The following is a 56,508-nucleotide window of genomic DNA, read 5'->3' on the forward strand; positions in this document are numbered from 1 at the left end:
ACCTCGTGCGCCCGGGCCTGGCCGCGTACGGGATGACGCCCGTGCCGCAGCTCGGGCCGCCGTCGCGGTTCGGCCTGCGCCCCGCGATGACGCTCGAGGCGAGCCTCGCGACGGTCAAGCGCGTGCCCGGCGGTCACGGCGTCTCCTACTCGCACCACTACACGACGCCGCAGGACACGACGCTCGGCGTCGTGCCGCTCGGCTACGGCGACGGGATCCCGCGCCACGCGTCGGGCGGCGGGCCCGAGGGCTCGCCGGGCGGGCCGGTGCTGGTCGGCGCCCGCCCGGGCGAGCCCGGCGGGCGCGTCGTGCGCGTCGCGGGCCGGGTCTGCATGGACCAGCTCGTGCTCGACCTCGGCCCGGACGCGACCGAGCGCGCGGGCGACGTGGTCACGCTGTTCGGCGCGGGCGACGGCGTGGCGCGCGGCGGGGTCCCCACGGCCGAGGACTGGGCGCAGGCCGCGGGCACCATCAGCTACGAGATCACCACGCGCCTCGGTGCGCGCGTGCCGCGCGAGCACGTGGGGACGCACGTGCTCGACGACGGCGCGCGGGCGCTCCTGGCGCGCGACCCGAGCCCGCACGACAGCACGGAAAGGACGGTCCGCGCGTGAGCGACGACCCGAACCACTCGACCCCGGCGCCCGCCGCCGGGACCGCGGCCGACGACGCGCCGGGCGGCGTCGTCGTGCTGCCCGACGCCGAGGCGACCCGCGCGTTCGGCCACGCCCTCGCCGCGGTGCTGCGCGCGGGGGACCTGGTGATCCTCACGGGCGACCTCGGGGCGGGGAAGACGACGCTCACGCAGGGGATCGGGGCGGGGCTCGGCGTGCGCGGCCAGGTCGCGTCCCCGACGTTCATCGTCGCGCGCGAGCACCCGTCCGTCGTCGGGGGCCCGGCCCTCGTGCACGTGGACGCGTACCGCCTCGGGTCGCTCGACGAGGTCGACGCGCTCGACCTCGACTCGAGCCTGGACGAGTCGGTGACGGTCGTCGAGTGGGGCAGCGGCCTCGTCGAGGCGCTCGCGGGCGACCGCCTGGAGATCGTGCTCGAGCGCCCGCGCGGCGGGGTCGGCGCGGAGCAGGGCTCGGACGACGACGCCCCCGAGGCGGGGGAGCGGCGCGTGACCGTGCGCGGCGTGGGGGCACGCTGGGCCGGTCTCGACGTCACCGTGCTGACCCCGTAGCGCCCGGCGACGAGGACGGCCCCGCTCCCGGCCGTAGGCTGGAGCCGTGGCTGTTCTCGCGCTCGACACCTCCGCCTCCGTCACCGTCGCCGTCGTCTCCGACGACGGCGCTCGTCTCGCCCGCCGCGACGCGCCCGAGCGTCGCCGGCACGCCGAGGCGCTCGCCCCGCTCGTCGAGGCGGCGCTCGCCGAGGCGGGCATCGACCGCCGCGACCTCACGGCGGTCGCCGTCGGGACGGGCCCGGCGCCGTTCACCGGCCTGCGGGTCGGGCTCGTCACGGCCCGCGCCCTGGGCTTCGCGCTCGGCGTGCCCGTGCTGGGCGTCCCGAGCCTCGACGCCGTCGCCGCGCAGGCCGTGAGCGACCTCGGCCTCGCGCCCGACGACGAGCTCCTCGTCGCGACCGACGCCCGCCGTCGCGAGGTCTACTGGGCGCGGTACCGCGTCGTCGCGCACGAGGGGCCGCACGCCGTCCCCGTGCTCGAGACCGTCGCGGGGCCCGACGTCGGCCCCGCCGCCGACGTCGCGACGCACGCCGCGGGCGCCGTCGTGGTCGGGGAGGGCGCCGAGCTGTACCCCGACGCGCTCGACGTCGCGCAGGACGCGCCGCAGGTCCCCGACGCCGCCGTGCTCGCGCGCCTGGCGATCGTGCGCCGGGCGGCCGGGCTCGAGCAGCCGACCGAGCCGCTGTACCTGCGCCGCCCCGACGTCCAGGAGGCCGCGGCGCGCAAGCGCGTGAGCGACGCGTCGCCGGAGCGGTCGCGATGAGCACGCGGTCGTACGAGATCCGGCTGCGGCCCCTCAAGGCCGCGGACCTCGACCGCGTCGTCGAGCTCGAGCGCGAGCTGTTCGGGCGCGGCGCGTGGACCTACGGGATGCTCGCCGACGAGCTCGCCGGGTTCGGGCGGTGGTACGTCGCCGCCGAGCCCGTGCGGCTCTACGCCGCGGGGCCCCAGCCGCTCGTCGGGTACGCGGGCCTGTGGTTCGACGGCGACGTCACCCAGGTCATGACCATCGGCGTCGACCCGGCGTTCCAGCACCGGGGCGTGGGCTCGGTGCTCCTGGAGGCGCTGGTCGAGCGGTCGCGCGAGCTCGGGGCGAGCGCCGTGCTGCTCGAGGTGCGCGTCGACAACGACCCGGCGCTCGCCCTCTACGCGAAGCACGGGTTCGAGCAGCTCGGCATCCGCAAGCGGTACTACCAGCCCGAGGACGTGGACGCGTACACGATGCGGCTCGAGCTGGGCCCCCCGCCGCCGCGCGACGAGCCGGACTACGGGACGGCGTCCGCCGACGTGGTCGCGTGACGGGCGACCTCGCGCGGCGCGACCGCGTGCTCGTCGACGCGCCCGGCCTCGCCGCGGCGCTCGCGGGCGACCGCCCGCCCGTCGTGCTCGACGTGCGGTGGGCGCTGGGCGTCACCGACGGGCGCGAGCAGCACCGCGCCGCGCACGTGCCGGGCGCTGTGTACGTGGACCTGGAGACCGAGCTCGCGGCGCCGCCGTCGCCCGCCGCCGGCCGCCACCCGCTGCCGGAGCCGGGCGACCTCCAGGCGGCTGCCCGGCGCTGGGGCGTCCGCGCCGACCGGGGCGTCGTCGTGTACGACGCCGTGGGCGGCACGTCGGCCGCGCGCGCCTGGTGGCTGCTGCGGTGGGCGGGCCACGACGACGTCCGCCTCCTCGACGGCGGGCTGCCCGCGTGGCGCGCGGCGGGGTACCCGACCGAGGAGGGCGACGTGCGGCCCGAGCCGGGCGACGTCGTCGTCTCCCCGGGCGGGATGCCGGTGCTCGACGCCGACGGCGCGGCCCGGCTCGCGGCGTCGGGCGTGCTGCTCGACGCGCGCGCGGGCGAGCGGTACCGCGGGGAGGTCGAGCCCGTCGACCCGCGGGCCGGTCACGTCCCGGGCGCGGTGAGCGCCCCGACGACGGGCAACCTCGCCGCCGACGGGACGTTCCTCGACCCGGACGCGCTCCGCGCGCGCTTCGTCGCGCTCGGGGTGGCCGCGCAGCCCGGGAGCACGACCGAGGGCGCCGCCGGGGAGGAGCCGGCGTCGCGCCCGGTCGGGGTGTACTGCGGCTCGGGCGTCACCGCCGCGCACGAGGTCGCCGCGCTCGCGACGCTCGGCGTCGACGCGGCGCTCTACGCGGGGTCGTGGTCGCAGTGGTCGAACGACCCCGACCGCCCCGTCGCGACCTGACGCACGCCGCGTCTCCCGCACCGCGGAGCGCGCGCAGCCCCCGGACGCGACGAGGCGGCACCCCGGTGGGGTGCCGCCTCGGCTCGGACGGTGCGGGACGGGCTCAGAGGACCTCGGCGACCTGGTGGAAGTCGAGGCGCGCCTGGCGCGGGAAGTGCGCGCCCTCGTCGGCCGGGTAGCCCACGTTGATCGCGACGAGCGTGCGCCAGCCCGACTCGCCGAAGAACTCGGCGTCGATCCCGGCGGCGTCGAAGCCCGTCATGGGGCCGACGGACAGGCCCGCGGCGCGCAGCCCGACGATGAGGTAGCCGATCTGGATGAGGGCGTTGGTGCGGGCCATGCCCTCGCGCAGGTCGGCCTGCGGGTCGAGCTGCTCGGCGATGCCCTCGCGGAACGGCGCGAGCGTGCCGAGGTGCTGGTGGAACGACGGGTCGGCGGCGGCGACGATCGTCACGGGCGCGGCGAGCGTCTTGTCGCGGTTGAAGTCCGCCATGTGCGCGCCGAGGCGCTGCTTCGCCTCGGGCGTGCGCACGACGAGCAGCCGCAGCGGGAGGGTGTTCATCGCGGTGGGCGCCCAGCGGACGAGGTCCCAGGCGGCCTGGATCTGCGCGTCGCTGACGGGCTCGTCCGAGAACGCGTGCGTGGTGTGCGCCGCGCGGAACAGGCGGTCCGCGGCCTGCGCGTCGATCGCGAGCTGGTCGGCCTGCTCGCTCGGCGCGGCAGAGGACTCGATGAGGGTGTCGGTGCTCATGACTGGGACAAACAGTTGAACCCTTGATCATCTTCCGAGCAGACGGTGTGACGTGCGCGACACGGACGACCCTGCCCCCGCGCGCGACTACCCTGGAGGCCATGGTCCCCACTGCTCCCGCGAGCTCCGGCGAGCCCCTGGTGCTCGGCATCGAGACGTCCTGCGACGAGACGGGCGTGGCGCTCGTCCGCGGTCGCGAGCTGCTCGTCGACACGGTCGCGAGCTCCATGGACGAGCACGCGCGCTACGGCGGGATCATCCCCGAGGTCGCGTCGCGCGCCCACCTCGAGGCGATGATCCCCACGCTCGAGCGCACGCTCGGCACGGCCGACGTCGACCTCTCCGAGGTCGACGCGATCGCCGTCACCGCCGGGCCGGGCCTCGTCGGGCCGCTGACCATCGGCGCCTCGGCCGCGAAGGCCCTCGCGCTCGCGCTCGGCAAGCCGCTCTACGGCGTGAACCACGTCATCGGCCACGCGGCCGTCGACGAGCTCGTGCACGGCGCGTTCCCCGAGCGCGTCATGGCGCTCGTCGTGTCCGGCGGGCACAGCTCGCTCCTGCTCGTGGACGACGTCGCGACGGCCGTCACCGAGCTCGGCTCGACGCTCGACGACGCCGCGGGCGAGGCGTTCGACAAGGTCGGGCGCCTGCTCGGCCTGCCGTACCCCGGCGGCCCGCACATCGACCGCCTCGCGCGCGAGGGCGACCCCACGGCGATCCGGTTCCCGCGGGGCCTCACCGCGCGCAAGGACCAGGAGAAGCACGCGTACGACTTCTCGTTCTCGGGCCTCAAGACGGCCGTCGCGCGCTGGGTCGAGGCCCGCCAGGACGCGGGGGAGGAGATCCCCGTGCACGACGTCGCCGCCTCCTTCGCGGAGTCCGTCGCCGACGTGCTCACCGCCAAGACCATCGCCGCGTGCGAGCGGCACGGCGTCTCGACGCTCGTCGTCGGCGGCGGGTTCAGCGCGAACTCCCAGCTGCGCGACATGGCCGCGGAGCGCTGCGCGGAGGCGGGCATCGAGCTGCGCATCCCGCCGATCCGCTACTGCACCGACAACGGGGCGATGATCGCCGCGCTCGGCTCGGCCGTCGTGCGGGCGGGCGTCGCGCCGTCGAGCCTGGACATCGGCGTCGACTCGTCGATGCCGCTCACCGTCACGCACGTGTGACGGCCCGGCCGGGTCACAGGGGCCGGCCGGCCCGCATCTCGGCGACGAGCGAGCGCACGACGGCGTCCAGCTCGCCCCCGTGGCGCCGCGCCACCGCGCGCTGCCGCTGGTAGGACGCGCCGCGCCGCACGATGGTGCGCACGCCGTCGAGCTCGTCGAGGCAGCCGAGGCGCGCCGCGACGGGCTCGAGCTCGACGAGCAGCCGCCCCACGGCGTCGGTCACGAGCTCCTCGTTGCCCTCGCGGTCGAGGATGATGATCGCGTCCATGCCGTAGCGCGCCGAGCGCCACTTGTTCTCCTGCGCGTACCACGGCGGGATGCTCGGCAGCTCGCGCCCCTCGTCGAGCATCGTCGAGAAGTGCTCGACGAGGCAGTGCGTGAGGGCGGCCAGCGCCAGGAGCTCGGAGATGTTCGTGACGCCGTCGCAGATGCGTGTCTCGAGCGTGCCGAACTGCGGCGCGGGCCGCAGGTCCCACCGGACCTCGTCGAACGCGTCGATGACGCCGGTGTGCAGCATGTCGGCGACGTAGCCCTCGAGCTCCTCCCACGTCCCGAACTGGAACGGCAGGCCCGCGGTCGGCAGCTGCTGGAACATGAGCGCGCGGTTCGACGCGTAGCCGGTGTCCTTGCCGCCCCAGAACGGCGAGCTCGCCGAGAGCGACTGGAGGTGGGCGAACGTCGTGAGCATCGCGCGCTGGATCGGCAGCACCTTGGCGCGGTCCTCGATGCCGACGTGCACGTGCACGCCGTAGATGAGCATCTGCCGCCCCCACCACTGGGTGCGGTCGATGAGCGTGGTGTAGCGCTGCTTGTCGGTGACCTTCTGCTGCGCCCAGCGCGCGAACGGGTGCGTGCCCGCGCTCATGAGCTCGACGCGCAGCGGGTCCGTCACGGCGCGCAGCTCCTCGACCGAGCGCTGCAGGTCGCGGCCGGCCTCGCCCACCGTGCGGCACACGCCGCTCACGACCTCGACGGTGTTGAGCAGGAGCTCCTGCTTGATCGACGGGTGCGGCCCGCCGTCGGCCGGGCGCACGGCGTCGAGCACGGTCTGCGCGACCTGCCGCAGGTCGCCCGAGTCGGCGTCGACGAGCGCGAGCTCCCACTCGAGCCCGACGGTCGAGCGCTCCGAGCGGGCGAAGGGGATCGCCGTGCGGCGCGGGAGGGCGCTCACCGGGGCCCGTCCTGCCCGGCGCCGGCCGGGGGAGCGGAGAGCGGCTCGACGACGAGCACCTGCTGGGAGCCGCCGACGCGCGTGAGGACGATCGTGGCGGTCGCGTCGCCCGTGAGGGCGAGCTGCCGGCGGAGCTGCTCCGGCGTGACGGCGGTGCCCCGCTTCTTGATCGTCAGACGACCCACGCCGCGCTCGCGCAGGTAGGAGCGCAGCCGCTTGAGGCCGAACGGCATGGTGTCGAGCACGCGGTAGCCGCGCGCGAGCCCGTCCGCGAGCCCCGTCGCGTCGAGCGGCGCGGGGGAGTCGGTGGTCACGTACGCGATGGTCCGGTCGAGCAGGCGACCGCCCAGCCCGCGCGCCGCGTGGGCGACGAGCCCCGCGCGGATCACGGCGCCGTCGGGCTCGTAGAGGTACTGCCCGACGGCGCCCACCTCGGGCACCACGTCCGCGTCGCCCGGGCGGTGGGCGATCCGGCGCGTGGTGGTGCGCGCGGTCCCGTCGGGCCCGGTCCACGACGACAGGACGAGCGCCGACCGGCCCGGTCCCTCGGGCGCCAGCGGGCCGAACCAGAGCCCGGCCTCCACGACGTCCCCGTCGACCGACACCCACTCGGTCTCGGCGTCCTCGGGCAGACCCGCGTGCGGGATGCCCGGGCCGACCTTGATCCCGACCGCGGGCACGCGCTCGCGCAGCGCCCACACCGCGTCGAGCGGCGGGGCGTAGGCCTTCGGGTCGAACACGCGCGTGCCGGCGCGCGTGCGGCGCGCCGGGTCGGCGTACACGCCCTCGATCCGCTCGCCCTCCAGGTCGAGCGCGAGCCCGTCGCCGTGGCGCACCTCGGCCTCGGGGAAGTGGCGCAGGTTGACGGTCGCGATCGCCGCGGTGAGCTCGTCGACGTCGGTCGCGAGCACCTCGAGCTCCGCGGCGGCGAACGCGAGCGCGTCGACGCCGATCCCGCTCGTGAGGTCCGCGACGCGCCGGATCCCCGCCTCCTGGTACCGCCGGGCGTGCAGGCCCGCGACGACGAGCCGGCTCGCCTGCTCCAGCCCCGCCTGCGTGAAGAGCATGCCGTCGGCGAACGCGCCGAGCTTGCCGTGCGCCGCGGCGCGCAGCCGGGACTGGGTGAGGGCCGCGGCGGCCAGGTCCGGGTCGACGCCCTTCGCGCGCAGCCCTGCCGCGAGCACGAGCGCCTGCTGCTCGTCGTACGGCGGGAGCGCGCCGAGCAGGGCCCAGCCCTCGGGGCTGAGCAGCTTGGTGAGCGTGGCGGCGTCCATGGCGTCGATCCTTCCACGGGGGCCGGGGACCACGCGCAGCCGGAGCCCGGATCGTCCGCAGGGCGGACGTTGGCACTCGCCTTGACCGAGTGCTAACCGGGACCTAGATTTGAGACGTGCCGCCACCGCTCGCGGAGGCGGCACCACGTGCGACCAGGCTGTCCGGCACCCGCGACGACGGCCAGCCGGTGCGCTCGACCCATCCGTTGCAGTTCTCACCGCGAAAGGGGAGGTCCGACGTGTCGGTCCCCATCAAGCCGCTCGAGGACCGGATCGTCGTGAAGGCCCTCGAGGCCGAGACCACGACCGCATCCGGCCTGGTCATCCCGGACACCGCCAAGGAGAAGCCCCAGGAGGGCGAGGTCCTGGCTGTCGGTCCGGGCCGTGTCGACGACAACGGCAACCGCGTCCCGCTCGACGTGACCGTCGGCGACAAGGTCATCTACAGCAAGTACGGCGGCACCGAGGTCAAGTACGGCGGCGAGGACTACCTCGTCCTGTCCGCGCGCGACATCCTCGCCGTGGTGGTCGGCTGACGCCGACCCGGTTCAGCAGCAGGGCCCCGCGACCGTCGGTCGCGGGGCCCTGCTGCGTTCCGTGGCCGGTCGCCCCACCGGTGGTCCCACGGGTCGTGCGCACGTGCGTCCGGTACGACGTCGGACCGGGGCCGTGCAGGTCTGCTGGTGGCGCGGAGGCACCGAGGACGGTGCCCGGGGAGGGGTGCGTCAGCCGGTGCGGCGGGCGCCGCCCGCGAGGATGGCGGCGCGCTCGTCCTCGCTCAGGCCGCCCCACACCCCGTACGGCTCACGCACGCGGAGCGACTGCTCGCGGCACTGCATCATCACGGGGCACGAGTGGCAGATCGCCTTCGCGGCCTCCGCTCGCCGTCGTCGCGTCGAGCCGCGTTCACCCTCGGGGTGGAAGAACAACGTGTCGTCCGCGTCGCGGCACGAACCCTGGTACTGCCATTCCCACAGCTCCATGACGGGCCCGGGGAGCCTCGAGATCTCTGCCATGCCGAACAACCTACAAGCGTTGCAAGGGTTGTTCAAGTCCCCTGTGAGGAAAAAGTGAACGAGCAGGTTGAACCGCTCGTGGAGCGGTGCGGGTCTGCTCAACCGCGTCGGCTGATCCTGCCGCGCTGACGCGATCGGCTGCGCCCGGCGCGTTTGCGCGTGCAGCGAACAAATACGCCACGGGTCTGGCGCGAAGGGTGCACGACTGTGACCTCTACGAGGTGGCGAGACGGGTGCCCGCTCGGCAGAATCGATCCATGACCTCAGTCCGGTCCGCCCCCGACCCCGAGGGAGCCCGACCGAGCATGACCTCGTCCCCCGGCCTCGCCGTCGCCGCCGTCGCGCGCCGGCTCGGCGTCGCGCCCGCGACCCTGCGCACCTGGGACCGTCGCTACGGCCTCGGCCCCTCGCAGCACCGGGCCGGCTCCCACCGGCGCTACACCGACGACGACGTCGCTCGCCTCGTCGTGATGCGCCGCCTCACGCTCGACGGCGTCGCGCCCGCCGACGCGGCCCGCGCCGCGCTCGCCGCCGACGAGGAGGAGCTCGCCGCGAACCGTGGGGCGATCTCCTTCGACGACCGCGGAGCCGACGGCGCGGGCGACCTCGACGCCGACGAGCCCGAGGCCGACGACGAGGCGCCCGAGCCGCCGCCGTCGCGCCCGTTCCTGCGCTCCGTCCCGGGTGGCGAGCCCGCACGGGCCGCCGGTCCCCGTCCGGTCGGCGTCCGTGAGGGACCGCGGCCCACGCGCGTCTCCGACGTCGTCGACGCGGCGATCGCCTACGACCAGCGCGCGTGCGACCGGCTGCTACGCATCCCGACGGGCGGCGACCCGGCCGCGTGGTGGTCCGACCTCGTCGAGCCCGCGCTCGAGCGCCTGGCCGAGCGCACCGTGCTCGCCGGCCCGGGCGAGGTGCCCGAGGTCGTGCTCGCCAACGCGACGCTCGTCGCGCTGCGCGAGTACACGCAGGCGAGCGAGGACGCGATCGTGGCCGCCGGGGGGCCGCCCCGGAACCACCCGAGCCGCATGCGGCGGATCGTCCTCGTCTTCGCTGCGCCCGACGAGCCGCTCCCGCTGGCCGCGCACGCGCTCGCCGCGTCGCTCGCCTCGCACGGCGCGATGGCGCGGATCGTCACCGGGCCCGCGAACGTGCACCGCACGCTGGAGATCGTGACGATGGTGCGGCCGTCCGCGGTGGCGATGGTGACCACGCAGGCGCGTCCCGACCTGGGCATCGTGCACGCCGCGCACGACGCGAACCCGAGCCTGCCGTTCTTCGTCGGTCTCCCGAGCGACCAGGCCGCGGAGGAGCTCCCGCTCGCCGCGACCGTCCACCGGGTGCGCAGCTTCACGGGCCTCCTGCACGAGCTCCTCGCCGTCGTGCGCTGAGCCGTCCGCGGGGCCGCCCGGCCGGGTGCGGCGCGCGCCTGCACGCCCACGTGCCTCCCGCCCGTCCGTGCCTCCCGGGCCCCGGGCGGGCGGGGACCGGGCGGGAATACGGCGAGGGCCCCCGGCGTAGAATCCTGGTGTGACCGCCTCGCCCGTCCCCGCCGCAGTCCCCGACCGTGACCCCTTCGGATTCCTGGGTCTCACCTACGACGACGTCCTGCTGCAGCCCGGCTACTCGGACCTGGCGCCGTCGGACATCGACACCACGACGCGCCTGACGCGCGAGATCTCGATCCGCGTGCCGCTCGTCTCGGCGGCCATGGACACCGTCACCGAGTCGCGCATGGCCATCGCGATGGCGCGCCAGGGCGGCATCGGCGTGCTGCACCGCAACCTCTCGATCGAGGACCAGGCGCTCCAGGTCGACCTGGTGAAGCGCACGCAGACGGGCATCATCGACAACCCGGTGACCATCGGGCCCGACGCGACGCTCGAGGAGCTCGACAAGACCGCGGGCGAGTACCGCATCTCCGGCTTCCCGGTGCTCGACGCCGAGCGCCGCCTCATCGGCATGGTGACCAACCGCGACCTGCGCTTCACGCCCGTCGCCGAGTGGGCGACGACGAAGGTCGACGAGGTCATGACGCCCCAGCCGCTCATCACGGGCCCGGCGGGGATCTCCCGCGAGGAGGCGACCGCGCTCCTGCGCAAGCACAAGCTCGAGCGCCTGCCGCTCGTCGACGCGGACGGCCGTCTCACCGGGCTCATCACGGTCAAGGACTTCGTCAAGTCCGAGCAGTTCCCCAACGCGTCGAAGGACGGCCAGGGCCGCCTGCTCGTCGGCGCCGCGATCGGCTACTTCGGCGACGCGTGGCAGCGCGCCACGACGCTCATCGACGCGGGCGTCGACGTGCTGGTCGCGGACACGGCGCACGGCAACGTCCGGATGCTCATCGAGATGGTCGCGCGCCTCAAGTCCGACCCAGCGACGCGCGACGTCCAGGTGATCGGCGGCAACGTCGCGACGCGCGAGGGCGCGCAGGCGTTCGTCGACGCGGGCGCGGACGCGGTCAAGGTCGGCGTCGGGCCGGGCTCGATCTGCACCACGCGCATCGTCACGGGCGTCGGCGTCCCGCAGGTGACCGCCGTCTACGAGGCGTCGCTCGCCGCGCGCCCGGCCGGGGTCCCGGTCATCGCCGACGGCGGCATGCGTCACTCGGGCGAGATCGGGAAGGCGATCGTCGCGGGCGCGGAGACGGTGATGCTCGGCTCGATGCTCGCGGGCACCGAGGAGTCCCCGGGCGAGACGATCCTCGTCAAGGGCAAGCAGTACAAGGCGTACCGCGGCATGGGCTCCATGGGCGCCATGTCCTCGCGCGGCAAGAAGTCGTACTCGAAGGACCGCTACTTCCAGGCCGAGGTCACGAGCGACGACATGATCGTCCCCGAGGGCGTCGAGGGCCAGGTGCCCTACAAGGGGTCGCTCGGCACCGTGGCGCACCAGCTCGTCGGCGGCCTGCACCAGACGATGTTCTACGTCGGCGCTCGCACCGTGCCCGAGCTCCAGGAGAAGGGGCGCTTCATCCGCATCACGTCGGCGTCGCTCAAGGAGAGCCACCCGCACGACGTGCAGATGACGGTCGAGGCCCCCAACTACACGGGCTTCTGAGCGCCGGGACGCAGCACCACGACCGACGGCCCGGCACCACCCTCACGGGGTGGCGCCGGGCCGTCGTCGTCCCGTCAGCGCTGCGTGCGGTCGGCGGTCACGACGCCATGACGCGCGCGTGCAGCGCCTGGACGGCGTAGCGCGCGGCCCAGAACGCACCGTGCTGCCAGGCCGAGATCTCGGACATCCAGTCGCCCGCGAAGTACACGTTCCCGGCGCCCTGCTGCAGGAGCTTGAACCGGGACGACTGCGTGTTCGGGTAGGCCCAGGCGCCCTCGATGTAGGGCACCTTGTGCCACGCGATGGAGAACGAGCTCTCGAGCTCCGTCCGGTACTTCTCGCCGTGGATCTTCACGCCCTGCTCGACGGCGCGCATCTCCCGCTGCCGCGGCGTCATGTCCGCGTAGGCGCGCGCGTTCGCGCCGGTGTTGTAGTAGCCCACGACGAGCCCGCGGCGCTCCCCGTAGCCGTAGGACGGGTACCAGACGTGGGCGAGGTCCATGTCGGTCTCGGTGATGCCGCCGTAGATCCGGTGGTCGTCCTCCCAGAACCGCGACCGGTACTGGAGCCCGATCTTGCCCGCGGGCGACCCGACGGCGAACTCGCCGAGCGCGGCGTCGACGTCGGGCCCCCAGTTCGTGTCCCAGCGGCGCATGAGCCCCGCGGGCGCCGAGACGACGGCGAAGTCGGCGTCGATCTGCCGCGCCTTGCCGTTGGGGGCGGTGTACGTGACCGAGACGCCGCGCGGCGTGTTCTTCACCGCGGTGACGGGCGAGCTGAGCTGGACGTTCTGCTTGCCGATCGCCTTGACGAAGTAGTCGTAGGTGGTGTCCATGCCGCCCTTGGGCTGGAACATGAGCATCGACTGCTCCCAGTTGATCTCGAACGGGAAGTACTGCCCGACCTTCGAGGCGAGCACCTCCGACACCGAGCCCGGGCCGGGCAGGGGCGTGCCGTGCTCGTTCCACGCGGACGGGTAGACCGCGTACCCGCGGTTGCTCCCGCCCCGGTAGCTCCCGTCGGCCTGGAGCGACCCCCACGACCGGAGGAACGCGCGCAGGTTCTCCTTGTCCGCGGCGGTGAGCTTCTGGTCGAGCGCACCCTGGTCGGTCGCATAGCCGAGCAGCTCGGACGTGTAGCCGAACACGTCGGCCTTCGCGGTGCGGTATCGGACCGGGTTGCCGGGGGTCGCGCCGGAGCGCTCGTTGTAGAGGTAGGCGTCCGCGTTGGCGTTCGTGAACACCTCGTAGGGGACTCCGAGCTCGCGCAGGTAGTCCATGGTGACCATCCACTGGGCGATGCGCCCCGCGCCCGCGTTCATGTAGACGCCGTCGGCGAACTGCGCCTTCTGCGTGACGCCGTTGACATCGGTCTCCGCGTCGCTGCCGCGTATCGTCAGCGTCCGGCCGCCGACGCGGTGCCGCGCCTCGAGGACCGTGACGCGGTAGCCGGCCTTCTGCAGCTCGTACGCCGTGGCCAGGCCCGCCGGCCCGGCGCCGACGACGACGACCTTCTTCGCGGAGCGGCCCGTGAGGCTGAAGTCGCTGCCCCGCGGCGGTGTCCACGACTCGTTCCGCGGCTGGGCGGCGGCCGTCGGGGCGAGGCCGACCGCGCCCATCGTCGCGAACATGACGCCGGCGCTGGAGCCGACCCCGACGGCCTGGAGGAAGTTGCGGCGCGAGACGCCGGTCGTCTTCTCGTCAGTGACCATGTGGCTGGAGCCCTCTCGTCCACGGCCTGACGGGCGGCGAGCCCGGCCCACGATGCCGGGTGCCGCCGTCAGCACCGGGCCCGACGCTAGGGACGTGTCGTCGCGAGCACGGGTCCGGCGCGTTTCGCGTCGGTCAACGGTTCGCGGCTCTCGTAAACGTCTCGTGTCGCGGCCCTCGGCGGCGCCCGCGGGACGGCGCGCCGCTGCGTCCGGGCGCGCGGTGGCACCGGCGACGACCCGACACGTGGCGGTCACGGCGCGGAAACGGAGGCTGGCTAGCGTCGCGGCCCCGGCGGTCCTCGCGACCGGCCGGAGCCCGGGCGCCAGGGTGGCGCCCGTCGTCCCCCTGGGAGGCCTGCATGAAGAACCGCACCAAGGTCGTCGTCGCCGTCGCCCTCACCGCCGCCGTCGCCGTCCCCGGCACCGCCGTCGCCGCCGGGAAGCTCTTCGAGCCGAGGCCGACCGAGGCCCACTCCTTCGTCACCGGCGACACCCCGTCCATCGCCGACGGCGTCGCGATCGGGAAGAACGTCTCCTGGTACAAGTCGTCCGGCCTCGGTCCCGCCGCGATGAACACGACGCCCGGCGCGACGGCCGAGCAGCGCTACGTCCCGACCGACGTCTTCCCCGGCGGCGTCCTGCCGGCCGGCGTGACGATCACGGAGGCGCAGGGCATCAACGTCCTCATGCGGATCGGCGAGAACCTCGAGCGGGCCGGGCTCTCCTACGACGACGTCGTCTCCATGCGGGTGTTCCTCCAGAATCCCGCGGGCCAGGAGAAGATGGACTTCGCCGGCTGGAACCGCGCCTACCGCCAGTTCTTCGCGAACACGAACCTCGCGACCGGCGCGACGCTCGAGGTCCAGCTCGGCTCGGCCCGGACGGCGCCCATGGTGGTCAACGCGGCCCGGCCGTCGCGCTTCGCGCTCGAGATCGAGAACCTGCCGGTCGACGGCTGGCTCGTCGAGGTGGAGGTCGACGCCGTCTACCCGAAGTGACGGCGACGGGCCGCCCTCCCGCAGGAGGGCGGCCCGTCGTGGTCGTGCCGGCGTCGTGGGCACCGAGGGCTCGAGGGCCCGTGGGCGCCGAGGGTGCCGAGGGGTCAGTCGCGGAACGTCTCGATGTTGGCGCCGAGCTCGCGCAGGCGCTCGGTGAGGCCCTCGTAGCCGCGCGCGATGATGTCGACGCCGCGCAGGACGGAGGTGCCCTTCGCGGCGAGCATCGCGAGCAGGATGACGACGGCGGGGCGCAGGGCGGGCGGGCAGCTCACCTCGGCGCCCGACCAGCGCGTGGGGCCCGTCACCTGGAGCCGGTGGGCGTCCAGGAGCCGCACGTCGGCGCCGAGCCGCGTGAGGTCGGTGAGGTGGATGGCGCGCCCCTCGTAGACCCAGTCGTGGATGAGCGTCGTGCCCTGCGCGTTCGCGGCGATGACCGCGAAGAACGGCAGGTTGTCGATGTTGAGGCCGGGGAACGGCATGGGGTGGATCTTGTCGATCGGCGCGTGCAGCTCGCTGGGGTGCACCGTGACGTCGACCAGGCGCGTGCGGCCGTTGCGCGCCACGTACTCGGTGCTCTGCGTGTACCGCAGCCCCATCTCGGCGAGCGTCGCGAGCTCGATCTCCATGAACTCGATCGGGACGCGGGCCACGGTGATCTCCGAGCCCGTGACGATGCCCGCCGTGAGCAGGCTCATCGCCTCGACCGGGTCCTCCGAGACGGCGTACTCCACGTCCACGTCGATGTCGGTGCGGCCGTGCACGCGCAGGGTCGTCGTGCCGATCCCCTCGACCTGCACGCCGAGCAGCTCGAGGTAGAAGCACAGGTCCTGCACCATGTAGTTCGAGCTGGCGTTGCGGATCGTCGTCACGCCCTCGCGGCGGGCCGCGGCCATGAGCGCGTTCTCGGTGACGGTGTCGCCGCGCTCGGTGAGCACGACCGACAGGTCCGTGCCCGACGCCGGGGCGACGGTCGCGTGGTAGTTCCCGCCCGTCGCGGTGACGGCCAGGCCGAAGGGCCGCAGGGCGATCATGTGCGGCTCGACGGTGCGGGTCCCGAGGTCGCAGCCGCCCGCGTACGGGAGCTCGAACGTGTCCCGCAGCCCGAGCAGCGGCCCGAGGAACATGATGATCGAGCGCGTGCGGCGCGCGGCGTCGACGTCGATCGCGGCGAGGTCGAGGCGCTCCGGCACGACGATCTCGAGGTCCCGGCCGCCCGTCGTCCAGGTCGCCCGCACGCCGATGGAGCGCAGCACGTCGACGATCCGGTCGACCTCGACGATGCGGGCCACGCCGCGCAGGGTGGTGCGACCGCGGTTGAGGAGCGAGGCGCACAGCAGCGCGACCGCGCCGTTCTTGGAGGAGTTCACCTCGATGCGGCCGGAGAGGGTCTGGCCGCCCTGGACGCGCAGGTGCGCGTGCTTGGGGCCGCCGAGGCTGATGATCTCGGAGTCGAGCGCGAGGCCGATGCGGTTGAGCATCTCCAGGCTGAGGTTCTGCGAGCCCTGCTCGATGCGGTGCACGGCGCTCTGGCTCGTGCCGAGCCGCTCCGCGAGCTGTGTCTGGGTGAGACCCCGGTTCTGGCGGGCGCCGCGGATGAGCGCGCCGACCTGCGTGAGAGGTGCGTCGTCGATCGCTGTCATGAGAGCGACGATAACTCATGGATGAGATATCGACGCGGCGAAGGGGCGCGTGCGGTCCGCCATCATGCCTCCATCACACGACCTTCACCCGCACCATGAGATATGCCCGCAGGTGGCGACGCGGGCGTGCGCCCGGGTCAGCCCGGCCAGCGGCCGTCCGCGCCGGCGCCGACGTAGGGCTGGTCGCGGTCCGGGTCCAGGGCGTCGACCCACTGCCGGTGCGCGACGACCTGCAGGTCGTGCAGCGCGACCGGGCCGAGCCCGGCCAGGTCCGGGTACGCGCGCGCGAGCGCGTCGAGCAGGTCGAGCGTCGCGAGCACGTCCCCGTCCGCCGTGTGCAGGGGCCCGACGTCGAGCACCTCGTAGCGCGCGCACAGGTCGACGAGCCGGCGCTTGCCCTCGCGGGCCGGGTCCCACGCCCGGTCGAGCACGAGCGGGTCGAGCACCGGCCGCACGGGCCGCCCGAGGCGCGCGGCGAGCGTCGGCAGGCCGTGCCGCACGAGCTCGGTGTCGAGGATCGCGAGGTCGAACGCGGCGTTGTAGGCGACGAGGGGGACGCCGTCGCGCTGGGCGTCGACGACGAGCGTCGCGATCTCGTCGAGCGCGACGGCGGGGGCCGACCCGTGCGCCGTGGCGTGCGCGGTCGTGATGCCGTGGATCCCCGTCGCCTCCGCCGGGATCTCGACGCCCGGGTCGAGGAGCCACGTGCGCACGTGCGTGGCGCCCGGCTCGCGGAGCACGAGCGCGGCGGTGACGACGCGGTCGACGTCGACGTCGAGGCCCGTGGTCTCGGTGTCGAGACCGAGCAGCGGTCCCGCCGTCCAGGGCGTCGTCGTCATGGTCCACCTCTGCCGTCCGGTCGGGGCCCGGGGCGCCCGCGCTCCCGTCGTCGCCGGACGTCCCGGCGACGAGCGTCACCCTGCCAGCGCCCACCCACACGGTGGTCGGTGCAGGTGACGGGCACGGCCCGCCGGTAGGCTGACCCGGTGAGCAACGAGATCGAGATCGGACGTGGCAAGCGCGGTCGGCGCGCGTTCTCCTTCGACGACGTCGCCGTCGTGCCCTCGCGGCGCACGCGCGACCCGGAGGAGGTGTCGGTCGGCTGGCAGATCGACGCCTACCACTTCGACCTGCCGATCCTCGCGGCGCCCATGGACTCGGTCATGAGCCCGGCGACCGCGGTCGCGCTCGGCAACCACGGCGGCCTCGGTGTCCTCGACCTCGAGGGCCTGTGGACGCGCTACGACGACCCGACCGCGCTCCTCGAGGAGATCGCCGGGCTCGAGCCGCTCGAGGCGACGCGCCGCATGCAGGAGATCTACGCCGAGCCCATCAAGGCCGACCTCATCACGCAGCGCCTCAAGGAGATCCGCGCGGCGGGCGTCACCGTCGCCGCGGCCCTGTCGCCGCAGCGCACCCAGGAGCACTACCAGACGGTGGTCGACGCGGGCGTCGACCTGTTCGTCATCCGCGGCACGACGGTCTCCGCCGAGCACGTGTCCGGCGTCGCCGAGCCGCTCAACCTCAAGCGCTTCATCTACGAGCTCGACGTCCCGGTCGTCGTGGGTGGCGCGTCCACGTACACCGCGGCGCTGCACCTCATGCGCACGGGCGCCGCGGGCGTCCTCGTCGGCTTCGGCGGCGGCGCCGCCCACACCACGCGGGTCTCGCTCGGCATCCACGCGCCCATGGCGACCGCGGTCGCGGACGTCGCGGCGGCCCGCCGCGACTACCTCGACGAGTCGGGCGGCCGCTACGTGCACGTCATCGCGGACGGCGGCGTCGGCCGCTCGGGCGACCTCGTCAAGGCGGTCGCGTGCGGCGCCGACGCGGTGATGCTCGGCGCGGCGCTCGCGCGGGCCGAGGAGGCGCCGGGCAAGGGCTGGCACTGGGGCTCGGAGGCCCACCACGCCCAGCTCCCGCGCGGCGAGCGCGTGCGCGTCGGCACGGCCGGCACGCTCGAGGAGATCCTCTTCGGGCCGGGCCGCCAGGCGGACGGCACGCTCAACCTCGTCGGCGCGCTCCGCCGGGCCATGGCGACGACCGGGTACTCGGACCTCAAGGAGTTCCAGCGCGTCGAGGTCGTCGTCTCCCCGTACCAGCCCCGCTGAGCCCGCCGTGGCCGGACGCATCGCCGACGGTCCGCGCCTGACGCACGCCGGCGACGGCGCGCCGGGCGGCAACGGCTCCGTGCCCGCCGCGGGCGCGGCCCGCCCGGAGGCGGACGTCGCGGACGCGGCCTCGTCGGAGGCCTCCACCGACCTGGTCTTCACGGAGGTCGAGGACGCCGACGTCGAGGCGGTCGTCGCGCTGTGGCGGGAGTGCGGGCTCACCCGGCCCTGGAACGACCCGTACCGCGACCTCGCCGACGCCCGCCTGGGCGAGACCTCGACGGTGCTCGTGGGCCGTGCGACGCGCGACCTGCCCACGGTGGCCCCGGACGGTGCTCCCGAGGCGCCCGGGGTCGCGGCGGGGGAGCTCGTCGCGACGGCCATGGCCGGCGTGGACGGGCACCGTGGCTGGCTCTACTACGTGGCGGTCGACCCTCGCGTCCAGGGGCGCGGCGCGGGCCGTGCGACGGTCGTCGCGGCGGAGGCGTGGCTCGCCGCGCAGGGCGCGCGGGCCGTGCGCCTCATGGTGCGCGCCACGAACGACGCGGTGCGCGGCTTCTACGAGCGACTCGGGTACGCGGACCAGGAGTGCGTCGTGCTCGGCCGCCCGCTCGGCGCCCCGGACGCCCGCGACGCCGGACGATGACCCCCGCCGCGTGGCGGCCGGACGACGACGACCTCGCCGCCCTCGAGACCGAGCACCGCGCGCGCGTCGCGGTGCTCGACCCGCTCGTCGCGGTCCCCGCTCTCGGTGCCACCGCGGACGACGAGCGTCTCCTCGCCGTGCGGCTCCCGGACGGTTCCCGGGCCGCGGGGCTCCTCGGGGTGGGGGACGTCGGACCCGGCTCCGCGGCGGCGGGGTTCCGCGCGCTGCGCGAGCACCGGCTGCGGGCGCGCGCGGCGGGACCGGACGTGGGCGGCGCGGTCCGCGCGCTCGTCGCGGCCTGGACGGCGCGCGTCGGGCGCGACCCGGGCAGCGCACCGGCGGGCGACGGGCTGCCCGAGCGGGGCCCCGCACCCCGCGACCACGGCCTGGCGCTCCTGTGGCCGAGCCGCGACGTCGAGGCCGTGGGTGCCCTCGCGGCGAGCGGCGTGCGCCCGACGGTGCACCTCGCCGCGCGCCGCGGCGTCCCGTCGGCCCGGACCCGCACCGACCTCCCCGGGCTCGTGCTGACCGACGCCGGCCCGGACGACGTGGCCGCCGTCGTCGAGCACCAGCGCGCCGAGCTCGCGTACGACGAGCTCGTGGGCGCGGCCCGCGTCCGGCCGCTCGCGGCCGAGCACCTCGCCGCCCAGGTCGCCGCCGCCGTCGAGAACCCGCGCACCACGGTCCTCGTGGCGCGCCGCCAGGCGCCGGGGGAGCGGGCGGGCGAGGTCGTGGGCGTCATCGCGGTCGAGCCGCCGGAGCGCTCCGGGGCCGTGGCCGGGACGGTCATGGCGGGGCCGGTCGCCTACCTCGTCCTGCTGCACGTGACGGGCAGCGCGCGCGGTACCGGGGTCGGCGGGGCGCTCGTCGACGCGGCGCTCGCGCGCGTGCACGAGCAGGCCGGGCCGGGCGCCGTCGTCGTGCTGCACCACGGCGTGCTCAACCCGCTGTCCGCGCCCTTCTGGGCGCGGCAGGGGTTCCGGCCCGTGCTCACCACGTGGGAGCAGCCCGTCGACGCGCTGTCAGCGCCACGACGTAGCCTGTCCCCATGACGAGCTCATCCGGCACACCCGGCTCCGGGCGCGGCGACGGCGCCGCGCTGGACGGCCTGATCGACCCCGAGAACCCGGCCGCGACCTACGTCCTCGAGCCGGAGGTCGTGGCCCCCCTCGCGCAGCGCGTCGTCACGAGCAACGAGGCGGGCATGCACCGCTCCGTCCTGCCGTCCACGGGAGCCCCGCTCGCCGCGGTCCCCGTCTCGTCCGTCGCGGACGTCGCCCGTGCCGTGGCACGCGCGCGGGCCGCGCAGCCGGCCTGGGCCGCCCGCTCCGTGCGCGAGCGCGCGGCGGTGCTGCGGCGCTTCGGCGAGCTCGTGCTCGCGCGCCAGTCGGACGGCCTCGACCTCATCCAGATGGAGTCCGGCAAGTCGCGGCGCAGCGCGTTCGAGGAGGTCGCGGACGTCGCGATCCTCACGCGCCACTACGCCCAGCGCGGCCCGCGCTACCTCGCCGACCGGCGGGCGCCGGGGATGCTGCCCGTGCTCACCGGCACGCGCGTGCACCGCCGTCCCGTGGGCGTCGTCGGCGTCATCGCGCCGTGGAACTACCCGCTGACGCTCGCGTTCGCCGAGGCCGTGCCCGCGCTCGTGGCGGGGAACGCCGTCGTGCTCAAGCCGGACCCGCAGACGACGCTCACCGCGCTGTGGGGCGCGGAGCTGCTCGAGGAGGCGGGGCTGCCCGCCGACCTGTTCCTCGTCGTCGCGGGCGGGGGAGACGTCGGCGCTGCGGTGACCGACCACGTGGACCACATCGCGTTCACGGGCTCGACGGCCACCGGCCGCAAGGTCGCGGCGCGCGCGGGGGAGCGCCTCATCGGCGCGACGCTCGAGCTGGGCGGCAAGAACCCGCTCTACGTCGCGGCCGACGCCGACGTGCGCGCCGCCGCGCGTGGCGCCGTGCGCGCGTGCTTCTCCAACTCCGGCCAGCTCTGCGTGTCGATCGAGCGGCTCGTGCTGCACGAGGACGTGGCGGACGCGTTCCTCGACGAGTTCGTGCCCCTCGTGCGTGAGATGCGTCTCGGCGCCGGGCTCGACTACTCGGCCGACATGGGGTCGCTCACGTCGCAGGCGCAGCTCGACCGCGTGGTCGCCCATGTCGAGGACGCCATCGCGCGCGGCGCGCGCGTCCTCGCGGGCGGCGTGCACCGGGCGGACATCGGGCCGTGGTTCTACGCGCCCACCGTCCTCGACGACGTGCCCGACGACGCGGCGTGCGCGCGCGAGGAGACGTTCGGCCCGGTCGTCTCCGTGCGCCGGGTCGCGAGCGACGACGAGGCCGTCGAGGTCATGAACGACACCGAGTACGGGCTCAACGCGAGCGTGTGGACGCGCGACGCCGCCCGGGGCCGTCGGATCGCGGCGCGCGTCGAGGCCGGGACGGTCAACGTCAACGACGGCTACTCCGCGACGTGGGGCTCCGTCGGGGCACCGATGGGCGGGTTCAAGGCGTCGGGCCTCGGGCGCCGCCACGGGCGCGAGGGCATCGAGGCGCTCACCGAGGCGCAGACGATCTCCGTGCAGCGCGGCGCGAACCAGGGCCTCACGCTCGACACGCTCTACCAGCTCGGCGGGGAGCTGCCGAGCAAGGTCCTCACGTCGGCGCTCGACGTCATGCGCCGCCTGCGGCTGCCCTGACGGAGCCCCGCTCAGCGGAGCACGGCGTCGAGCACGGCCTTCGTCGCCGCGGGAACCTCGCGGGCGCGGTAGAGCACGGCCTTCCACGGCTCCACGCTCGCCGCGCTGACGCCGACCCCCACGGCGTCGAGACCTGCGACGCGGCACGAGAACAGCGTGCGCGGCAGGTGGTACCCCTGCGTGACGACCACCGCCGTGCCGACGCCGAACTCCGACGCCGCGCGCGTGCACGTCGCGTGGGTGTCGAAGCCCTCGCGGTCGAGCAGGATCGCGTCGTCGGGCACGCCGCGACCCAGCAGCCACGCGCGCATCGAGCCGGGCTCGTCGTAGTCGTCGTGCGCGTCGCCGCTCACGAGCACGACCGGCGCGACGCCCCGGTCGTAGAGCTCGGCCGCCGCGTCGAGCCGGCGGCGCAGGTACGTGGACGGCGTCCCGTCCGGCCGCAGCCCCGCCCCCGGCACGACGATCGCGTCGCTCGGCGGCACGTGCGCGGGGTCGGCGACGTGCGAGCGCCCCACCGCCTGCACCACGACGAACGGCGCCAGGACGAGCACCACGAGCCCGGCGGCCGTCCCGAGGGTCAGGCATCGGCGTCGGGACCGGCGAGCGCCGGCCGCCGGGGTCCGGCCGGACCACCCTGCTCCTGCCGCAGCGGAGGGCGATGGCAGGGCAGCGGCCGACCGCGGCCGGTCTCCCGAGAGGGAGGGTGCGGCGGCCGGAGGTGTCGCCGGATCGTCGGTCACGACTCGACCCTAGTGCCCGAGGAGACCGCTCGTGAGAGCGCGCGAGCCGCACTCGGGCGCGGCGTCATCGCCGTCGTCGGGCGGAGCCCGCTCAGTCGTCCGTAGGTGCCGCTGCCCGCCACCCGTGCTCGTCACGTCTCGCTCGGTGCTGGTGACCGGCGCCGCGACGGCTGAGCAGCCTGGGAGGAGCGGCTTCCCCAGTGCATCCGTCCGAAGGTCGCGTAGGCGTAGAGGCGCAGCTGGTGCAGGACGACGGCCTGCCAGAAGACCAGGAGCGGGACGAGCGCGTACACGCCCCATCGCTGCGCGGTCGTCTGATCGCTGCGCCGGAGCGCCAGGTAGCGCGAGCTGATCGCGAGCTGGAGACCCAGCCAGGCGGTGCCGATGAAGGCCAGCGCACTCGGGGAGAGCTGCAGCGCCGCGGAGACGAGCGCGAGGGTGAGGACGGTGTTCACGATGAACTGCAACCACTTGAGAGCCAGCGCCCAGTACGCGACGGACGTCACGGGCAAGTACTTGAACCTCCACCACGCACGCACGATCGCTCCTCTCATCCAGCGCGCCTGCTGGACGAGGTGCGGGCGGAGCGTCGTCGGCATGGCCGAGAACACGAAGCAGGTGGGCTGCTGCACGGCTCGGCCACGCTCCAGCGCGAAGAGCGTGAGGAGACTGTCGTCCGAGAAGGACATCGGCTGGCCAAAGATGCTCTCCGAGAGGAAGTCCGCGGAGACCTCGCGGACGAGGCCCGCTCGGTAGAACGCGCAGGCTCCCGAGTTGACGAGCACAGAGCCGGCCACCGAGAGTGCGGAGCGTTCGAACTGGCCCCAGCTGACGATGACGAGCTCCATGAGCCGGGACAACCAGCTGTCGGAGTAGTTGAGGACGAGCAGGAACCCGGCGACCGACTGGACACGCTCATCCGCGAACGGCTTCAACCCCTCTTCGATGGCCGAGCGGTCGAGGATGCTGTCGCTGTCCACGGTGACGTAGATGTCGGCGTCTGCGGCTTGGCGCGCGGCGTTGACCAACGCGTACCGCTTCCCGTGGTTCCGCGTGCGCCGCCAGTACAGCTCTACCTGGGCGTCGTGCGCGGCACGTCGGAGCGACTCCCGGACCGCCGAGTAGTCGATGAGCGAACCGTCGTCGATCACGGAGATGGCGTCAGGAGGCCGGGTCTGCGCGATCATCGATCGCACCCCCTGCTCCAGGAGCCGGGGATCTTCGTTGTAGCACGGCACCAGGACGACCACACGCAGCTTGTGCAGCTCGTCCGCCGTGGCGGCGTCCACCGTGAACGGTGTCGCGAACTGAGACACGACGAGCTGAGCCGTGACGAGCAGCGCGAGGAACAACCACACGGCGAGCACCGGTGCAGTCGAGGCAAACACGTGGTCGATCGAGACCCAGCAGGCCGAGGTGATGACCGCGAGGCACGTGAAGACGCCGATCCTCGCGGCGCGACCGGTCTCCCAGCGTGCCGAGACACCTGGTGCTGGCGCGTCGTCCTGATCTCCCGAGAGCATGCCACCCTCAACCACGACCTCGTGGTGCGACGACGGCGGTCGCCGCACGTCAGACATCGTGCACCTCCTGTCGCACCCGGGTCCACTGGACACTCGCGGACACGCGGAGGAGCATGAGTGCCGGAGGTGGTGTCATGTACGACGGTGGCTCGGTCGCCGGAGGCGCCGGCGCGGGTGGAGTGCTCGCCGCGACCGGGATCATCACGGGCGCGTACTGGCTGCTCGCCCTCGCCCTCGCCCTCGTGGTCGCCGGCCTCGTCGTGATCCGGTTCTCGCGACGACGCGCCGTGCACCGCACCCGGATCACGTCCTGGGACGAGCTCGACACCGCGGTCGGCGTCGACCCCGAGGGGTGGCGCTAGCACCGGCTGCCTCGTCGCCGCAGCGCTTTCGGCGGTGTCGTGCGGCCGCCGCGGCGCTCGGAGCGTGCCGTCGATAGGCTGAGCTGATGGACCCGTCCTGTCTGGCTCGCTCATGACTGCCTTCCGCCTTCGCGACGCCACGGCGCAGGACGCGGACGCGGCCTCCGGACTCGCGCTCCGCTCCAAAGCGTCCTGGGGGTACTCCGCCCCGTTCCTGGAGGCGTGTCGCTCAGAGCTGACCTTCACGAGCAAGCAGTGCAGCGGGGGCGGGATGCGCATCGCGGAGCAGCACGGTCGGATCATCGGCTTCGCCCTCGTCGAACCAGCAGGGTCGGAACCCGAGCTGAGCGCGTTGTTCGTCGACCCCGAGCACATGGGCCGCGGCGTCGGGCATGCCCTCCTCGTCGATGCCCTCGGCGCCGCGAGGCGCCTCGGGCTCCACCGGCTGTTTCTCGACTCCGACCCCGGAGCGGAGCCGTTCTATCGCCGGCACGGTGCCTGGCGCGTCGGAGAGACCCCCAGCGGCTCTGTCGCCGGGCGTGTGATCCCGCGTCTGTGCTTCGATCTCGCGCGGATCGAGACCTCGCAGGGAGCCGGGCCGACCGCGTGAACGCCCAGGGCCGGCAGCGATGCCACCCCGTGAACGTGCTCTCGTCGAGCGACGACTCGGTCGGTGAAGACGGCGGTGCGGCGTGGCCCTCGCGAGCGGACGGGCCCGCTCGGATCCACCAGGTGCCGACCTGCCGCGTCGGCGTCAGGGTCGGGGTTCCTGCCCGCACTCTGTCGCCTTCCATGCGGTCGACCTCAGCCCCTCGACGGGACCGCAGCACCAGCACCTGGTGTTCCGGGGTCGTGAGCGGACGTCAGGCGGGGGAGTCGAGCGTCGTGAGCTCGGCGGTGAGGTTGGCTCGGGCGCGGTCCTCCCAGAGCGTGGCGCCCTGCGGGGTGCGGAACAGCGTGCCGCCCCCGAGCAGCGCGCGCAGGACGGCGGCCCGCCCGGTGCGGAAGGCGTCGTCGGGCACGTGGGCGTACTCGGCGCGCACCTGGCGGGCGTAGCGCGCGTACCGGTCCGGCGCGGAGCCGAGGACGGCGAGGTCGGCGTCCGAGACGAGCGCCCCGGGCGCGTCGCCCGGCGCCGGGGCGTGGTCGGTCGTCACGAGCACGAGCCGCACGACCTCCTCGACCTTGCGGGCGCCGACGTGGCCCGTCAGCCGGGCGTCCGCGAGCTCGGCCGACCGCTCCTCGTCGCGGCCCGCCTCGCCGTCGTGCACGGCGTCGTGGAACCACAGCGCGAGCTGCGTCACCGCAGGCATCGAGCCCGTGACCGACGCCGCGCCGTCCGACACCGCGCCGCCCGAGGCGCCGCCCGGCGACGCGGCGGCACCTGCGCGGCCTGGGGGCCGGGCGGCGTCGGGCACGCCGGGCGGGCGTCCTTCGAGGAGCGCGAGGGAGTCGAGCGCGTGCACGAGGTGCTCGGGCCCGTGGTAGACGCGGTGCGGCTCGTGCCAGCGCTCGACGAGCTCGACGCCGACGTCGCGCGCGCCCGGGAGGAGCGCGTCCCAGCGTGCGAGGAGCGCGTCGGCCTTCGCCGCGCGCCGCGCCCGGCCGGGCACGCGCAGGCCGGAGGCGCCGAGGCGCCGGGCGAGCTCGCGCCCCCCGACGGGCACCGCGCCCGCGGCGACCGCGACGTCGTACCGCTCGGCGGCGACGTCGTAGTGGTCGAGGTCGAACGCCCGCGGGCTCACGCCGATCGACGCCGCGAACGCGTGCAGCTCCGCGAGCGACGCATCGGACACGAGATGGCTGAACAGCGTCCCGTGCGCGGGCCACGCGGGCGGGTCGATGAGAACGGTCACCGCCCGAGCATGCCACCGACCGGCGAGCCGACGCGCGGGCGTCGGCTCACCGGCCGGGGAGCGGCCTGAGCCGCGCAGGTGTCACCCGGACGAGTCCGGGCGTGCGGGGATCAGCCGGCGCGCGAGGCCGCCTCGACGACCTCGACCGACTGGCGCGCGATGGCGAGCTCCTCCATCGTCGGGACCACCATGACGAGCGTGCTCGTCCAGTCCGGCGAGATGACGCGCGGCTCACCGGAGTCGACGGCGTTGCGGTCCGGGTCGACCGCGAGGCCGAGCGGCTCGAGCCCCTCGACGACGGCGGCGCGCACCTCGGCGTCGTGCTCGCCGACGCCCGCGGTGAAGGCGACGACGTCCACGCGGCCGAGCACGGCGGCGTACGCGCCGACGTACTTGCGCAGCCGGTGGATGTACACGTCGAACGCGAGGCGGGCACCCTCGTGGCCCGCCTCCATGAGCCGGTGCAGCTCGCGGAAGTCGTTCACGCCGGACAGGCCCTTGACGCCCGAGCGCTTGTTGAACAGGTCGTCGATCTCGTCGATGCTCATGCCCGCGTTGCGCGCGAGGTGGAACACGACCGCGGGGTCGATGTCGCCCGTGCGCGTGCCCATGACGAGGCCCTCGAGCGGGGTCAGGCCCATCGACGTCTCGACCGGCACGCCGCCCTTGACGGCCGACGCCGAGGCGCCGTTGCCGAGGTGCAGCACGATCGTGTTCAGACCCTCGATCCGGCGCCCGAGGACGCGCGCGACCTTCCCGGACACGTACTGGTGGCTCGTGCCGTGGGCGCCGTAGCGGCGGATCGCGTACTTCTCGGCGACCTCGGCGTCCAGGGCGTACGTCGCGACGTGCTGCGGCAGCCGCTGGAAGAACGCGGTGTCGAACACCGCGACGTGCGGCACGTCGCCGAGCAGCGACCGCGCGACCTCGATGCCCTTGACGTTCGCCGGGTTGTGCAGCGGCGCGAGCGGGGACAGCGAGCGGATCCGCTCGAGCACGCCGTCGTCGACGAGGACCGGGTCGGCGAACAGCGAGCCGCCCTGCACGACGCGGTGCCCCACCGCGTACACGTCGGCGTCCGAGAGGGTCGGGCCGACCTCGTCGAACATGCTCAGCGCGATGCGCAGCGCGTGCCCGTGGTCCGCGACGGGCTCCTCGCGCGTCGTGGTGTTCCCGGCGAACCGGTGCTTGATGATCCCGGACTCCTCGCCGATGCGCTCGATCGTGCCCGCGGCGATCGCCTCGCCCCCGACGGGGTTGACGAGCTGGTACTTGAGCGAGGACGACCCCGAGTTCATGACGAGCACGGACCCGTGCGCGCCGTACGCGCTGTAGGGGTTGGGGCGCTCGCCCTCGGGCAGGATCGTCATGACGTGGCTCCCTGGGAGTCAGAGGTGGGGTCGGCGGCGTCGGCCGGGGCCTGCGCCTGGATCGCGGTGATCGCGACGGTGTTGACGATGTCCTGCACGAGCGCGCCGCGCGAGAGGTCGTTCACCGGCTTGTTGAGGCCCTGGAGGACCGGGCCCACCGCTACGGCGCCCGCCGAGCGCTGGACCGCCTTGTAGGTGTTGTTGCCCGTGTTGAGGTCCGGGAAGATGAACACGGTCGCGCGCCCCGCGACGTCCGAGCCCGGCATCTTCGACGCCGCGACGGACGCGTCCACGGCCGCGTCGTACTGGATCGGGCCCTCGACGAACAGGTCGGGGCGGCGCTCGCGCACGAGCGCCGTGCCCCGGCGCACCTTGTCCACGTCGGCCCCCGACCCGGACTCGCCGGTCGAGTACGACAGCATCGCGACCCGCTGGTCGACGCCGAACTGCTGCGCCGTCGCCGCCGAGGAGATCGCGATGTCCGCGAGCTGCTCGGCCGTCGGGTCGGGGATGACCGCGCAGTCGCCGTAGACGAGCACGCGGTCCTGCAGGCACATGAGGAACACGGACGAGACGACGGACACGCCCGGCTGGGTCTTGATGATCTCGAACGACGGCTTGATGGTGTGCGCCGTCGTGTGCTTCGCGCCCGACACCATGCCGTCCGCGAGCCCGAGGTGGACCATCATCGTGCCGAAGTAGGACACGTCCTGGACGCGCTCGCGCGCCTCCTCGAGCGTCATGCCCTTGTGCGCGCGCAGCCGCTGGTACTCCGCGGCGAACCGCTCCACGAGCTCCGGGTCGTGCGGGCTGATGACGTGCGCGGCGTCGATGTCGAGGCCGAGCTCCGCCGCGCGGGCGCGGACCTTCTGCTCCTCCCCGAGGATCGTCAGCTCCGCGACCTGGCGGCCGAGCAGCGTGGACGCGGCGCGCAGGATGCGGTCGTCGTCGCCCTCGGGCAGCACGACGTGCTTGCGGTCCGCACGGGCGCGCGACAGCAGCTCGTACTCGAACATCAGCGGCGTGACGACCTCGGGCCGGGGCACGTCGAGCCCCGCGAGGAGCGCCGCGCCGTCGACGCTCTGCTCGAACAGCGCGAGCGCCGTGTCGACCTTGCGCTGCGACTCCTTGGTCACGCGGCCCCGGGCGCTCGCGGCGGCGCTCGCCGAGCGGAACGTCCCGAGGTCGGTGCGGATGATCGGCAGGCTCGGGTCGAGGTCAGCGACGAGGCGCGCCGTCGACTCGGGCGGGAAGAAACCGCCGTTGAGGATGACGCCCGCGAGCGACGGGAAGCCCGACGCCGAGTGGGCGGCGAGCAGCCCGATGAGGATGTCCACCCGGTCGCCGGGCGTGATGACGACGGCGCCGTCGGTGAGCCGGTCGAGCAGGTGCTCGAACGACATCGCTCCGACGAGCAGGTCGGTCGCCTCGCGAGCGAGGAGCTCCTCCTCGCCGAACGCGAGCGTCCCGCCGACGGCCTCCATGAGGATCCGCACGGTCGGCGCGTCGAGGAACGGGTCCTCGGGCACGGCCCAGCCCGGCAGCCGCGTACCCGGGGCGGGCTGCGCCGTCGGGCCCGACGACGTCCCGCCCGCGAGCGGCTCGCCGTCCGGTCCCAGCGACCCGAGCAGCGCGCGCACCGCGTCGAGGTCGTCCGGCTGCACGCGGTTCGCGACGACGCCGATGGGCTGCGCGTGCTGCGAGCGCAGCTCGGCGACGCTCACCTCGATGAGGTTGCCCACGGCGTCGGGCGTGCGGCCCTTGCCGGAGACGACGAGGAGGACCGGTGCGCCGAGGTTCGCCGCGACGCGCGCGTTGAACGACAGCTCGGTCGGCCCGGCGACGTCGGTGTAGTCCGTGCCCACGACGACCACGAAGTCGCACTGGCTCGCGACCTCGTGGTACCGGGCCACGATCCGCGAGAGCGCGGCCTCCTGGTCGGCGTGGACGTCCTCGTACGTGACGCCGATCGCCTGCTCGGCGGTGACGTCCACGCCGTCGTGCGCGAGCAGGAGCTCGAGCACGTAGTCCTGCACGTCCGGGCCGGCGGCCCGGGTGACCGGCCGGAAGACCCCGACCCGCTGGACCTTGCGGACCAGCAGGTCGAGGACCCCCAGCGCGATCGTGGACTTGCCCGTCTCGCCCTCGGGCGAGGTGATGTAGATGCTGCGAGCGGTGTCGCTCACTCGTTGTCTCCTCCGGTGTCCTGCACGGCGGCGCTCGCGCCGTTGTACTGCGGGCCACCCTCCTCGGTCGCCGTCTCGCCGACGTCCGGCCACACCCAGTCGCGCACCTCGGGGATGTCCTCCCCGTGCTCGCGGGTGTACTGGCGGGCCGTCAGCCGCGCGTCGACCATCTCCTGGCGCAGGCCCGCGTAGGTCGAGCGCAGGGACGGCACACGGTCGATGACGTCGATCACCAGGTGGTAGCGGTCGATGTCGTTGAGCATGGCCATGTCGAACGGGGTGGTGGTGGTGCCCTCCTCCTTGTAGCCGCGCACGTGGATGTTCGCGTGGTTCGTGCGGCGGTACGTGAGGCGGTGGATGAGCCACGGGTAGCCGTGGTAGTTGAAGATGACCGGCCGGTCCGTCGTGAAGAGCGTGTCGAAGTCCTTGTCCGACAGGCCGTGCGGGTGCTCCTTCTCGTCCTGGAGCCGCATGAGGTCCACGACGTTGACGACCCGGACCTTGAGGTCGGGGATGCGCCGGCGCAGGATGTCCGCCGCGGCGAGCACCTCGAGCGTGGGCACGTCGCCCGCGGCGCCGAGCACGACGTCCGGGTCCTCGCCCTCGACCTCGGTGCCGGCCCAGTCCCAGATGCCGAGGCCGCGTGAGCAGTGCGCGATCGCCTGGTCCATCGACAGGAACTGCGGCGCGGGCTGCTTGCCCGCCACGACGACGTTCACGTACTGGCGCGAGCGCAGGCAGTGGTCGTACGTCGAGAGCAGCGTGTTCGCGTCCGGCGGCAGGTAGACGCGGACGATCTCGGCCTTCTTGTTCACGACGTGGTCGATGAAGCCCGGGTCCTGGTGGCTGAAGCCGTTGTGGTCCTGGCGCCACACGTGGCTCGACAGCAGGTAGTTGAGGCTCGCGACCGGGCGCCGCCACGGGATGTGGTTCGTGACCTTGAGCCACTTCGCGTGCTGGTTGAACATCGAGTCGACGATGTGGATGAAGGCCTCGTAGCTCGTGAACAGGCCGTGCCGCCCGGTGAGCAGGTAGCCCTCCAGCCAGCCCTGGCACTGGTGCTCCGACAGCATCTCCATGACGCGGCCGGCGCGCGCGAGGTGCTCGTCGACGTCGGGCCCGAAGAAGTCGGCGTTCCACTGCTTGTCCGTGACCTCGTACACGGCCTGGAGGCGGTTCGACGCCGTCTCGTCGGGGCCGAAGATCCGGAAGTTGTCCGGGTTCTTCCGCACGACGTCGGTGAGCCACTGGCCGAGGACGCGCGTCGACTCGGCGATGCTGCTGCCCGGCCCCGTGACGTCCACGGCGTAGTCGCGGAAGTCCGGCAGGCGGAGGTCCTTGAGCAGGAGGCCGCCGTTCGCGTGCGGGTTGTCGCTCATGCGGAGCGTGCCCTCGGGGGCGAGCGCGGCGACGTCGTCGACCAGGCGGCCGTCCTCGTCGAACAGCTCGTCGGCCCGGTAGGACTCGAGCCAGCCGCGCAGCACCTCGAGGTGCTCCGGCGTGTCCCGGGCGCTCGCGAGCGGCACCTGGTGCGCGCGCCACGAGTCCTCGGTCTTCTTGCCGTCGATGACCGGCGGGCACGTCCAGCCCTTCGGCGTGCGGAACACGATCATCGGCCACGCGGGACGCTCGTCGTTCCCCGCCGCGGCGTCGGCCTTGATCTGCGCGATGTGGTTGAGCACCTCGTCGAGGAGCTGCGCGAAGCGGCGGTGCACCTCGAAGTGGTCCTCGCCGTCGAACCCGCCCGTGAAGAAGTAGGGCGTGTGGCCGTAGCCGATCATGAGGTCGCGCAGCTCGTCGTCGCTGATGCGCGCGAGCACCGTCGGGTTGGCGATCTTGTAGCCGTTGAGGTGCAGGATCGGCAGGACGACGCCGTCGTTGCGCGCGTTGACGAACTTGTTCGAGTGCCAGCTCGTCGCGAGCGGGCCCGTCTCCGCCTCGCCGTCGCCGACGACCGCGGCGACGAGCAGGTCGGGGTTGTCGAACGCCGCGCCGTACGCGTGGGAGAGCGCGTAGCCCAGCTCACCGCCCTCGTGGATCGACCCGGGCGTCTCCGGCGCGACGTGGCTCGGGATGCCGCCCGGGAAGGAGAACTGGCGGAACAGCCGGCGCAGGCCCTCGGTGTCCTGGGTGACGTCCGAGTAGGTCTCGGAGTACGTCCCCTCGAGGTACGCGTTCGCGACGAGGCCGGGGCCGCCGTGGCCGGGGCCGGCGACGTAGATCGTCGACTGGCGGCGCTGCGCGATCGCGCGGTTGAGGTGCGCGTAGAGGAAGTTGAGGCCCGGCGTGGTGCCCCAGTGGCCCAGGAGGCGCGGCTTGACGTCCTCGCGGTCCAGCGGCGTGCGCAGCAGCGGGTTGTCGAGCAGGTAGATCTGGCCGACTGAGAGGTAGTTCGCCGCGCGCCACCAGGCGTCGACCCGACGCAGGGTGTCGTCGTCGAGCGGTGCGATCTCGGCGGGCTGCCAGGCGGTGGACTCGGTGACGGTGGTCGTGCTCATCTCACGCTCCTGCGGGGGAAGGGTCCGTGAACGACTACGGCTTCATACAACCCCATCGACCGGGGGCCTGCACTATTCCTCCTGGCGCCCGGCGGTGTGACCTGCGCCCACGACGGCACAAAAGGTCCAAGGTCCCGCGCCCGGGAACCACGGCCGAGGACGTTGTCCCCGGCCCCGAGGGCCGGTGGGCGGCGTGTGACGTTCGCCCGCCAGGCGGTCCGGATGCGGGGACCCGCCCGCGCCCCGGATACCGTGGGGTCGTGCCCGAGCCCACCGCGCCCCGCTCGTTCTGGGCGGTCGCCCGCCAGCCCCGGGTCGTCGGGCTGCTCGTGCTCCTCCTCGTCGCCGCGGCCGTGTGCGCGCGGCTCGGCGTCTGGCAGCTCGACCGCGCCCAGCAGCGTGCCGAGCTCGCGGCGCAGCACGAGGCCGCCGAGCTCGAGGCCGCCGGCCCCGAGGGCGTCGGCGTGCTGCTCCCGCCGCAGTCCACGTTCCCCGGCGAGCTCGTCGGGCGGCAGGCCTGGGTCGAGGGCGAGTACGACGCGGAGGGGCAGCTCCTCGTCGAGGGCCGCGCGCTCGACGGCCGCACCGGCTACCTCGTGCTCACCCCGCTCCACGTGACCGACGACGGCACCCAGGGCGCGTCGTGGGCCGACCTCTCGGGCGCCCCGGTCCTGCCTGTCGTGCGGGGCTGGGTCGAGTCGCCCGACGCGAGCGCCGCGCTCGACCCGCCGGACGGCGTCGTGCGCCTCACCGGCTACCTCCAGGCGTCCGAGGCCGCCGGGCAGGGCGGCTCCGCCCCCGGCCGCACCGACGCGATCTCCACGGGCGAGCTGGTCAACGCGTGGGGCGGACCGATCTACTCGGGCTACCTCGTGCTGCTGTCCTCGGACCCGGCGCAGCCGTCGGCGGCCGACGGCGGCCCGGCCCAGCTCCCGCGCCCGACGATCGAGGGCGGCACGGGGCTCAACCTGCAGAACCTGTTCTACGCGCTCCAGTGGTGGGTGTTCGGTGGGTTCGCCGTGCTGCTGTGGGTCCGGCTCGTGCGTGACGAGGCGGCGGGTGGCAAGCGCCGCGCGCGCGGGGAGGACGCCGGGATCGCCGGCCTCCCCGGGCCGGCCGACGCCGACGCGACGGGCCCGCGAACGACCCCCTGAGAGCGGGTCGGGAGCGCACGCGCCGCGTCCCGGGCCGGGAGCGAACGGACCGCCGTCTCACCACGTGACACAGCGCTGGCCGGACATATGTACGGACCTCAGTCTTATCCCGCCCGGACAGAGCGTCCGGGCGGTCCGCCGGTCGACGTCGCCCGGCGGTCGGAGAGACACGGGGGTACTCCATGAAGAAGCGTCTTGCACCGTTCGCGGTGGCAGCGGTCACGATCGGTCTGGTCCTCGCCCCGGCGGCGAGCGCGAGCGCGGCGAGCAGGACCACGCCGTACAACTGCGGCACCCGCGACGCGAAGATCACGGCGAGCGCGCCGACGAACGTGTCGCTCCGGGTCAACGGGACGACCAACAGCGCGCGCAACAGCGCGGGCGCGGCGGTGACGATGTACGACTACGACGGCCAGGGCACCGCCTACGCGACGTCGACCGACGCGTCGGTGGCGATCCACGTCTCGTGCTTCTGACGCGCTCGTCCCGTCGGGTCGGCTGACTCCGTCAGCCACCCGACGCGGCGTCACCCGGTGCCCGGTCGTCGTCCGCGACGGCCGGGCACCGGCGCGTCCGGCCCCGGCCCCGAGTCCGGGCCCGGGCCCCCGACCCGGCTGCGCGTCCCGGCCGCCCGCGGTCAGCCGTCGAGGTCGAGGTCCTTGAACCACGACTCGGTGACGTAGTCCGTCTCCCAGCCGAGCGAGCGGTAGAGCTGGTCGGCCTTCGTGGGGGAGTCGGCGTCGACCTCGAGCGCGACGCGGTCGCGACCGTCCCGGGCGGCGTCCGCGATCACCGTCGCGAGCAGCGACTTCGCCACGCCGCGGCCGCGGGCGGCGCGCGTCACCCCGATGTACTCGACGTAGGTGCCCGGCGCGCCGCTCTCGCCCGCGGCGATCGACGAGCACACGACCGTGCCCGCGGGGACGCGGTGGCCGTCGTCGGTGTCCACGTACGCGAGCCACCAGTGGTCCCAGCTGTGGCCCGGGTCCTCGCGGAGCCGCTGCACGAACTCCGAGAAGCTCTCGCGGTAGGAGTTGAAGTGGTCCTGGAAGGACGTCTCCAGCATCTGGTGCACGACCTGGAGGTCGGCCGCGACGGGCATCCCGTTCTCGTGCCGCTCGACCGGGCGGACCGTGACCCCGGCGCGCGGGGCGAGCGCGGCCTCGTCGGGGACCACGGGGCGCGTCATGTGCAGCCAGCTGCGCCGCCGCGCGTACCCGGCCCGGGTCAGCCACTGCGCCTGGCGCGCGTCGTCGGCGAACGGGCTCTCGTCGAGGCGCGTCGCCGTCACGCCGCGCAGGCGCGCCATCGCGACCGCGGTGCGCTCCGCCCAGCGGTAGAACGCGTCCGCGATCGCGTCGACCTCGGCCACGTCGCGGTCGAAGTAGCCCCAGACGGTGGCCCGCCCGGCGGCGCGGTCGTGCACGGTCACCCAGGCGCGGGGGACGTCGTCGGGCCCGACGGCGACCAGCTGGCGCCGCGTCCAGGAGGCCAGCCCCGTGACCTCGGACTCGATCCCGGCGGGGTCGACGTGCGTCGAGCCCGTCCCCTGGAGCTCGTCCAGGCGCCGCAGCCGGACGAGCGCGTCGATGTCGGCATAGCCGGGGACCCGGGCCCGCCAGGGGCTCGGGAGGGTCGGGAGGTCGTGCGGGGTGGCGCTCGTGGTTCCAGGCATCGGCACCATCTTGGCACCGAACGGTGCTACTCCTGCTGCCAGGAGTGCCACAGCCGCGCGTAGTCGCCGCCCGCGGCGACGAGCTCGTCGTGCGGGCCGATCTCGCTGATGCGGCCGCCGTCGACCACGGCGACGCGGTCGGCGTCGTGCGCGGTGTGCAGGCGGTGCGCGATCGCGACGACCGTCCGGCCGGCCAGCACGGCGTCGAGCGAGCGCTCGAGGTGGCGAGCCGCCCGGGGGTCGAGGAGCGACGTCGCCTCGTCGAGCACGAGCGTGTGCGGGTCGAGCAGCACGAGGCGCGCGAGCGCGAGCTGCTGCGCCTGCGCCGGGGTGAGCACGTGCCCGCCCGACCCCACGGTCGTCGCGAGGCCCTCGGGCAGCGACTCGGCCCACCCACGCGCGTCGACGGCGTCGAGCGCGTCGAGCAGCTCGGCCTCCTCCGCGTCGACCTTCGCGAGGCGCAGGTTGTCCGCGAGCGTGCCGACGAACACGTGGTGCTCCTGCGTGACGAGCGCGACCTCGCGCCGCAGGTCCTCGAGCGGCAGGTCGACGAGCCGCACGCCGCCGGAGCGGACGGAGCCCGCCGTCGGGGGGTGGATGCCCGCGAGCATGCGTCCGAGGGTCGACTTGCCCGCGCCCGACGGCCCGACGACGGCGAGCCGCTCGCCCGGCTCGAGGTCGAGCGAGACGCCGTGCAGCACGGGGTGGCCCTCGCGGTAGGCGTACTCGACGTCGCGTGCGACGAGGCGGTCGCCGTCGGGCACGTCGCCCGTCGGGGTGCGGTCGCCGGGCACCTGCGCGACGCCGACGATGCGCGCGTACGACGCCGCGGCCACCTGGATCTCGTCGAGCCAGAAGATGAGGTTCCACACCGGCCCGGCGAGCTGGAACGCGTAGGTCGTCACCGTGGCCACGGCGCCGAGCGTCGTCTGGCCCTGCGAGAGCAGCCACGCGCCCCACACGAGCGCCGCGACGGGCGCGATCGCGATGGCCAGGTCGATGCCCGGGAACAGCACGGTGCGCAGCCCGAGGGTGTACCGCTCCGCCTCGAACGCCTCGGTGAGGTCGGCACGCACGCGCGCCTGGCGGCGCTCGGTGAGCGAGAGCGCGTCGACCGTGCGCGCGCCCTCGACGCTCTCGGTGATGGTGCCGTTGAGCGTCGCGTAGGCGGCGGCCTCGCGCTGGTAGCCGGCCGACGCGCGCTTGAGGTACCACCGCGACACGACGACGAGCAGCGGCACGCCCACGAACAGCGCGAGCGCGACGAGGGGTGCGACCACGACGGCTGCCACGGCCGTGAGCACGAGCGTGACGACCGCGACGAGGAGCTGCGGCACGCCGAACCGCACGGCGTGCTGGATGCGGTCGACGTCGTTCGTCGTGCGTGCCACGAGGTCGCCCGTGCCCGCGCGCTCGACCGTGGACAGCGGCAGCGACGTCACCGTCTCGACGAGGTCCTCGCGCAGCTCGGCGAACACCGTCTCGCCGAACACCATGGACAGGCGCTGCGCGTACCGGCGCAGGACGGCCTGCGCGACGACCGCGCCCGCGCCCACGGCGACGACCGTCGTCACGTACGACGACGTGGTGCCCTCCGTGACGGCGTCGACGAGCCGGCCGAGGAGCCACGGCCCCACGAGGCCCGCGACCGCAGCCAGGGTGTGGAGGACGGCGATGAGCACGAACGTGCCGCGGTGCCGGGCGAACAGGCGTCCGGCGGCGGCGCGGACGGCGGGGCCGTCGGCGACGGGGAGCCTCATGCCTGGCCTCCTTCGGGTGCGGTGCGGGCGAGGGCGGGGGTGTCGTCGAGCGAGCGCCCGACGACGCGCAGGTACCGGGCCGCGTCGTCGTCCGGTGCGGTCGCGGGGGAGTGGGCGCGGTCGACGAGGTCGCGGTGCGTGCCGCGCGCCGTGACCCGGCCGTCCTCGAGGAGCAGCACCTCGTCGACGTGCTCGAGCACGAGCGGCGACGCCGTGACGACGAGGGTCGTGCGCCCGCGGCGGGCCTGCGCGAGGCTCGCGGCGATCCGCGCCTCGGTGTGCGCGTCGACGGCGCTCGTCGGCTCGACGAGGACGAGGATCTCCGGGTCCGTGAGGAGCGCCCGGGCGAGCGCGACGCGCTGGCGCTGGCCGCCCGAGAGCGACCGCCCCTTCTCGGGCAGCTCGCCCGCGAGGCCGTCGGGCACGGAGTCGAGCACGTCGTGCGCGTCGGCCGTGCTCACCGCGGCGAGCACCTCGGCCTCCGTCGCGGTGCCGCGCGCGTCGAGCTCGTCGCGCAGCGCGCCCGAGAAGAGCTGGGGCGTCGCCTCGGCGACGACGACGCGGCGCCGGAGCGCGTGCTTGTCGAGCGCGGCGAGCGGCGTCCCGCCGAGCCGCACGGGCGTGGCCGCCTCCGCGGCGTCGTCGAACCGCCCCAGCCGGGTCGCGACGGCCGCCGACGCGTCCGGGTCCGCCGAGACGAGCGCGACGACGCGTCCCGGCTCGAGCACCAGGCCGCTCGTCTCGTCGACGAGGGGGCTGCCCTCGGGCGGCATGGGCGCGGTGGCCGGGGTCGCGCCCGCGGCCGGCTCGACCGCGAGGACGCGCACGATCTTGCGCGCGGCGACGTGGGCGCGCGTCGCGATGTTGAGCATCTGCGTCGCGACCTGCAGCGGCCAGCCGAGGAACGCCGCGTACCCGTAGAACGCGACGAGCTGCCCGGGCGTGATCTCGCCGCGCAGGGCCGCCGTCGCGCCGAGGTAGACGACGAGCACGACGAGCAGGCCGGGCAGGAGCACCTGGAGCGCGTCGAGCGTGGCCTGGGTGTGCGCGACCTTCACGCCGGCCTCGCGGACCTTCTGCGACTGCCGCGCGTAGCGGCCCACGAACACGCCCTCGCCGCCGATCCCGCGCAGGATGCGCAGGCCCGAGACGGTGTCCGCGCCGAGCGTCGTCAGGCGGCCCTGCGCCTCGCGCTGCGCGGCCTGGCGCTGCTGGAGCGGTTTGACGAGCAGCGCGAGCACCGCGGCGACGACCGGCAGGCCCAGCACGACGACGAGCCCGAGCTGGAGCGACGTCGAGAGCATGATGACCGCCACGACGACGTACGCGCCGAGCGCGCCGAGGAACTGGCCCATCATCGAGAAGAGCTGGCCGACGCGCATCGCGTCGCTCGCGACGGTGGACACGACCTCGCCCGTCGGGAGCTCCTCGGTGATCGCGTCGCCCGAGCGGGCCGTGACGTCGCCCACGAGCTGCGACGTCGTGAGCGCCGAGCGCAGCCAGTTCGCGATGTCGAACCGGTGCTGCGTCACGCCCGTGACGACGATGCCCAGGCCCAGCGCGAGCAGGAGGCCCGCCCAGCGCCACAGCTCGGCACCGAACCCGGCGGTGAGCCCCTCGTCGAGCGCGCGGCCGAGCATGTACGGCTGGAACGCCTGGCACGCGAAGTTCACGAGGCCGAGCAGCACGGACACCGTGAGCACCGTCCACTGGCGCCGGGCGATCCAGAGGAGGTAACGGGAGGGACCGCGCAGGTCGGGGGTCCCCGGGTCGGGGAGGGGGAGGGGTCGCACGGTGTTCTACCCTAGGTTCGGCGTCCGACACGCGGCGACGGTTTAACGCGGCGACCGCGTCACGCCACCGCACGCGGCGGAGACCGCCGCGGCCGTCTCGCCCGGAACGAGGACCTCTCCCATGACCACGCAGGACCCGGCCACCCCCACCGACGCGCCCGTCGTCGCTCCCGCCGACGCGGCGGCCCCCAGCGCGGAGGCCGCGCGCACCGCGATCCGCAAGGCGCGCGGCGCGCTCGCGCGCTACCGGGTCCTCGCGATCATCACCGGTGTGATGCTGCTGATCCTGTGCGTCGAGATGCTCGTCAAGTACGGGGTTGGTGCGTTCGTCGACGTCGACGGGATCATGCGCTACGTGTCCTGGATCCCCTTCGCGCACGGCTGGATCTACGTCGTGTACCTCGTCACCGTGCTCGACCTGTGGACCAAGATGCGCTGGGGCTGGGGCCGCCTCGCGACGATGGTGTTCGCCGGCGTCGTGCCGGTCATGTCGTTCATCCTCGAGAAGAAGGTGCACGCCGAGGCCGACGCGAAGCTCGTCGCGCTGGAGGAGCAGTACGCGGCATGACCACGCCGCTCGCGCCCCTCGTCGCGCCCGGTCCCGAGCTCTCGACGCCGGAGCTCGAGCGCTACGCGCGCCACCTCGCGCTGCCGGGCGTCGGTACCGAGGGCCAGCGGCGGCTCGCGGCCGCGCGCGTGCTCGTCGTCGGCGCGGGCGGCCTCGGCAGCCCCGCGCTGCTCTACCTCGCCGCCGCGGGCGTCGGCACGATCGGCATCGTCGACGACGACGCCGTCGACACGTCGAACCTCCAGCGCCAGGTCATCCACGGCGGGTCGGACGTCGGACGTCGCAAGGTCGACTCCGCGCGCGAGAGCATCGCGGACGTCAACCCGCACGTCCAGGTCGTCGAGCACGCGCTGCGGCTCGACGCGGACAACGCGCTCGACGTGCTGCGCGGCTACGACGTCGTGCTCGACGGCGCCGACAACTTCCCGACCCGCTACCTCGTCTCCGACGCGGCCGAGGTCCTCGGCCTGCCCGTCGTCTGGGGCTCGATCTACCGCTTCCAGGGACAGGTCAGCGTCTTCTGGGCCGCGCCCCGGTTCGCCGTGCCCGACGACGCCCCGCACCCGGACGCCGCGGGTCCCGATCCCGCGGCGGGGTCGGGGGAGCAGGGCCCGCGCGGGGTCACCTACCGCGACGTGTTCCCCGTCCCGCCGCCCCCGGGCGCGGCACCCGACTGCGCGACCGGCGGCGTGTTCGGCGCGATGTGCGGCACCGTCGGCTCCGTCATGGCGACCGAGGCGATCAAGCTCGTCACCGGCGCCGGCACCACGCTGCTGGGCCGCCTCGCCGTCTACGACGCCCTCGACCTCTCGTGGCGCCAGCTCACCGTGCGCGCCGACCCGACGCGCGAGCCCGTCACCGCGCTCCTGCCGGGCGACGACGCCTACGCCGCGTTCTGCGGGCTCCGGCCCGCGGCGCAGGCCGTGGCGACGCCCGGTGCCGGGGCGGGGCCGACCGGGGCCGCGGGGCCCGCGCCGCGCGACGTGTCCGCCCCTGACGCGGCCGCCCTGCTGCGGGCCGACGACGCCGCACCCTTCCTGCTCGACGTCCGCGAGGACTGGGAGGCGCAGGTGCGCCCGCTCCCCGGGTCGACGCTCGTCCCGAGCGGCGCGTTCCTCGGCGGCACGCAGGACCCCGGTGCCGCCGCGGCGCTCGCGGACCTGCCCGCCGACCGCCCGGTGCTCGTGGTGTGCGCGGTCGGCGGCCGGTCGGCCCGCGTCGCCGACGCCGCCCGCGCGGCGGGCCTCGACGCCCGCTCCGTCGTCGGCGGCGTCCAGGCCCTCCTCGACGCCCTGAAGACCCCCACCCTCTAGCCCCCTGCACGTCGACCAGGTGGTCGTGGCACGTCCTGGTCGACGGACGAGCCGGGATGGCCTGCTCGGCCCGCCGGGACGGCCTGGTGGACGGGGTCAGAGGGCCAGGTCCAGGCGGCCCTGCGGGGACGAGCTCGCCAGGGCGCCCTCGCGGCGGGGGATGCGCCCGGCGCCCGCGGCGAGCCGGCCCGACTCGACGGCGAGGCGCATCGCGCGGGCCATGCGGACCGGGTCGGCGGCGCGCGTGACGGCCGTCGCGAGGAGCACTCCGTCGCAGCCGAGCTCCATGGCGAGCGTGGCGTCGGACGCCGTGCCGATCCCCGCGTCGAGGATGACGGGCACCCGGGCCGCGGCGGCGATCGCCTCGATGTTGCGCGGGTTGAGGATGCCGAGCCCCGTGCCGATGGGTGCCCCGAGGGGCATGACGGCGGCGCAGCCGACGTCCTCCAGCCGGCGCGCGAGGATCGGGTCGTCGTTCGTGTAGGGCAGCACGACGAACCCGTCGCGCACGAGCTGGTCGGCCGCCTCGACGAGGCCGACCGGGTCGGGCAGGAGGGTCACGTCGTCGGCGATCACCTCGAGCTTGACCCACTCGGTGCCGCACGCCTCGCGCGCGAGGTGCGCGGTGAGCACGGCCTCCCGCACGGAGAAGCACCCGGCGGTGTTGGGCAGCGCGCGGATGCCGAGGCGGGCGAGCAGCGCCCAGATCCCCGCGTCGGGGCTCGCGTCCCCGCCGGCGCGGACGGCGACGCGTCGCATCGCGACGGTCGTCAGGGCGGTGCCCGACGCGACGAGCGCGTCCTCGAGCGTGAGCAGGTTCGCGGCCCCGCCGGTGCCCATGACGAGGCGCGACCCGACGGGCGTGCCGGCGACGACGAGCGGGTCGTCGGCGACGGCCGGGCCGCTCGCGGTGGCGGGGGAGACGTCGGTCGTGGTCATGGCTCCTCCTCAGCCGCCCTGGACGGCGGTGACGATCTCGATGCGGTCCCCGGGCGCGACGACGGTCGTCGCCCAGGCGCCGCGCGGCACGACGGCGTCCCCGACGGCCACCGCGACGCCCTGCGGCGTGCCGTCGGCGACGTAGGCGGGGACGAGCGCGGCGACGAGCCGCTCCAGGTCGACGTCGCCGTCGAGCGGGTACGGCTCGCCGTTGACGAGCGCGGTGGGTGCGGGTGCGGTCACGGGTCTCACCTCGGTGTCGTGGCGGTGCGGGCGAAGCGGTCGGTCCGGGCGGTGGCGAGGGCGGTCGCGACGTCGTCCCTGGGCTCGGTCCCGCCCAGGCCGGAGAGCCCGCCGAGCCCGGCGACGACGGCGTCGGCCGTGAGCGGGGCGAGCAGGATGCCGTTGCGGCCGTGGCCCGTCGCGAGGTGCAGCCCCGGGACGTCCGTCGGCCCGACGAGCGGGAGGTTGTCCGGGGTCGCGGGACGCCCCCGCGGCGTCACCTCGACCAGCGCGGCCTCGTCGATCCCCGGCAGGAGGGCGCGCGCGTCCCGCAGGAGCGCGAAGACCCCGCCGGCGGTGGCGCGGCGGTCGTCCGGGTTCTCCTCGGTGGTGGCCCCGACGACGACCTCCCGGTGACCCGCGCGCGGCCCCGCCGGCTCGGCGTCGCGCGGCACGACGTACACCGGCCGGCCCTGCACGAGCCCGCGCACGACGTGCTCCAGCGCGAGGTCCGGGCCGGCGTCGAGCCGCAGCGTCTGACCCTTCACCGGGCGCGTGGGCACGACGACGCCCGGCACGTCCGCGAGGAGGGCGCCCGACTGCCAGCCCGCCGCGACGACGACCGCACCCGCGCGGTGGAGCCGGCCGGCGTCGTCGTGCACGCCGACCACGCGCCCGGCATCGAGCGCGAGCCGGGTCGCGGACGCGCGGACGACGCGCGCCCCGGTGGCCGAGCCCGCACCCGCGGCGTCGCGCCCGCCGACCGCCGCGAGCAGCGCGGCGTGCGTCGCGCGCGGGTCGACCGCGTGGTCCGCGGGGGCCCACGCCGCCCCGGCGACGCGCGGGCCCAGGTACGGCTCGCGGCGGCGCGCGTCGGCGACGGTGAGCTCGTGCGACGCGAGACCGCGCGCGGCGTGCAGCGCGAGGACGCGGCGGAGCAGCGCGAGGTCGTCCGCGTCGTAGGCGAGGGTGAGCGTCCCGGCGGTCCGCAGCCCGACGTCCGCCCCCGTCGCCGCGCGCAGGTCCGCGGCGAACGCCGGCCACGCCGCGGCGGCCGCGAGGTGGAGCCGCAGGGCGGCCTCCTCCCCGAAGTCGGCCTCGGTCACCGGCGCCAGCATCCCCGCGGCGGCATGCGTCGCGCCCGCGCCCGGCGCCGGGTCGAGCACCGTGACGGTCAGGCCCGCGCGCGCCGCGCGCCACGCGACGGCGAGACCCACGATCCCGCCCCCCACGACGACGACGTCACGCGCGCCGTCGGGCACGACGGAGCCACCCGCGGACGGGTGGACGGACAGGCTCATGTGCGCTCCCTTCGCTGGCATGACCCAGATCAGGTTCGACGGTCGGCGGCGACGCCCTCTCAGCCCCGTGCGGGGCTCCCGTGCTGTCGGCCACAGTACCTCCTGCCGTGGGCCCGCCGAGGTTAGGCTCCCGCGGGTGAGCTCCGAGACCTCCACCACCCCGGCCACTCCCGCCCCGTCGGCGGCGGACGCCGCACGCGCCCGGCTCGCCGACGCGCGGCTCTACCTCTGCACGGACGCGCGCGAGGAGCGCGGCGACCTCGAGGACTTCCTGCGGGCGGCGCTCGCGGGCGGGGTGGACGTCGTGCAGCTCCGCGACAAGACGCTCGACGTCGCGCGGGAGCTCGAGCTCCAGGAGCTCGTCGCGCGCGTCGCGACGGAGCACGGCGCGCTGTGGGCCGTGAACGACCGGGCGGACGTGGCGTCGGTCACGGGCGCGCCGGTCGTGCACATGGGCCAGGGCGACCTGCCGGTCCCGGCCGTGCGGGCGCTGCTCGGCGCGGGGCCCGTGCTCGGCCGGTCCACGCACTCGGCCGCGCAGGCGGCCGCGGCGGAGGCCGACCCGGCGGTGGACTACTTCTGCGTAGGCCCGCTGTGGGCGACCCCGACGAAGCCGGGGCGGGCCGCCGTCGGCCTGGACCTGCTGCGCGACGTCGCGGCGACCCGGCCCGCGACGCCGTGGTTCGCGATCGGCGGGATCGACGCGGACCGGCTCGACGCGGTCCTCGACGCGGGCGCGACCCGGATCGTGGTGGTGCGCGCGATCACGGCGGCGAGCGACCCGGAGGCGGCCGCCCGCGCCCTGCGCGAGCGCGTCGCGGCGCGCGCCGAGGTGCGCACCGACGCCTGAGACGCGGGACGAGCCCCGCCGCACGGCGACTATCCTGGACGGGTGACGTCACCCGCCACCGCTCCCGACACCCCCACCACCGCCGAGGTGGCCTCGACCCCGCGGCCCGTGCTCGTCGTCGACTTCGGCGCCCAGTACGCGCAGCTCATCGCGCGCCGCGTGCGCGAGGCCAAGGTCTACTCCGAGATCGTGCCGCACACCTTCACGGTCGAGCAGATGCTCGCCAAGGACCCGGCCGCGATCATCCTCTCGGGCGGTCCCTCGTCCGTGTACGCCACGGGTGCCCCGTTCGTCGACCCGGCGCTGTTCGAGGCCGGCGTGCCCGTCATGGGCATCTGCTACGGCTTCCAGGCCATGGCGAAGGCCCTCGGCGGCGAGGTCGCCCAGACGGGCCTGCGCGAGTACGGCGGCACCGAGGTCGAGGTGTGCGCCGCGGGCGTGCTGCTCGACGGCACGCCGCAGAACCAGACCACGTGGATGAGCCACGGCGACGCCGTGCACCGCGCGCCCGAGGGCTTCGAGGTCCTCGCGACGTCGTCGGGCTCGCCGGTCGCCGCGTTCGAGGACCGCGAGCGTCGCCTCTACGGCGTGCAGTGGCACCCGGAGGTCAAGCACTCCGCGCACGGCCAGACCGTGCTGGAGCACTTCCTGTACGACGGCGCGGGTCTCGCCCCGGACTGGACGCCCGGCAACGTCATCGCGGACCAGGTCGCGGCGATCCGCGCCCAGGTCGGCGACGCGCGCGTCATCTGCGCCCTCTCGGGCGGCGTGGACTCCGCCGTCGCCGCGGCGCTCGTGCAGCGCGCGGTGGGTGACCAGCTCACGTGCGTGCACGTCGACCACGGGCTGATGCGCGCGGGCGAGGTCGAGCAGATCGAGCGCGACTTCGTCGCGGCGACGGGCGTCAACCTCGTGATCCGCGACGAGAAGGAGCGGTTCCTCACCGCGCTCGCCGGGCACAGCGACCCGGAGACCAAGCGCAAGATCATCGGTCGCGAGTTCATCCGCGTGTTCGAGGACGCGGCGCGCCAGATCGTCGAGGACGCGGGCGAGCACGGCGCCGAGGTGAAGTTCCTCGTGCAGGGCACGCTCTACCCGGACGTCGTCGAGTCCGGCGGCGGCGAGGGCGCGGCGAACATCAAGAGCCACCACAACGTCGGCGGCCTGCCCGACGACCTGCAGTTCTCGCTCGTCGAGCCGCTGCGCACGCTGTTCAAGGACGAGGTCCGCGCGGTCGGCCGCGAGCTCGGCGTGCCCGAGGAGATCGTCGCGCGGCAGCCGTTCCCGGGCCCCGGGCTGGGCATCCGCATCGTCGGCGAGGTCACGGCGGACCGCCTCGAGACGCTGCGCGCCGCCGACGCGATCGCGCGCGAGGAGCTCACGAAGGCCGGCCTCGACCAGGAGATCTGGCAGTGCCCGGTCGTGCTGCTCGCCGACGTCCGCTCGGTCGGCGTCCAGGGCGACGGCCGCACCTACGGCCACCCGATCGTGCTGCGCCCCGTCTCGTCCGAGGACGCGATGACGGCCGACTGGACGCGCCTGCCCTACGACGTGCTGTCCGTCATCTCGACGCGCATCACCAACGAGGTCTCCGAGGTCAACCGCGTCGTGCTCGACGTGACGAGCAAGCCCCCGGGCACCATCGAGTGGGAGTGACCCCCTAGCGGGACGGGCGGGCCCGACGATCCACGGCGATCGTCGCGGCCCGTTCGTATGCCCGCTCCACGTCGGCGAGCACGCGCGGCCAGCCCGCCGACGACGGCACGTCCCGGTTGTGGGCGACGATCCGGTCGAGCAGGCCGTCCTCGGTCGCGAGGCGCACGAGCGCGTCGGCGAGGCCGGCGTCGTCGTCGGCCACGAGCGCGTCGACGCCGTCGGTGAGGCGCTCCGCCACGCCCGACTGCGAGCGCGTGAGCACGGCCAGCCCCGCGGCCTGGCCCTCGAGCGCGGCGATGCCGAACGCCTCCTCGACGGCGGGGGCGGCGAACACGTCGGCGCGCGCGTAGAGCCGCTGGAGGCCCGTCGCGTCGAGCCGCCCCGGGAGCGACACGACCGACCCCAGCCCGTGCTCGGCGACGAGGCGCCGCGCGTCGGCCAGCTCGGGGCCGTCCCCGGCGAGCGTCACGTGCAGCGCCCCCTCGGGGAGGCGCGCGACGGCGTCGCGCACGACCTCGAGGAACGGCAGCACGCGCTTGCGGGGCGCGAACCGCGTCGCGGCCACGACGTGGACGGCCGAGCCCTCCATGCGGTCGGCGCGCTCGGTGCGCGGGACGCGCCACGCGTCGAGGTCGAGGCCGTTGTGCAGCACCACGACCTCGCCGTGGTCGCCGACGATCCGACGCAGGGGAGCGGCGGTCAGCTCGCTCACGGCCGACCACAGCACGGGCCAGCGGGACCAGCGGACCACGCGGTCGAGCCCGGCGAACGCGCGCTCCGCGCCGCCCCAGACGCTGTGCACGGTGAGGACCGCGGGCAGCCCCGCGCGCACGACCGTCCGCAGCGACGCCTGGGTGGAGGGCGTCAGCACGCCCATGTGCAGGTGCACGACGTCGGGCCGGTCGGTCCGCAGGACCCGCGCCACGTGGTGCGGCGCGCGCGGGTGCACGGGGTACCCGCCCGGGACGCGCGCGGCGAGCCGGTGCACCGTGACGTCGCCGTCCCGCTCGGTCGACACGCCGTGCGCGCCGGGGCGCGCGGGCGTCGTGCAGACGACCGCGACGTCGTGACCGGCGGCCGCCTGCTGCTGCGCGAGCCGCGCGACCTGGGTCTCGATGCCGCCGAGCAGCGGCAGGTAGCAGTCGGTCAGGTGGGTGATGCGCACGGACCGCATCCTCCCATCCCGGCCCCGGCGGACCGCGCGGTCGTCGCCGCGCCCGCCCTGAGGTGCGCGTTCGCCGCGCGGTGGGCGTCTCCCGTCGCTACCGTGGGCCCCGTATGGGTGGTTCGACCGTCCCGTGACCGGCCCGCACCCGCGGGCCGTCTCGCGCGGGCGGCTGCAGGTGGGTCCTGACGAAGGGGAGAACGCGCCATGTCGAGCACCGTCACCGTCACACCGACGAAGGGGGCACGGGGCATCGGCCTCGTGTCGATCATCGCGGGCATCGTCCTTCTCCTCGCGGGCATCGGCACATGGATCGTCGTGTCGAACCAGCTGTCCGCCGAGGAGATCACCGTCTCCGACGACGCGTCGTTCCTCGCGGGGCGCCACGTCAACGGGCCGCTCACCGCGTACGCGCAGGCCGAGGTCATCAACAAGCACGCGCTCGAGGCGAGCGACGGCAAGACCTACGCCGAGCTCGACCAGGACGACCCGACGCGCCAGACCGTCATGACCGCCTCGTTCCTGCGCGCGTCGCTGTTCACGTCCGTCGTCGCGTTCGGGGTGTGCGCGCTCGTCATCGGGCTGGGCATCCTGTTCATCCTCGTCGGCATCGCGCTGCGCCGGCTCGCGGGCGGGCCGAGCGTCGCCGTCGAGACCCCGGGCGGCTACTCGTCGTCGGGCGACCTGTCGGACGCCGGTCGGCACGCCGCGCCCGCGCACGCCACGCCGGGGCACGTCGAGCCGTCGCCGACGGCGCCTCCCGTGCGTCCCGAGCCGACCTCCCCGGGCCGCCCGTCCGCGCTCTCGACACCCGGCGCCGAGGCCCGCGCGGCCGCTCCCGGCACGACCGCGACGCCCGTCGAGCCGACCGGTGCCGCCGGGACGGGCACGCCGAGCGCTCCGGGCTCCTCGCCCGCGGCGTCGCCCGACACCCCCACGACGACGACCGGGCCGACCACGCCCGAGCACCGGGCCGACGGCCCGACGCGGCGGGGCGATGAGCCGACCCCCTGACCGTCCCGGCAGCCCGTCCGGGCGCCGAGGACCCGCTCCCACCGGGTCGCACCGGGGAGAGCGTGCGGGGCGGCGCCGCTCGGGCACACCGAGGGCCGTGGCACGACGTGCCACGGCCCTCGGCGTACCCGGAGGTCCCGGTGCGGCTCAGCCCCGGCGGCGTCGTGCCCCGGAGACGATCGACCCGACGACGAGTGTGACCCCCGCCGCGGCGAGCACGACGATCGTCGCGAGCCCTAGGTCGACCCGGGCACCGAGCGCGGCCGCGAGCACCACGACGGCGAAGGCGACGATGACGAAGCCCCACACGATGGTGGCGACGCGCGGGCCGCGCCGCGGGAGCGGGCCGGGGTCCGCGCCCGCGCCGGGCGCCCCGCCCGTGGACGACGGGTCGGCGCCCGACGCCGTCGGGGCCGCGCCGTAGAGCGGCGCACCAGTCGACGGGGCACCGGCCGACCGGGCACCGACGGGCGGCGCGTCGGCGGGCGGCCCGTCGACCGACAGCGGGTCGGCCGGCGGCATGGCGGGCAGCGGCGTCGTGGCCCCGGTGTCGGTGGACGGTGCCGCGGCCGGGAGCGGGGTCGTCGCGCGGGCGTCGGCCGCGGGCGTCACGGCGGGGAGCGGGACCGTCGCGTCCGTCCCGGACGCCTCCCGGCGTTCCTGCTGCTGAGCCGGCTCGGGGCCCTGCGCGGGGGCGGGGTCGAACAGCTCGTCCCCGAGCGGCCGCGTGTCGTCGTCGCGGCGGTTCTCGTCGTTCATCAGTCCTCCTCGATCGTGACCTGGCCGGCGCCGACCTCGACCTGCAGCACGAGCAGTGGGTCGTCGCCCGCCTGGACCTCGTCGTTGTCGAACGTCACCGGCTGCGTGCTGACCCCGCCGATCTCCTGACGGTCGCCGTCCACGTGCCAGCGCGCGTTGCCCGCGAGCACCTGGACCTCGGCGCGGACGGGGACGCCGTCCGGCACGACGACCGTCGCGTCGCCCGCGCCGAGCCGGACGGGGACCTCGACGGGCGAGCCGGCGGTCGCGTCGGACAGGTCCAGGTCGGACAGGTCGATGCGCGGGTCGCCGAACGACACGCCGAACCCCTCCTCGGCGACCTCGGGGTCGGTGATGCGGTGCGTGCCGTCGGTGACGGTCCGCACGGAGTCGTCGACGAACACGGTGAACGGGGTCGTGCGCCACGCCGAGGCGGGGAGCGCGACGACGAGCAGGACCACCGCGAGCCAGCCGAGGCCGCCGCTCGTCCGGCCCCGGAGCCCGCTGACCACGATCGCGAGGCCCGCGAGGATCCCGCTGAGGCCCGCCCAGGTCAGGAACACCGGCCAGGGCAGCGCGCCCTGGCGGTCGAGCACGAGGAGCAGCGCCCCCAGGAGGAGGCTCAGCCCGACGACGACGCCGGTCGTCGTCGCCCCCGGGCCGCGCGGGCGCGGGGGCTTCGGCGGGCGCGGGGCCCGCGCGGCCTGCGGAGGGAGCGGCGGCTGCGGTGCGCCGCCCTGCGGGGACGGGGCGTACGGCGCGTGCGGGGGGAGGGGCGCGGTCACGCCGGGCGCGGGGGCGGCGTACGGGCTCGCCTCCGCCGACCAGACCGCGTCGTCCTGCGTCCCCGTCGGCGCACCGCCCACGGGCGACCCGCCGGGGGTGCCGGACGTCGTCGGGCCGCCCGGGTACGTCGGGCCGGGGCTGCCCCACGGGGCGTCCGAGGGTGCGCCGCCCGCGGGGGCGCCGGGGGTCGCCGTCGGGCCGTGGCCCGGGGCGTACGGGCCCTGCGCCGGACCGGCGCCGCCCGGGCCGTGACCCGGACCACCCGGGCCGTGGCCCGGACCGCCCGGCCACGGCGGAGCCTGCGGAGGCGTGCCCTGGCCGCCGCGGGGGCCGCGCTGCGTGAGCGCCGAGACCGCGACGACCGCCACGGTGACGAAGGCCGCGACCCAGAACAGGCCGGTCAGCCAGCCGAGGTGGAGCGCGTCCCACCACGACCACCAGCCGCCGCCCCACGAGAACCCGACCACGACGAACGCCGCGGCGCCGAGCAGCGCGACGTCGACGTTGCCGCGGAACGCCTCCTGGAGGTGGATGCGGCCGTCGCGACGCTCGGGCAGCAGCGCCCACGCCGCGCCGTACAGGACGAGCCCGGCGCCGGTGAGGAAGAACGTCACGAACAGCAGGCCGCGCACGACGAGCGGGTCGATCCCGAAGCGCTCCGCGACACCGGACGCGACGCCGCCGATCCAGCGGTCGTCCGACCGGTAGATGCCGACGCGGCGCACCGCGTCGAAGAAGCCGTCGGCGCCGCTCGGACGCCGGGGCGGCTCGCCCGGCGCCGCGCCCGGTGCACCCGGGGGCGGGCCGGCGGGGCCGGTCCAGCCCGGTCCGCCGCCGTGGTCGGGGTCGCTCGGCCCCGGGGGGACGGTGCCCGGCTGCGCGCCGGGTGTCTCGGTGTCGCCGCCGGAGCTCCCGGGCTGGGCGCCGGGTCCGGGGAGGTCGGGAGTGCTCATGACCACCATGCTGGTGCGCGGGGGGCGCCGCCGGTATCGGGTGCCACCCTGACCCGACCCTGAACCGTCCGGGGCCCGACCCTGGTTTCCCCGCCCGGGGGCGCTCGAGGCGTCCGCGCCGTGTGACGATCGGGGGGTGACGACAGCAGCCCGGCCCGGCGCCCGACCGCGCGACCTGCCGCTGCGCCGCCCCGAGCGCGGCCGGTGGGTGGGTGGCGTGTGCGCGGGCCTCGCGGCGCACCTCGGCGTCGGCGCCGGGGTCGTGCGCCTCGTCATGGCGCTCCTCGCGCTCGCGGGCGGCGCGGGCGTCGCGCTGTACGTGTTCTGGTGGCTCACCGTCCCGTCCGGCGACCCGCTGGCCGCGCGCGACGAGCAGCGCCCCGCCTCGCTGTCCCGGCTCGCGCCGCGCCTCCAGGGGAGCGTGCGGCGCCTGCCCGTGCGCGACGTCGCGATCGGCGTCGTCCTCCTGGGCGGCGCCGCGCTGCTCGTGGCGCTGCGCACGGGCGTCGACGTCGAGGTCTCCTGGGTCATCCCCGTGCTCATCGCGCTCGCGGGCGCGGCGCTCGCGTGGAGCCAGCTCGACGCCGTCGAGCGGGGGCGGCTGCTCACGCGGGCGGGCGGGCGCACGCCCGCCGGCGTCGTGCGCATCGCGGGCGGCGTCGTGCTCGTGCTCGTCGGCATCGTGCTGCTCGTGGGGCAGGACGCGCGGCCCACCCAGGTCGTGCGCGCCGCGGTGGCCGCGGTCGCGGTGCTCGCCGGCGTCGCGATCGTGCTCGCTCCGTGGTGGCTGCGGCTCGTGCGCGAGCTCGGCGACGAGCGCGCCGCCCGGGCGCGCGAGGCCGAGCGGGCCGACATCGCCGCGCACCTGCACGACTCCGTGCTCCAGACGCTCGCCCTCATCCGCGCCCGGTCCTCCGACGCCGACACCGTCGCGCGCCTCGCGCGCGCCCAGGAGCGCGAGCTGCGCGAGTGGCTCTACGACGACCGCCCCTCGCCCGGGACGTCGCTCGCCGCCGAGCTGCGCGCGCTCGTGGCGGAGGTCGAGGACGGGCGCGTGGGCCGCCGCGCCGAGCCGATCGGCGCGGCGCCCGGTGCGCCCGAGCCGGGGCCGGTCGTCGTCGACGTCGTCGTGGTGGGGGACTGCACCCCGACGCAGGAGACGGCGGCGCTCCTCCAGGCGACGCGCGAGGCGCTCGTCAACGCCGTCGCGCACGGCGGGCCGCCGTACTCCGTCTACCTCGAGGTGAGCGACGCGGCGGTCGAGGTGTTCGTCCGCGACCGGGGCGAGGGCTTCGACATGGACGACGTCGCCCCCGACCGGTTCGGGGTGCGCGAGTCGATCCTCGGGCGCGTGCAGCGCCGCGGGGGCAAGGCCGAGATCATCAGCAGGCCGGGGTGGGGCACCGAGGTACGGTTGCGCGTGCCGCGGGCCGTGTCGACGGACGTGCCGACGGACCCCGGCCCGGCGCGGACCGCACCGAGCGAGGAGACCCCGTGACGACCATCCCCAGCGCGACGCCCGACGGCGCACCCGCCACCGGGCCGGTGCCCGTGGTGCTCGTCGACGACCACCACATGTTCCGGGCCGGTGTGCGCGCGAGCCTCGACCCGGCGCTCGTCACGGTCGTGGGCGAGGCGGACGACGTGGGGTCGGCGGTCGCGCGCGTGCACGAGCTGCGGCCGCCGGTCGTGCTGCTCGACGTGCACCTGCCCGGCGGGAACGGCGGCGGGGGCGCGGAGGTCATCCAGCGCTGCGCCGACGTGCTGGGCGACGTGCGGTTCCTCGCGCTGTCCGTGTCGGACGCCGCGGAGGACGTCGTCGCGGTCATCCGCGCCGGCGCGCGCGGGTACGTGACGAAGGCGATCTCGGGGCCGGACCTGTCGGCCGCCGTCGGGCAGGTCGCGGGCGGCGACGCGGTGTTCTCGCCGCGGCTCGCGGGCTTCGTGCTCGACGCGTTCGGCACGGGCGCGGGCGACGTCGCCGTGCACGACGACGAGCTCGACCGGCTCTCCGCGCGCGAGCAGGAGGTCATGCGCCTCATCGCGCGCGGGTACACGTACCGCGAGGTCGCGTCGGAGCTGTTCATCTCGATCAAGACCGTCGAGACCCACGTCTCCGCGGTCCTGCGCAAGCTCCAGCTGTCGTCCCGTCACGAGCTCACCCGCTGGGCGGCCCAGCGCCGCCTCCTCTGAGCCCCGCCCACCGCTGAGTGCGGGAAACAGTCGTGCGGAACGGATCCGAGGGCGACTGTTTCATGCACTCAGCGCGGGGCGGGCGGGGTGCGGGGCGGCCAGGCGGGGGAGAGGGTGACCACGTCGCCGACGACGGTCACGGCCGGGGGCCGCACTCCGGCCTCGCGGGCCCGCTCGGCGATGGTCGCGAGCGTCCCGACCGTCGTCCGCTGGCGCGGGCCGTAGCCGTCCTCGACCACCGCGACCGGCGTGTCGGGCGAGCGGCCCTGCGCGACGAGCGCCGCGGCGGTCTCCGCGAGGCGCGAGACACCCATGAGCAGGACGACGGTGTGGTCGCTCGCCGCGGGGACCTTCCCGACGTCCTCGTGCCCCGTGAGCACGGTGAACCCGCGCGACAGGCCCCGGTGCGTCACCGGGATGCCCGCGGCGGCGGGCACGGAGACGGCGCTCGTCACGCCGGGCACGACCTCCACCGGGACGCCGTGGGCGCGGCACGCGTCGAGCTCCTCGCCACCCCGTCCGAACACGTACGGGTCGCCGCCCTTGAGCCGGACGACCCGCTTCCCCACGAGCGCGTGGTGCACGAGGATCCGGTTGATCTCGTCCTGCGGCACGGGGTGGTTGCCCGACGTCTTGCCGACGTCCACCACGACGACGTCGTCGCCGAGCTCGGCGAGCAGCGCGCGCGGCGCGAGCCGGTCGACCACGACGACGTCGGCCTCCGCGAGCACCCGGCGCCCGCGCACGGAGATCAGGCCCGCGTCGCCCGGCCCCCCGCCGACGAGGGCGACGGAGCCCACGGGCCGCACGAGCGGCGCCGTGACGGGTCCCGCCCCGGTGGCCTCGTGCCCGGCGTCGCCAGACCCCGCGGCGACGGCGCGGGACGGCCGTACCGCCCGCAGCGGGAGCTCGCCCGTCTCGAGGAGCACCGCGACGGCGTCGCGCACGCGCTGGGCGCGCCGCGGGTCGCGACCGGCGTTGACGGCCACCGTGACCTCGGCCTCCCCGGCCCCGGAGGAGGAGCCCGGCACGACCGTGCGCGCGACGGCCGGGACCCACGCGGTCGCGCGCTCGGCGTCGCCCGCGGTGACGCAGAAGACGCGGCCCGCCTCGGCGTCGGCCGCGACCTCGGCGTCGACGCGGGCGTCGCCCGTCGCGGTGTGGACGAGCCACGCGCCGTCGAGGTCGCCCGTGAGGTAGTCGCGCCGCACCCAGGAGAGTCGGGCGTCCCGCGCCGGGACCGCCGCCGCTGCGTGCGCCGCGTGACCGGCGGTCCCCGGGCCGTGGGCCGCGAGCAGCTCGGCGAGGTCCTCGCACACGTACGGCGCGACGACGGTCACGACCGCGCCCGCGTCGAGGACGCCTCGCGCGCGGCGTGCGGCGACGGGCCCGCCGCCGACGACGACGACGCGACGGCCGTCGAGACGCAGGCCCAGGGGGTACGTCTCGTGGGTGGGTACGGTCACGGTTCCGGCCTCGGTCTCGGTCTCGGTGGCGAAGGAGCTAGATGGCGTAGGAGCCGGGACGCTCGGCCGGCCGGCGGGCGGCGGCGAGCGCGTCACCGACCATGCCGGCGGCGAGCGTGCCGCCGTCCTGGGCGTCGACGAGCAGGAACGCGCCCGTGCGGCGCGCCACGACGTACTCCTCGGCCGCGACGGGCGACGCGAGCCGCAGCGTCACGCGGCCGATGTCGTTGAGCTCCAGGCGCTCGGCGGGCTCGAGCTCGGCCGTGTCCAGGTCGAGGCGCCCGACGACGTCGCGCACCACGGCCTGCACGGTGCGGGTCGTGTGCTTGAGCAGCACGCGCGCGCCGGGCAGGAGCGGACGGTCGCCCAGCCACGCGACCGTGCCCTCGACGTCCTGCGTGACGTCGGGGGCCTCGGCCGCGGACGCGAGGAGGTCGCCGCGCGCGACGTCCACGTCGTCGGCGAGGCGGATCGTCACCGACTGCGGGGCGAACGCCTCGGTGAGCTCCGTGCCGCTCGCGAGGGAGTCGGCGGTGTCGATCCCGACGACCGTCGTGCGGCGCCCGGAGGGCAGCACCACGACCTCGTCGCCGACCGTCACGACGCCCGACGCGACCTGCCCGGCGTACCCGCGGTAGTCGCGGTAGCGCTCGTCGGCCGCGGCCTGCGGGCGGATGACGACCTGGACGGGGAAGCGGAACGCCTCGGCCTCGGGGTCGTCGCCCGTCGGGAGCTCCTCGAGCAGCTCGAGCAGGCTCGGGCCGTCGTACCAGGGCGTGCGCGCGCTCGCCCGGTCCACGACGTTGTCGCCGACGAGCGCCGAGACGGGGATCGTGTGCACGTCGCCGACGCCGAGCGACGTCGCCGCCGCCCGGATGTCCGCGGCGAGCTCGGCGTAGCGCGCCTCGCTGTAGTCGACGAGGTCGATCTTGTTCACCGCGACGACGACGTGCGGCACGCGCAGCAGGCTCGCGACGGCGAGGTGGCGGCGCGTCTGCTCCAGCAGGCCCTTGCGCGCGTCGATGAGCAGCACGACGACATCCGCCGTCGACGCCCCCGTCACGGTGTTGCGCGTGTACTGCACGTGCCCGGGGCAGTCGGCGAGGATGAACGAGCGGCGCGCGGTCGCGAAGTACCGGTACGCGACGTCGATCGTGATGCCCTGCTCGCGCTCGGCCCGCAGGCCGTCGGTGAGCAGCGCGAGGTCGGCGGTCTCCAGCCCGCGGTCGCGCGAGACGCGCTCGACCGCGTCGAGCTGGTCGGCGAGCACGGACTTCGAGTCGAACAGCAGGCGGCCCACGAGCGTGGACTTGCCGTCGTCGACGGAGCCCGCCGTCGCGAGGCGCAGCAGCGTGCCGCGGCGCGCGTCGTCGAGCGGGGGCGCCGCGTCCGCGGTGACGGTACCGGTGGTGGTGTGGGTGCCCATCAGAAGTACCCCTCCTTCTTGCGGTCCTCCATGGCGGCCTCGGAGAGGCGGTCGTCGGCGCGGGTCGCGCCGCGCTCGGTGATGCGCGTCGCGGCGACCTCGGCGATGACGTCGTCGACGCCTGCCGCGTCCGAGCGCACGGCGCCGGTGCACGACATGTCGCCGACCGTCCGGTAGCGCACGGTCTCCGTCCGCAGCGACGCGGTCTCGGCGTCCGTGCGGGGCTCCGAGTACGGCCCGACGGCGAGCAGCATCCCGTCGCGGTCGAACACCTCGCGCTCGTGCGCGTAGTAGAGCGCGGGGAGCTCGATGCGCTCGCGCGCGATGTAGCGCCACACGTCGAGCTCGGTCCAGTTCGACAGCGGGAACACGCGGACGTGCTCGCCCGGGCGGTGCCGCCCGTTGTAGAGGTTCCACAGCTCCGGGCGCTGGTTGCGCGGGTCCCACTGGCCGAACTCGTCGCGCAGGGAGAACACGCGCTCCTTGGCGCGCGCCTTCTCCTCGTCGCGACGGCCGCCGCCGAACACGGCGTCGAACCGGTGCCCCGAGATGGCGTCGAGCAGCGGCTGCGTCTGGAGCGGGTTGCGCGTGCCGTCGGCGCGCTCGCGCAGCCGGCCGTCGTCGATGTAGTCCTGCACGCGCGCCACCTCGAGGCGCAGGCCGAGGCGCTCGGCCGTCGCGTCGCGGTAGGCCAGGACCTCGGGGAAGTTGTGCCCGGTGTCGACGTGCAGCACGGGGAACGGCACCGGGCCGGGCGCGAACGCCTTGACCGCGAGGTGGAGCATCACCACGGAGTCCTTGCCGCCGCTGAACAGCAGGACCGGTCGCTCGAACTCGGCGACGACCTCCCGCACGATGTGGATGCCCTCGCTCTCGAGCGCGTCGAGCTGGGCGAGGCGGCGCCCGCCGGGGAGCGCCGCGGCCGGGGTCGTGCCCGCGGCGGCGGAGGCGCCGGGGGAGCCCGGCGCGTCGGTCGTCAGGTCGATGGTCGTCATGCCCGTCCTCATACGTGGAGTCCGCACTCTGTCTTGTCGAGCCCCGCCCAGCGGCCGGCCCTCGGGTCCTCGCCCGGCGCGACGCGCCGGGTGCACGGCTGGCAGCCGATCGACGGGTAGCCGTCGTGGAGCAGGGGGTTGAGCACCACCTGGTGCCGCGCCGCGTACGCGAGCAGGTCGTCGAAGGACCACGCCGCGAGCGGGTTGATCTTCACGAGCCCGTTCTTCTCGTCGAACGTGACGAGCGGCGTGCCGGTCCGGGTCGGGGCCTCGTCGCGGCGCACGCCCGTGACCCACACCTCGTAGCCCGCGAGCGTGCGGTGCAGCGGCTCGACCTTGCGCAGCTGGCAGCACAGCGCCGGGTC

51 protein-coding genes and 1 riboswitch (2 of these 52 running past the window's edge) are annotated in these 56,508 nt (G+C 75.2%); of the genes, 25 read left to right on the forward strand and 26 right to left on the reverse strand.

What is annotated here, in order from left to right:
- The 5 genes from alr to BXA05_RS11615 form a co-directional block, all read left to right on the forward strand.
- Window positions 1-614, forward strand: partial view of an alanine racemase gene (gene alr, locus BXA05_RS11595; protein ID WP_076405317.1) — the 3' end only. Its footprint begins 631 nt before the window's first position; 614 of the gene's 1,245 nt are visible here — the last part of the coding sequence; its start codon lies off the left edge, out of view; the stop codon is at window positions 612-614.
- 74 nt (window positions 615-688) lie between these two features.
- On the forward strand, window positions 689-1,186 hold the full coding sequence (gene tsaE, locus BXA05_RS11600; protein WP_076405318.1) for a tRNA (adenosine(37)-N6)-threonylcarbamoyltransferase complex ATPase subunit type 1 TsaE: 498 nt from the start codon (window positions 689-691) through the stop codon (window positions 1,184-1,186).
- A gap of 46 nt (window positions 1,187-1,232) precedes the next feature.
- On the forward strand, window positions 1,233-1,952 hold the full coding sequence (gene tsaB, locus BXA05_RS11605; RefSeq protein ID WP_076405089.1) for a tRNA (adenosine(37)-N6)-threonylcarbamoyltransferase complex dimerization subunit type 1 TsaB: 720 nt from the start codon (window positions 1,233-1,235) through the stop codon (window positions 1,950-1,952).
- Window positions 1,949-2,488, forward strand: a complete 540-nt coding sequence (gene rimI / locus BXA05_RS11610; protein WP_076405090.1) for a ribosomal protein S18-alanine N-acetyltransferase — start codon at window positions 1,949-1,951, stop codon at window positions 2,486-2,488. Before tsaB ends, rimI begins: the two co-directional genes overlap by 4 nt.
- Entirely contained in the window at window positions 2,485-3,378 is an 894-nt protein-coding gene (locus BXA05_RS11615; RefSeq protein WP_076405091.1) for a sulfurtransferase, read from the forward strand. The genes rimI and BXA05_RS11615 overlap by 4 nt, the downstream gene beginning before the upstream one ends.
- A gap of 103 nt (window positions 3,379-3,481) precedes the next feature.
- On the opposite strand, the gene BXA05_RS11620 is transcribed toward BXA05_RS11615, so the two are convergent.
- Complete coding sequence (locus BXA05_RS11620; protein WP_083711829.1) at window positions 3,482-4,129, reverse strand: malonic semialdehyde reductase; 648 nt, start codon at window positions 4,127-4,129, stop codon at window positions 3,482-3,484.
- Between the two features lie 101 nt (window positions 4,130-4,230).
- Here BXA05_RS11620 and tsaD point away from each other — a divergent pair, with 101 nt between their 5' ends.
- The gene (gene tsaD, locus BXA05_RS11625) at window positions 4,231-5,298 is read left to right on the forward strand and encodes a tRNA (adenosine(37)-N6)-threonylcarbamoyltransferase complex transferase subunit TsaD (protein ID WP_076405092.1); all 1,068 of its coding nucleotides are present in this window, start codon (window positions 4,231-4,233) and stop codon (window positions 5,296-5,298) included.
- A 13-nt stretch (window positions 5,299-5,311) separates the two neighbouring features.
- Here the strand turns inward: tsaD and BXA05_RS11630 are convergent, their stop codons facing one another.
- Together BXA05_RS11630 and BXA05_RS11635 are read right to left on the reverse strand one after the other, a co-directional pair.
- Window positions 5,312-6,469 carry a glutamate--cysteine ligase gene (locus BXA05_RS11630; protein WP_021482303.1) on the reverse strand — a complete coding sequence of 386 codons (1,158 nt, stop codon included), beginning with the start codon at window positions 6,467-6,469 and terminating at the stop codon, window positions 5,312-5,314.
- Window positions 6,466-7,743: a class I SAM-dependent methyltransferase gene (locus BXA05_RS11635; protein ID WP_076405093.1), complete on the reverse strand. Its 1,278-nt coding sequence runs from the start codon at window positions 7,741-7,743 to the stop codon at window positions 6,466-6,468. The genes BXA05_RS11630 and BXA05_RS11635 overlap by 4 nt, the downstream gene beginning before the upstream one ends.
- Window positions 7,744-7,982: 239 nt before the next feature.
- Between BXA05_RS11635 and groES the strand changes: the two genes are divergently transcribed.
- A complete protein-coding gene (gene groES, locus BXA05_RS11640) occupies window positions 7,983-8,279 on the forward strand; it encodes a co-chaperone GroES (protein WP_021482870.1) in 297 nt (98 codons plus the stop codon).
- Between the two features lie 189 nt (window positions 8,280-8,468).
- On the opposite strand, the gene BXA05_RS11645 is transcribed toward groES, so the two are convergent.
- Window positions 8,469-8,759 (reverse strand): WhiB family transcriptional regulator, encoded by a 291-nt coding sequence (locus BXA05_RS11645; RefSeq protein WP_031316449.1) that lies wholly within the window; start codon window positions 8,757-8,759, stop codon window positions 8,469-8,471.
- Between the two features lie 257 nt (window positions 8,760-9,016).
- On the opposite strand from BXA05_RS11645, the gene BXA05_RS11650 reads away from it, so the two are divergent.
- Together BXA05_RS11650 and guaB are read left to right on the forward strand one after the other, a co-directional pair.
- Entirely contained in the window at window positions 9,017-10,150 is a 1,134-nt protein-coding gene (locus tag BXA05_RS11650) for a MerR family transcriptional regulator (RefSeq protein ID WP_076405094.1), read from the forward strand.
- 139 nt (window positions 10,151-10,289) lie between these two features.
- Window positions 10,290-11,819: an IMP dehydrogenase gene (gene guaB, locus BXA05_RS11655; RefSeq protein ID WP_021479849.1), complete on the forward strand. Its 1,530-nt coding sequence runs from the start codon at window positions 10,290-10,292 to the stop codon at window positions 11,817-11,819.
- Between the two features lie 97 nt (window positions 11,820-11,916).
- Here the strand turns inward: guaB and BXA05_RS11660 are convergent, their stop codons facing one another.
- Window positions 11,917-13,530, reverse strand: coding sequence for a flavin monoamine oxidase family protein (locus tag BXA05_RS11660; RefSeq protein ID WP_076405095.1), 1,614 nt, complete (start codon window positions 13,528-13,530; stop codon window positions 11,917-11,919).
- A gap of 359 nt (window positions 13,531-13,889) precedes the next feature.
- On the opposite strand from BXA05_RS11660, the gene BXA05_RS11665 reads away from it, so the two are divergent.
- Window positions 13,890-14,528, forward strand: coding sequence for a Rid family hydrolase (locus BXA05_RS11665; RefSeq protein ID WP_076405096.1), 639 nt, complete (start codon window positions 13,890-13,892; stop codon window positions 14,526-14,528).
- A 104-nt stretch (window positions 14,529-14,632) separates the two neighbouring features.
- Here the strand turns inward: BXA05_RS11665 and BXA05_RS11670 are convergent, their stop codons facing one another.
- Window positions 14,633-16,168 carry a type II toxin-antitoxin system RelB family anti-toxin gene (locus BXA05_RS11670; RefSeq protein ID WP_170963172.1) on the reverse strand — a complete coding sequence of 512 codons (1,536 nt, stop codon included), beginning with the start codon at window positions 16,166-16,168 and terminating at the stop codon, window positions 14,633-14,635.
- Window positions 16,169-16,305: 137 nt separating this feature from the next.
- The gene (locus BXA05_RS11675) at window positions 16,306-17,007 is read right to left on the reverse strand and encodes an exonuclease domain-containing protein (RefSeq protein WP_061268648.1); all 702 of its coding nucleotides are present in this window, start codon (window positions 17,005-17,007) and stop codon (window positions 16,306-16,308) included.
- A gap of 147 nt (window positions 17,008-17,154) precedes the next feature.
- On the opposite strand from BXA05_RS11675, the gene BXA05_RS11680 reads away from it, so the two are divergent.
- Genes BXA05_RS11680 through BXA05_RS11695 form a run of 4 tightly spaced genes read left to right on the forward strand, consistent with a single transcriptional unit; the run spans window position 17,155 to window position 21,617 of the window.
- Complete coding sequence (locus BXA05_RS11680; RefSeq protein ID WP_034653983.1) at window positions 17,155-18,279, forward strand: GuaB3 family IMP dehydrogenase-related protein; 1,125 nt, start codon at window positions 17,155-17,157, stop codon at window positions 18,277-18,279.
- A 7-nt stretch (window positions 18,280-18,286) separates the two neighbouring features.
- A complete protein-coding gene (locus tag BXA05_RS11685; RefSeq protein ID WP_308820729.1) occupies window positions 18,287-18,925 on the forward strand; it encodes a GNAT family N-acetyltransferase in 639 nt (212 codons plus the stop codon).
- A complete protein-coding gene (locus BXA05_RS11690) occupies window positions 18,922-19,977 on the forward strand; it encodes a GNAT family N-acetyltransferase (RefSeq protein WP_076405097.1) in 1,056 nt (351 codons plus the stop codon). The genes BXA05_RS11685 and BXA05_RS11690 overlap by 4 nt, the downstream gene beginning before the upstream one ends.
- Window positions 19,974-21,617, forward strand: coding sequence for a succinic semialdehyde dehydrogenase (locus tag BXA05_RS11695; RefSeq protein ID WP_083711830.1), 1,644 nt, complete (start codon window positions 19,974-19,976; stop codon window positions 21,615-21,617). The genes BXA05_RS11690 and BXA05_RS11695 overlap by 4 nt, the downstream gene beginning before the upstream one ends.
- Before the next feature lie 11 nt (window positions 21,618-21,628).
- Here BXA05_RS11695 and BXA05_RS11700 read toward each other — a convergent pair whose 3' ends face one another.
- Complete coding sequence (locus tag BXA05_RS11700) at window positions 21,629-22,174, reverse strand: SanA/YdcF family protein (protein WP_076405098.1); 546 nt, start codon at window positions 22,172-22,174, stop codon at window positions 21,629-21,631.
- A gap of 317 nt (window positions 22,175-22,491) precedes the next feature.
- Window positions 22,492-23,940 (reverse strand): glycosyltransferase, encoded by a 1,449-nt coding sequence (locus BXA05_RS11705; RefSeq protein ID WP_076405099.1) that lies wholly within the window; start codon window positions 23,938-23,940, stop codon window positions 22,492-22,494.
- A 77-nt stretch (window positions 23,941-24,017) separates the two neighbouring features.
- Here BXA05_RS11705 and BXA05_RS11710 point away from each other — a divergent pair, with 77 nt between their 5' ends.
- The gene (locus BXA05_RS11710; RefSeq protein ID WP_076405100.1) at window positions 24,018-24,245 is read left to right on the forward strand and encodes an LPXTG cell wall anchor domain-containing protein; all 228 of its coding nucleotides are present in this window, start codon (window positions 24,018-24,020) and stop codon (window positions 24,243-24,245) included.
- 112 nt (window positions 24,246-24,357) lie between these two features.
- Window positions 24,358-24,855, forward strand: coding sequence for a GNAT family N-acetyltransferase (locus tag BXA05_RS11715; protein WP_076405101.1), 498 nt, complete (start codon window positions 24,358-24,360; stop codon window positions 24,853-24,855).
- 253 nt (window positions 24,856-25,108) lie between these two features.
- Here BXA05_RS11715 and BXA05_RS11720 read toward each other — a convergent pair whose 3' ends face one another.
- The 4 genes from BXA05_RS11720 to BXA05_RS11735 all read right to left on the reverse strand — a co-directional run bounded on the left by BXA05_RS11720 (window position 25,109) and on the right by BXA05_RS11735 (window position 32,155).
- Complete coding sequence (locus BXA05_RS11720; protein ID WP_076405102.1) at window positions 25,109-26,101, reverse strand: DUF4031 domain-containing protein; 993 nt, start codon at window positions 26,099-26,101, stop codon at window positions 25,109-25,111.
- 110 nt (window positions 26,102-26,211) lie between these two features.
- Window positions 26,212-27,471, reverse strand: a complete 1,260-nt coding sequence (locus tag BXA05_RS11725; RefSeq protein ID WP_043656335.1) for an acetate/propionate family kinase — start codon at window positions 27,469-27,471, stop codon at window positions 26,212-26,214.
- Entirely contained in the window at window positions 27,468-29,657 is a 2,190-nt protein-coding gene (gene pta, locus BXA05_RS11730; RefSeq protein WP_076405103.1) for a phosphate acetyltransferase, read from the reverse strand. The genes BXA05_RS11725 and pta overlap by 4 nt, the downstream gene beginning before the upstream one ends.
- Window positions 29,654-32,155 carry a phosphoketolase family protein gene (locus tag BXA05_RS11735; protein ID WP_076405104.1) on the reverse strand — a complete coding sequence of 834 codons (2,502 nt, stop codon included), beginning with the start codon at window positions 32,153-32,155 and terminating at the stop codon, window positions 29,654-29,656. The genes pta and BXA05_RS11735 overlap by 4 nt, the downstream gene beginning before the upstream one ends.
- Window positions 32,156-32,415: 260 nt before the next feature.
- Here BXA05_RS11735 and BXA05_RS11740 point away from each other — a divergent pair, with 260 nt between their 5' ends.
- Window positions 32,416-33,309 carry an SURF1 family protein gene (locus BXA05_RS11740; protein ID WP_061268641.1) on the forward strand — a complete coding sequence of 298 codons (894 nt, stop codon included), beginning with the start codon at window positions 32,416-32,418 and terminating at the stop codon, window positions 33,307-33,309.
- A 182-nt stretch (window positions 33,310-33,491) separates the two neighbouring features.
- Window positions 33,492-33,785, forward strand: a complete 294-nt coding sequence (locus tag BXA05_RS11745) for a hypothetical protein (protein WP_034654148.1) — start codon at window positions 33,492-33,494, stop codon at window positions 33,783-33,785.
- A gap of 161 nt (window positions 33,786-33,946) precedes the next feature.
- On the opposite strand, the gene BXA05_RS11750 is transcribed toward BXA05_RS11745, so the two are convergent.
- From BXA05_RS11750 to BXA05_RS11760, 3 genes are read right to left on the reverse strand one after another with little or no spacing between them, the layout of a single operon-like run.
- Window positions 33,947-34,984 carry a GNAT family N-acetyltransferase gene (locus BXA05_RS11750; protein ID WP_211435857.1) on the reverse strand — a complete coding sequence of 346 codons (1,038 nt, stop codon included), beginning with the start codon at window positions 34,982-34,984 and terminating at the stop codon, window positions 33,947-33,949.
- Window positions 34,985-35,010: 26 nt separating this feature from the next.
- Window positions 35,011-36,744: an ABC transporter ATP-binding protein gene (locus tag BXA05_RS11755; RefSeq protein WP_076405106.1), complete on the reverse strand. Its 1,734-nt coding sequence runs from the start codon at window positions 36,742-36,744 to the stop codon at window positions 35,011-35,013.
- Complete coding sequence (locus tag BXA05_RS11760; RefSeq protein ID WP_061268638.1) at window positions 36,741-38,537, reverse strand: ABC transporter ATP-binding protein; 1,797 nt, start codon at window positions 38,535-38,537, stop codon at window positions 36,741-36,743. Before BXA05_RS11760 ends, BXA05_RS11755 begins: the two co-directional genes overlap by 4 nt.
- Window positions 38,538-38,658: 121 nt before the next feature.
- Between BXA05_RS11760 and BXA05_RS11765 the strand changes: the two genes are divergently transcribed.
- Window positions 38,659-39,105, forward strand: coding sequence for a DUF3817 domain-containing protein (locus BXA05_RS11765; RefSeq protein WP_081600117.1), 447 nt, complete (start codon window positions 38,659-38,661; stop codon window positions 39,103-39,105).
- A complete protein-coding gene (locus tag BXA05_RS11770) occupies window positions 39,102-40,418 on the forward strand; it encodes a ThiF family adenylyltransferase (protein ID WP_061268637.1) in 1,317 nt (438 codons plus the stop codon). The genes BXA05_RS11765 and BXA05_RS11770 overlap by 4 nt, the downstream gene beginning before the upstream one ends.
- Window positions 40,419-40,514: 96 nt before the next feature.
- Here BXA05_RS11770 and BXA05_RS11775 read toward each other — a convergent pair whose 3' ends face one another.
- The 3 genes from BXA05_RS11775 to thiO form a co-directional block, all read right to left on the reverse strand.
- Window positions 40,515-41,357, reverse strand: a complete 843-nt coding sequence (locus tag BXA05_RS11775; RefSeq protein WP_076405107.1) for a thiazole synthase — start codon at window positions 41,355-41,357, stop codon at window positions 40,515-40,517.
- Window positions 41,358-41,366: 9 nt separating this feature from the next.
- Window positions 41,367-41,600, reverse strand: coding sequence for a sulfur carrier protein ThiS (thiS, locus tag BXA05_RS11780; protein ID WP_076405108.1), 234 nt, complete (start codon window positions 41,598-41,600; stop codon window positions 41,367-41,369).
- A 5-nt stretch (window positions 41,601-41,605) separates the two neighbouring features.
- Complete coding sequence (gene thiO / locus BXA05_RS11785) at window positions 41,606-42,880, reverse strand: glycine oxidase ThiO (protein WP_083711831.1); 1,275 nt, start codon at window positions 42,878-42,880, stop codon at window positions 41,606-41,608.
- A riboswitch (TPP riboswitch) is annotated at window positions 42,870-42,972 on the reverse strand. Its footprint overlaps the gene before it by 11 nt.
- Before the next feature lie 44 nt (window positions 42,973-43,016).
- Between thiO and thiE the strand changes: the two genes are divergently transcribed.
- A complete protein-coding gene (thiE, locus tag BXA05_RS11790; RefSeq protein ID WP_061268634.1) occupies window positions 43,017-43,730 on the forward strand; it encodes a thiamine phosphate synthase in 714 nt (237 codons plus the stop codon).
- A gap of 42 nt (window positions 43,731-43,772) precedes the next feature.
- Window positions 43,773-45,386 carry a glutamine-hydrolyzing GMP synthase gene (gene guaA / locus BXA05_RS11795; protein WP_061268633.1) on the forward strand — a complete coding sequence of 538 codons (1,614 nt, stop codon included), beginning with the start codon at window positions 43,773-43,775 and terminating at the stop codon, window positions 45,384-45,386.
- Window positions 45,387-45,390: 4 nt separating this feature from the next.
- Here guaA and BXA05_RS11800 read toward each other — a convergent pair whose 3' ends face one another.
- Entirely contained in the window at window positions 45,391-46,551 is a 1,161-nt protein-coding gene (locus BXA05_RS11800) for a glycosyltransferase family 4 protein (RefSeq protein ID WP_076405326.1), read from the reverse strand.
- 207 nt (window positions 46,552-46,758) lie between these two features.
- On the opposite strand from BXA05_RS11800, the gene BXA05_RS20760 reads away from it, so the two are divergent.
- Window positions 46,759-47,565: a hypothetical protein gene (locus tag BXA05_RS20760; RefSeq protein ID WP_076405109.1), complete on the forward strand. Its 807-nt coding sequence runs from the start codon at window positions 46,759-46,761 to the stop codon at window positions 47,563-47,565.
- A 147-nt stretch (window positions 47,566-47,712) separates the two neighbouring features.
- Here BXA05_RS20760 and BXA05_RS11810 read toward each other — a convergent pair whose 3' ends face one another.
- Window positions 47,713-48,324 (reverse strand): hypothetical protein, encoded by a 612-nt coding sequence (locus tag BXA05_RS11810; protein WP_076405110.1) that lies wholly within the window; start codon window positions 48,322-48,324, stop codon window positions 47,713-47,715.
- Window positions 48,324-50,063: a PspC domain-containing protein gene (locus tag BXA05_RS11815; RefSeq protein ID WP_143311136.1), complete on the reverse strand. Its 1,740-nt coding sequence runs from the start codon at window positions 50,061-50,063 to the stop codon at window positions 48,324-48,326. Before BXA05_RS11815 ends, BXA05_RS11810 begins: the two co-directional genes overlap by 1 nt.
- 136 nt (window positions 50,064-50,199) lie before the next feature.
- Here BXA05_RS11815 and BXA05_RS11820 point away from each other — a divergent pair, with 136 nt between their 5' ends.
- Window positions 50,200-51,561, forward strand: coding sequence for an ATP-binding protein (locus BXA05_RS11820; protein WP_076405112.1), 1,362 nt, complete (start codon window positions 50,200-50,202; stop codon window positions 51,559-51,561).
- The gene (locus BXA05_RS11825; RefSeq protein ID WP_021483838.1) at window positions 51,558-52,256 is read left to right on the forward strand and encodes a LuxR C-terminal-related transcriptional regulator; all 699 of its coding nucleotides are present in this window, start codon (window positions 51,558-51,560) and stop codon (window positions 52,254-52,256) included. Before BXA05_RS11820 ends, BXA05_RS11825 begins: the two co-directional genes overlap by 4 nt.
- A gap of 68 nt (window positions 52,257-52,324) precedes the next feature.
- Here the strand turns inward: BXA05_RS11825 and cobA are convergent, their stop codons facing one another.
- The 4 genes in view from cobA to BXA05_RS11845 are tightly spaced (at most 37 nt apart) and all read right to left on the reverse strand, a layout consistent with a single transcriptional unit that may run on beyond the window.
- Complete coding sequence (cobA, locus tag BXA05_RS11830; protein ID WP_076405113.1) at window positions 52,325-53,722, reverse strand: uroporphyrinogen-III C-methyltransferase; 1,398 nt, start codon at window positions 53,720-53,722, stop codon at window positions 52,325-52,327.
- Between the two features lie 37 nt (window positions 53,723-53,759).
- The gene (locus BXA05_RS11835) at window positions 53,760-55,148 is read right to left on the reverse strand and encodes a sulfate adenylyltransferase subunit CysN (protein ID WP_083711832.1); all 1,389 of its coding nucleotides are present in this window, start codon (window positions 55,146-55,148) and stop codon (window positions 53,760-53,762) included.
- The gene (gene cysD, locus BXA05_RS11840) at window positions 55,148-56,143 is read right to left on the reverse strand and encodes a sulfate adenylyltransferase subunit CysD (protein WP_076405114.1); all 996 of its coding nucleotides are present in this window, start codon (window positions 56,141-56,143) and stop codon (window positions 55,148-55,150) included. Before cysD ends, BXA05_RS11835 begins: the two co-directional genes overlap by 1 nt.
- A gap of 8 nt (window positions 56,144-56,151) precedes the next feature.
- Window positions 56,152-56,508 carry the 3' portion of a phosphoadenylyl-sulfate reductase gene (locus BXA05_RS11845; protein WP_083711833.1) on the reverse strand. The gene runs 531 nt beyond the window's last position, so 357 of the gene's 888 nt are visible here — the last part of the coding sequence; its start codon lies beyond the right edge, outside the window; the stop codon is at window positions 56,152-56,154.

Source organism: Cellulosimicrobium funkei (assembly GCF_900155925.1).
In the GTDB taxonomy this organism is placed as follows: Bacteria; Actinomycetota; Actinomycetes; order Actinomycetales; family Cellulomonadaceae; genus Cellulosimicrobium; species Cellulosimicrobium funkei.

Bases quoted from the DNA above. Each gene is read 5' to 3' on its own strand.
- BXA05_RS11710 (WP_076405100.1), top strand. From the start codon at position 24,018: ATGTACGACGGTGGCTCGGTCGCCGGAGGCGCCGGCGCGGGTGGAGTG.
- BXA05_RS11665 (WP_076405096.1), top strand. From the start codon at position 13,890: ATGAAGAACCGCACCAAGGTCGTCGTCGCCGTCGCCCTCACCGCCGCC.
- BXA05_RS11770 (WP_061268637.1), top strand. From the start codon at position 39,102: ATGACCACGCCGCTCGCGCCCCTCGTCGCGCCCGGTCCCGAGCTCTCG.
- BXA05_RS20760 (WP_076405109.1), top strand. From the start codon at position 46,759: ATGTCGAGCACCGTCACCGTCACACCGACGAAGGGGGCACGGGGCATC.
- tsaD (WP_076405092.1), top strand. From the start codon at position 4,231: ATGGTCCCCACTGCTCCCGCGAGCTCCGGCGAGCCCCTGGTGCTCGGC.
- BXA05_RS11750 (WP_211435857.1), bottom strand. From the start codon at position 34,984: ATGCCTGGAACCACGAGCGCCACCCCGCACGACCTCCCGACCCTCCCG.
- thiO (WP_083711831.1), bottom strand. From the start codon at position 42,880: ATGAGCCTGTCCGTCCACCCGTCCGCGGGTGGCTCCGTCGTGCCCGAC.
- BXA05_RS11670 (WP_170963172.1), bottom strand. From the start codon at position 16,168: ATGACAGCGATCGACGACGCACCTCTCACGCAGGTCGGCGCGCTCATC.
- BXA05_RS11650 (WP_076405094.1), top strand. From the start codon at position 9,017: ATGACCTCAGTCCGGTCCGCCCCCGACCCCGAGGGAGCCCGACCGAGC.
- rimI (WP_076405090.1), top strand. From the start codon at position 1,949: ATGAGCACGCGGTCGTACGAGATCCGGCTGCGGCCCCTCAAGGCCGCG.
- cysD (WP_076405114.1), bottom strand. From the start codon at position 56,143: ATGACGACCATCGACCTGACGACCGACGCGCCGGGCTCCCCCGGCGCC.
- BXA05_RS11755 (WP_076405106.1), bottom strand. From the start codon at position 36,744: ATGAGGCTCCCCGTCGCCGACGGCCCCGCCGTCCGCGCCGCCGCCGGA.
- BXA05_RS11775 (WP_076405107.1), bottom strand. From the start codon at position 41,357: ATGACCACGACCGACGTCTCCCCCGCCACCGCGAGCGGCCCGGCCGTC.
- BXA05_RS11620 (WP_083711829.1), bottom strand. From the start codon at position 4,129: ATGAGCACCGACACCCTCATCGAGTCCTCTGCCGCGCCGAGCGAGCAG.
- BXA05_RS11735 (WP_076405104.1), bottom strand. From the start codon at position 32,155: ATGAGCACGACCACCGTCACCGAGTCCACCGCCTGGCAGCCCGCCGAG.
- BXA05_RS11645 (WP_031316449.1), bottom strand. From the start codon at position 8,759: ATGGCAGAGATCTCGAGGCTCCCCGGGCCCGTCATGGAGCTGTGGGAA.
- BXA05_RS11815 (WP_143311136.1), bottom strand. From the start codon at position 50,063: ATGAGCACTCCCGACCTCCCCGGACCCGGCGCCCAGCCCGGGAGCTCC.
- BXA05_RS11745 (WP_034654148.1), top strand. From the start codon at position 33,492: ATGAAGAAGCGTCTTGCACCGTTCGCGGTGGCAGCGGTCACGATCGGT.
- BXA05_RS11725 (WP_043656335.1), bottom strand. From the start codon at position 27,471: ATGACGATCCTGCCCGAGGGCGAGCGCCCCAACCCCTACAGCGCGTAC.
- BXA05_RS11635 (WP_076405093.1), bottom strand. From the start codon at position 7,743: ATGGACGCCGCCACGCTCACCAAGCTGCTCAGCCCCGAGGGCTGGGCC.
- BXA05_RS11675 (WP_061268648.1), bottom strand. From the start codon at position 17,007: ATGACGACGACGCCCTGGACGGCGGGACCGCTGCTCGGTCTCGACACC.
- BXA05_RS11695 (WP_083711830.1), top strand. From the start codon at position 19,974: ATGACGAGCTCATCCGGCACACCCGGCTCCGGGCGCGGCGACGGCGCC.
- BXA05_RS11690 (WP_076405097.1), top strand. From the start codon at position 18,922: ATGACCCCCGCCGCGTGGCGGCCGGACGACGACGACCTCGCCGCCCTC.
- BXA05_RS11705 (WP_076405099.1), bottom strand. From the start codon at position 23,940: ATGTCTGACGTGCGGCGACCGCCGTCGTCGCACCACGAGGTCGTGGTT.
- BXA05_RS11765 (WP_081600117.1), top strand. From the start codon at position 38,659: ATGACCACGCAGGACCCGGCCACCCCCACCGACGCGCCCGTCGTCGCT.
- BXA05_RS11715 (WP_076405101.1), top strand. From the start codon at position 24,358: ATGACTGCCTTCCGCCTTCGCGACGCCACGGCGCAGGACGCGGACGCG.
- BXA05_RS11660 (WP_076405095.1), bottom strand. From the start codon at position 13,530: ATGGTCACTGACGAGAAGACGACCGGCGTCTCGCGCCGCAACTTCCTC.
- BXA05_RS11810 (WP_076405110.1), bottom strand. From the start codon at position 48,324: ATGAACGACGAGAACCGCCGCGACGACGACACGCGGCCGCTCGGGGAC.
- BXA05_RS11835 (WP_083711832.1), bottom strand. From the start codon at position 55,148: ATGGGCACCCACACCACCACCGGTACCGTCACCGCGGACGCGGCGCCC.